This window comes from Microcoleus sp. AR_TQ3_B6, from assembly GCF_036702785.1.
Lineage (GTDB): Bacteria > Cyanobacteriota > Cyanobacteriia > Cyanobacteriales > Microcoleaceae > Microcoleus.
This window is the reverse complement of sequence record NZ_JAUBVJ010000020.1, coordinates 15,275-72,945: the sequence shown is the minus strand read 5'-3', so window position 1 is coordinate 72,945 and position 57,671 is coordinate 15,275. Positions and strand designations below refer to the sequence as shown.

General features: G+C 44.9%; 43 protein-coding genes and 2 pseudogenes (1 of these 45 cut by a window edge). 16 read left to right on the top strand and 29 right to left on the bottom strand.

Annotation, left to right across the window (positions count from 1 at the left end):
• From QUB56_RS12625 to QUB56_RS12595, 7 genes are all read right to left on the bottom strand, one after another.
• A protein-coding gene (locus tag QUB56_RS12625) for a hypothetical protein (RefSeq protein ID WP_332955545.1) crosses the window boundary here: on the bottom strand, positions 1–755 show its 5' portion. It extends 550 nt beyond the left edge of the window; 755 of the gene's 1,305 nt are visible here — the first part of the coding sequence; it begins with the start codon at positions 753–755; its stop codon lies off the left edge, out of view.
• 78 nt (positions 756–833) lie between these two features.
• Positions 834–2,021: a hypothetical protein gene (locus tag QUB56_RS12620; protein WP_332955544.1), complete on the bottom strand. Its 1,188-nt coding sequence runs from the start codon at positions 2,019–2,021 to the stop codon at positions 834–836.
• Positions 2,022–2,099: 78 nt separating this feature from the next.
• Positions 2,100–3,095: a hypothetical protein gene (locus tag QUB56_RS12615; RefSeq protein WP_332955542.1), complete on the bottom strand. Its 996-nt coding sequence runs from the start codon at positions 3,093–3,095 to the stop codon at positions 2,100–2,102.
• A 20-nt stretch (positions 3,096–3,115) separates the two neighbouring features.
• Positions 3,116–4,345 carry a decarboxylase gene (locus QUB56_RS12610; RefSeq protein ID WP_332955540.1) on the bottom strand — a complete coding sequence of 410 codons (1,230 nt, stop codon included), beginning with the start codon at positions 4,343–4,345 and terminating at the stop codon, positions 3,116–3,118.
• A gap of 139 nt (positions 4,346–4,484) precedes the next feature.
• The gene (locus QUB56_RS12605; protein ID WP_332955538.1) at positions 4,485–6,368 is read right to left on the bottom strand and encodes an asparagine synthetase B family protein; all 1,884 of its coding nucleotides are present in this window, start codon (positions 6,366–6,368) and stop codon (positions 4,485–4,487) included.
• A gap of 33 nt (positions 6,369–6,401) precedes the next feature.
• Positions 6,402–7,025, bottom strand: coding sequence for a DUF3859 domain-containing protein (locus tag QUB56_RS12600; RefSeq protein ID WP_332955537.1), 624 nt, complete (start codon positions 7,023–7,025; stop codon positions 6,402–6,404).
• A gap of 581 nt (positions 7,026–7,606) precedes the next feature.
• A complete protein-coding gene (locus tag QUB56_RS12595; protein WP_445243334.1) occupies positions 7,607–10,786 on the bottom strand; it encodes a CHAT domain-containing tetratricopeptide repeat protein in 3,180 nt (1,059 codons plus the stop codon).
• 186 nt (positions 10,787–10,972) lie between these two features.
• Between QUB56_RS12595 and QUB56_RS12590 the strand changes: the two genes are divergently transcribed.
• Positions 10,973–11,236: a hypothetical protein gene (locus QUB56_RS12590; protein ID WP_332955535.1), complete on the top strand. Its 264-nt coding sequence runs from the start codon at positions 10,973–10,975 to the stop codon at positions 11,234–11,236.
• A 159-nt stretch (positions 11,237–11,395) separates the two neighbouring features.
• Here the strand turns inward: QUB56_RS12590 and tsaB are convergent, their stop codons facing one another.
• From tsaB to QUB56_RS12575, 3 genes are all read right to left on the bottom strand, one after another.
• The gene (gene tsaB, locus QUB56_RS12585) at positions 11,396–12,067 is read right to left on the bottom strand and encodes a tRNA (adenosine(37)-N6)-threonylcarbamoyltransferase complex dimerization subunit type 1 TsaB (RefSeq protein WP_332955534.1); all 672 of its coding nucleotides are present in this window, start codon (positions 12,065–12,067) and stop codon (positions 11,396–11,398) included.
• Between the two features lie 2 nt (positions 12,068–12,069).
• Positions 12,070–13,782, bottom strand: a complete 1,713-nt coding sequence (locus QUB56_RS12580) for a serine/threonine-protein kinase (RefSeq protein ID WP_332955533.1) — start codon at positions 13,780–13,782, stop codon at positions 12,070–12,072.
• Between the two features lie 269 nt (positions 13,783–14,051).
• Positions 14,052–14,300, bottom strand: a complete 249-nt coding sequence (locus tag QUB56_RS12575) for a Ycf34 family protein (RefSeq protein ID WP_332955532.1) — start codon at positions 14,298–14,300, stop codon at positions 14,052–14,054.
• A 107-nt stretch (positions 14,301–14,407) separates the two neighbouring features.
• Between QUB56_RS12575 and QUB56_RS12570 the strand changes: the two genes are divergently transcribed.
• Entirely contained in the window at positions 14,408–15,661 is a 1,254-nt protein-coding gene (locus QUB56_RS12570) for a CCA tRNA nucleotidyltransferase (RefSeq protein ID WP_332955574.1), read from the top strand.
• Between the two features lie 398 nt (positions 15,662–16,059).
• Here the strand turns inward: QUB56_RS12570 and QUB56_RS12565 are convergent, their stop codons facing one another.
• The 5 genes and pseudogenes from QUB56_RS12565 to QUB56_RS12545 all read right to left on the bottom strand — a co-directional run bounded on the left by QUB56_RS12565 (position 16,060) and on the right by QUB56_RS12545 (position 19,958).
• On the bottom strand, positions 16,060–16,434 hold the full coding sequence (locus QUB56_RS12565) for a DUF952 domain-containing protein (RefSeq protein ID WP_332955531.1): 375 nt from the start codon (positions 16,432–16,434) through the stop codon (positions 16,060–16,062).
• A gap of 19 nt (positions 16,435–16,453) precedes the next feature.
• A complete protein-coding gene (locus QUB56_RS12560) occupies positions 16,454–16,933 on the bottom strand; it encodes a CocE/NonD family hydrolase (RefSeq protein WP_445243332.1) in 480 nt (159 codons plus the stop codon).
• Positions 16,934–16,995: 62 nt separating this feature from the next.
• Positions 16,996–18,330 (bottom strand): annotated as a pseudogene (locus QUB56_RS12555) (CocE/NonD family hydrolase).
• Between the two features lie 140 nt (positions 18,331–18,470).
• Entirely contained in the window at positions 18,471–18,908 is a 438-nt protein-coding gene (locus tag QUB56_RS12550; RefSeq protein ID WP_445243333.1) for a cupin domain-containing protein, read from the bottom strand.
• A gap of 279 nt (positions 18,909–19,187) precedes the next feature.
• Positions 19,188–19,958, bottom strand: coding sequence for a cysteine hydrolase family protein (locus QUB56_RS12545; RefSeq protein WP_332955529.1), 771 nt, complete (start codon positions 19,956–19,958; stop codon positions 19,188–19,190).
• Positions 19,959–20,171: 213 nt separating this feature from the next.
• On the opposite strand from QUB56_RS12545, the gene QUB56_RS12540 reads away from it, so the two are divergent.
• The 9 genes and pseudogenes from QUB56_RS12540 to QUB56_RS12500 all read left to right on the top strand — a co-directional run bounded on the left by QUB56_RS12540 (position 20,172) and on the right by QUB56_RS12500 (position 31,372).
• Entirely contained in the window at positions 20,172–21,617 is a 1,446-nt protein-coding gene (locus QUB56_RS12540) for an amidohydrolase (protein WP_332955528.1), read from the top strand.
• A gap of 269 nt (positions 21,618–21,886) precedes the next feature.
• On the top strand, positions 21,887–23,875 hold the full coding sequence (locus tag QUB56_RS12535; protein ID WP_332955527.1) for a hypothetical protein: 1,989 nt from the start codon (positions 21,887–21,889) through the stop codon (positions 23,873–23,875).
• An 8-nt stretch (positions 23,876–23,883) separates the two neighbouring features.
• Positions 23,884–24,702: an SDR family oxidoreductase gene (locus QUB56_RS12530; RefSeq protein WP_332955525.1), complete on the top strand. Its 819-nt coding sequence runs from the start codon at positions 23,884–23,886 to the stop codon at positions 24,700–24,702.
• Between the two features lie 139 nt (positions 24,703–24,841).
• On the top strand, positions 24,842–25,639 hold the full coding sequence (locus tag QUB56_RS12525; RefSeq protein WP_332955523.1) for an amidohydrolase family protein: 798 nt from the start codon (positions 24,842–24,844) through the stop codon (positions 25,637–25,639).
• A gap of 113 nt (positions 25,640–25,752) precedes the next feature.
• Positions 25,753–26,898 (top strand): annotated as a pseudogene (locus tag QUB56_RS12520) (serpin family protein).
• 131 nt (positions 26,899–27,029) lie between these two features.
• Positions 27,030–28,232 (top strand): glycoside hydrolase family 10 protein, encoded by a 1,203-nt coding sequence (locus QUB56_RS12515; protein ID WP_332955521.1) that lies wholly within the window; start codon positions 27,030–27,032, stop codon positions 28,230–28,232.
• A 14-nt stretch (positions 28,233–28,246) separates the two neighbouring features.
• Positions 28,247–28,924 carry a TIGR02117 family protein gene (locus tag QUB56_RS12510; RefSeq protein ID WP_332955519.1) on the top strand — a complete coding sequence of 226 codons (678 nt, stop codon included), beginning with the start codon at positions 28,247–28,249 and terminating at the stop codon, positions 28,922–28,924.
• Positions 28,925–29,061: 137 nt separating this feature from the next.
• Complete coding sequence (gene hisA, locus QUB56_RS12505) at positions 29,062–29,835, top strand: 1-(5-phosphoribosyl)-5-[(5-phosphoribosylamino)methylideneamino]imidazole-4-carboxamide isomerase (protein WP_332955518.1); 774 nt, start codon at positions 29,062–29,064, stop codon at positions 29,833–29,835.
• A 127-nt stretch (positions 29,836–29,962) separates the two neighbouring features.
• Entirely contained in the window at positions 29,963–31,372 is a 1,410-nt protein-coding gene (locus QUB56_RS12500; RefSeq protein WP_332955517.1) for a cation:proton antiporter, read from the top strand.
• 98 nt (positions 31,373–31,470) lie between these two features.
• Here the strand turns inward: QUB56_RS12500 and QUB56_RS12495 are convergent, their stop codons facing one another.
• The 11 genes from QUB56_RS12495 to QUB56_RS12445 form a co-directional block, all read right to left on the bottom strand.
• On the bottom strand, positions 31,471–32,292 hold the full coding sequence (locus tag QUB56_RS12495) for an ADP-ribosylglycohydrolase family protein (protein WP_332955515.1): 822 nt from the start codon (positions 32,290–32,292) through the stop codon (positions 31,471–31,473).
• Entirely contained in the window at positions 32,189–32,461 is a 273-nt protein-coding gene (locus tag QUB56_RS12490) for an ADP-ribosylglycohydrolase family protein (protein ID WP_332955513.1), read from the bottom strand. The genes QUB56_RS12495 and QUB56_RS12490 overlap by 104 nt, the downstream gene beginning before the upstream one ends.
• A 625-nt stretch (positions 32,462–33,086) precedes the next feature.
• The gene (locus tag QUB56_RS12485) at positions 33,087–35,822 is read right to left on the bottom strand and encodes a PAS domain S-box protein (RefSeq protein WP_332955511.1); all 2,736 of its coding nucleotides are present in this window, start codon (positions 35,820–35,822) and stop codon (positions 33,087–33,089) included.
• Positions 35,823–35,837: 15 nt separating this feature from the next.
• Complete coding sequence (locus QUB56_RS12480; RefSeq protein WP_332955510.1) at positions 35,838–36,188, bottom strand: circadian clock KaiB family protein; 351 nt, start codon at positions 36,186–36,188, stop codon at positions 35,838–35,840.
• Between the two features lie 21 nt (positions 36,189–36,209).
• Positions 36,210–36,548, bottom strand: a complete 339-nt coding sequence (locus QUB56_RS12475; protein ID WP_332955509.1) for a circadian clock KaiB family protein — start codon at positions 36,546–36,548, stop codon at positions 36,210–36,212.
• A gap of 24 nt (positions 36,549–36,572) precedes the next feature.
• Positions 36,573–38,270, bottom strand: a complete 1,698-nt coding sequence (kaiC, locus tag QUB56_RS12470; RefSeq protein WP_332955508.1) for a circadian clock protein KaiC — start codon at positions 38,268–38,270, stop codon at positions 36,573–36,575.
• Between the two features lie 347 nt (positions 38,271–38,617).
• Positions 38,618–41,449, bottom strand: coding sequence for a PAS domain S-box protein (locus tag QUB56_RS12465; RefSeq protein WP_332955507.1), 2,832 nt, complete (start codon positions 41,447–41,449; stop codon positions 38,618–38,620).
• Between the two features lie 41 nt (positions 41,450–41,490).
• Complete coding sequence (locus QUB56_RS12460; protein WP_332955505.1) at positions 41,491–42,567, bottom strand: BMP family protein; 1,077 nt, start codon at positions 42,565–42,567, stop codon at positions 41,491–41,493.
• A gap of 691 nt (positions 42,568–43,258) precedes the next feature.
• Positions 43,259–45,433 (bottom strand): glutamine synthetase III, encoded by a 2,175-nt coding sequence (locus tag QUB56_RS12455; RefSeq protein WP_332955504.1) that lies wholly within the window; start codon positions 45,431–45,433, stop codon positions 43,259–43,261.
• A gap of 1,012 nt (positions 45,434–46,445) precedes the next feature.
• Entirely contained in the window at positions 46,446–47,720 is a 1,275-nt protein-coding gene (locus tag QUB56_RS12450) for an alpha/beta hydrolase (protein WP_332955503.1), read from the bottom strand.
• A gap of 1,017 nt (positions 47,721–48,737) precedes the next feature.
• A complete protein-coding gene (locus tag QUB56_RS12445; RefSeq protein ID WP_332955502.1) occupies positions 48,738–50,024 on the bottom strand; it encodes an AAA family ATPase in 1,287 nt (428 codons plus the stop codon).
• Positions 50,025–50,693: 669 nt separating this feature from the next.
• Between QUB56_RS12445 and QUB56_RS12440 the strand changes: the two genes are divergently transcribed.
• Positions 50,694–52,472 carry an SWIM zinc finger family protein gene (locus QUB56_RS12440; protein WP_332955500.1) on the top strand — a complete coding sequence of 593 codons (1,779 nt, stop codon included), beginning with the start codon at positions 50,694–50,696 and terminating at the stop codon, positions 52,470–52,472.
• 57 nt (positions 52,473–52,529) lie between these two features.
• On the opposite strand, the gene QUB56_RS12435 is transcribed toward QUB56_RS12440, so the two are convergent.
• Complete coding sequence (locus tag QUB56_RS12435) at positions 52,530–53,141, bottom strand: 2OG-Fe(II) oxygenase (RefSeq protein ID WP_332955498.1); 612 nt, start codon at positions 53,139–53,141, stop codon at positions 52,530–52,532.
• 13 nt (positions 53,142–53,154) lie between these two features.
• Positions 53,155–53,355, bottom strand: a complete 201-nt coding sequence (locus tag QUB56_RS12430; protein ID WP_332955497.1) for a hypothetical protein — start codon at positions 53,353–53,355, stop codon at positions 53,155–53,157.
• A 23-nt stretch (positions 53,356–53,378) separates the two neighbouring features.
• Between QUB56_RS12430 and QUB56_RS12425 the strand changes: the two genes are divergently transcribed.
• Positions 53,379–53,600, top strand: a complete 222-nt coding sequence (locus tag QUB56_RS12425; RefSeq protein ID WP_332955496.1) for a hypothetical protein — start codon at positions 53,379–53,381, stop codon at positions 53,598–53,600.
• A 176-nt stretch (positions 53,601–53,776) separates the two neighbouring features.
• Positions 53,777–54,136 (top strand): group 1 truncated hemoglobin, encoded by a 360-nt coding sequence (locus QUB56_RS12420; RefSeq protein ID WP_332955493.1) that lies wholly within the window; start codon positions 53,777–53,779, stop codon positions 54,134–54,136.
• Between the two features lie 155 nt (positions 54,137–54,291).
• Here the strand turns inward: QUB56_RS12420 and QUB56_RS12415 are convergent, their stop codons facing one another.
• Complete coding sequence (locus tag QUB56_RS12415; protein ID WP_332955492.1) at positions 54,292–55,896, bottom strand: alkaline phosphatase D family protein; 1,605 nt, start codon at positions 55,894–55,896, stop codon at positions 54,292–54,294.
• A 400-nt stretch (positions 55,897–56,296) separates the two neighbouring features.
• Between QUB56_RS12415 and QUB56_RS12410 the strand changes: the two genes are divergently transcribed.
• Both QUB56_RS12410 and QUB56_RS12405 read left to right on the top strand, forming a co-directional pair.
• Positions 56,297–56,842, top strand: a complete 546-nt coding sequence (locus tag QUB56_RS12410; protein ID WP_332955491.1) for a DUF433 domain-containing protein — start codon at positions 56,297–56,299, stop codon at positions 56,840–56,842.
• A 62-nt stretch (positions 56,843–56,904) separates the two neighbouring features.
• A complete protein-coding gene (locus tag QUB56_RS12405) occupies positions 56,905–57,249 on the top strand; it encodes a DUF5615 family PIN-like protein (RefSeq protein WP_332955490.1) in 345 nt (114 codons plus the stop codon).
• Positions 57,250–57,671: the final 422 nt, after the last annotated feature.

Below are 57,671 nucleotides of genomic sequence, written 5' to 3'. Positions count from 1 at the left end.
ACAACTAATCTGTCAAAACTGTAAGCGCTGACATCGGGACTAACCGCGGTATTTGTATTTAGAGCGCGGGGAGATGGTAGCAATTTAGTCATAGAGTTAATTGCTGTCCAAGTATTAAGCCAGCCTTGAAACTGATTTAACTCAATAGTAGAATGTTGACTATTTGCAGGTTTCTTTTCAACTTTTTTGCTACCCAAATAGATAGATAGCAGCCCGATAGCAGAGCTAGCTAAAAACAGCGGAAAGTCACTTAATAGCAGAGTTACACCAACTCCAAATACCACAACTATTCCTCCCCAAAGTTGCAATTTTTTTGCAAATTTCTGGCGTTGTTTGTACGGATACTTGCTAGAACGGCTAGCAGTAAAAGTTCCGGAAATCAATAAACTATTTATTACAAACATTACCAAAATGAAAGCTAGACTCCCTTCAGCAAATAGAGCTGCTGTGCACATAGCAACAAAGATACTCGAAACTATATTAATAATTAGGTATCCTGGGATTGTGTAGAACTCTTCATAAATTTCTGGTCTCGATCGCTGGTCTAAAAGGTAAAATAACTGTCGGGGAGTAAAAAACAGGGTATCGTTAACAGAAATATCAGCGATCGCCTTGGCAAACATCGGGTCAGTTATTTTGACACCAGTCATTGCAGTCGGTTCAAAAGCAAACTGATGGTTGCATCGTAGACAGCGACCCCCATTGGCCCTGCGGTCTTTTAACTTATTGTCAGTTTGGCATTTAATGCACTTCATAAAAATTTCCTATTGATTATTCAAAAAACTCGATCGGCTAACAAAAGGTATCGCTTTCTACCAACAGCGCTATAAACCTCAACCAAAACAGTCAACAACATAGATAGAACTATCCTCATCTCCTAGTAGAATACAACGGCGACCGTCCCTGCCTAAATTTCGACTCTCGGCAATTCCCCGGTTCAGAATTTGAATCAGTCTTTGAGGACTAAACGATTCCAATTCCACAAAATTACCTGCTTCCAACCACTCCAATTCTTCAGAGGATAAATTTTGACGAATTTCTGGCGGCAACTGTACGGCATCTCGTGCATATTCCGAAGAATTTAAAACAAGCATACTGTCGCCAGCCGCAATAATTTGCCAGGGGAGGAGTCCGATATCAATAATTATCACGCTGCTATTTTGAAACCAATTAGGACTGGTGCGCAGTTGGTTAACTAAACCCATTCCTCGGGGAGTGCAATCGTGCAAAGCGTACACTTTTAAGTCGGGATTTCGGCGCAGCATTTGCATTATTGTGTCAAAGATACTTTGAGGATATCCGGTAATGCTGAGGACTGCACAGTTGTTTTCAAAGTGAAAATTGTTGGCAATTAAAAATTGGGCAATTTCCGGGCGATCGCACACAACTAATCTGTCAAAACTGTAAGCGCTGACATCAGGACTGACGGTAGCATTTTCATTGGTATCGCGGGGAGGCGGTAGCATTTTTGGGATAGGGTTGATTGCTTTCCATTGATTAATACAGGATTGACACTGATAAAAGTTAATCGAAAAAGTTTGTGCTTTGTTAGATGTTTGGTGAGCGTGTCGGTGGTATATTGTTCTGACTTTTGGGCGTCCAGAATTGATAAGTTTTATCCCAAGATAAGAGGATATTACCAAGAGTTTAAGGGAAAGTGTAGAAGTTAATACTACAATACAAATGAGTCCTAATGCTATAATTAGCCATCCCAAAACTTCCCAAACAATTCCATTTTTGGGTCGGTAAACAGTTTCGGATGTTGTAGTTGTGTAGAACACTCTAGGAATTTTTTGTTTGAATCGCTTGCCAAAAAAATAACATAACTGTTGGGAAGTAAAAAACAGCGTATCGTTCACTGAAATATCTGCGATCGCCTTGGCAAACATGGCGTCAGTTATTTTGACACCATTGATAGTAGTTGATTCAAAAACAAACCGATGCTGGCATCTTTTGCAGCGAGCGCTATTGATTCTGCGGTCTTTTAACTTATTGTCAGTTCCGCATTTAATGCACTTCATAAAAATTTCCTATTGATGATTCAAAAAACTCGATCGGCTAACAAAAGGTATCGCTTTCTACTAACAGCGCTACAAACCTCAACCAAAACTGTCAACAACATAGATAGAACTCTCCTCATCTCCTAGTAGAATACAACAGCGACCGTCCCTGCCTAAATTTCGACTCTCGGCAATTCCCCGGTTCAGAATTTGAATCAGTCTTTGAGGCCTCAACGATTCCAATTCTACAAAATTACCTGCTTCCAACCACTCCAATTCTTCAGATAATAAATCTTGACGAATTTCTGGCGGTAACTGTACAGCATCTCGTGCATATTCCGAAGAATTTAAAACAAGCATACTCTCGCCAGCAGCAATAATTTGCCAGGGGACGAGTCCGATATCAATAATTATCGCGCTGCTATTTTGAAACCAATTAGGACTGGTGCGCAGTTGGTTAACTAAACCAATTCCTCTGGGAGTGCAATCGTGCAAAGCGTACACTTTTAAGTCGGGATTTCGGCGCAGCATTTGCATTATTATGTCAAAGATACTTTGAGGATATCCGGTAACGCTGAGGACTGCACAGTTGTTTTCAAAGTGAAAATTGTTGGCGATTAAAAATTGGGCAATTTCCGGCCGATCGCACACAACCAATCTGTCAAAACTGTAAGCGCTGACATCAGGACTGACGGTAGCATTTTCATTGGTATCGCGGGGAGGCGGTAGCATTTTTGCGATCGGGTAGATTGCTTTCCATTGATTAATACAGGATTGACACTGAGAAAAATTAATCGAAAAAGTTTGTGCTTTGTTATATGTTTGGTGACCGTCTAGGTGGTATATTCTTCTGGGTTTAGGAATTTTTTGTTTGAATTGCTTGCCAAAAAAATAACATAACTGTTGGAGAGTAAAAAACAACGTATCGTTCACTGAAATATCAGAGATCGCCTTGGCAAACATGGCGTCAGTTATTTTGACACCATTGATAGTAGTTGATTCAAAAACAAACCGATAATGGCATCTTTTGCAGCGACCGCTATTGATGCTGCGGTCTCTTAAATAATTGTAGGTTCCGCATTTAATGCATTTCATAAAAGTCTCCTGTTGATGATTCAAAAAACTTGATTTGCTAACAAAACTCTGTAATCTTCCCGGCGGCGAATTAGGCGGTGTTGGCTATTTTCTAACAGCACTTCCGCTGGCCTCGGACGGTGTAAAAAATGCGACGACATCGCATATCCGTAAGCCCCCACATCTAAAATAGCCAGAATTTCTCCGATCGCCAAAGCGGGCAGTTGACAGTTTTTACCCAAATAATCCCGCGAATAAGTAGTATTGCCGCAAACATCAGTAAGATGTAGAGACTCCCGGCAATTCCAGGTATAAATCTCTCGATAACTGCCGTGAACAGACGGCACTGAAAGATTAGCAACAGTAGTATCTACACCGACAATTTGTTTGGCTTCCTGCCATTTTGTCGAAACAACTTGAGCGAGCAAAGTAGCACATCCTGCTACAACCGATCGCCCTGGTTCAATTATTAACTCAATTTCGCGATCGAGTTGGCTAATTTTGCGCGTTAATTCTGCTCCGAACAGTTCCCAGTCAAAGGCTGTACCCCCGCTGCGGTAAGGATAGCCAAAACCGCCGCCAAAATCGAGATATTCCCAATCTGGCAATTGCTGCGCTACGGCAATTATAGTATCAATTACTTGAGTAAAAGCTGCGGTAGAATTAGTGCCAGTACCGCGATAGAAATGCAAGCCGCTGAGCTTTAATCCGGCTGTTCTACTTATGGCGATCGCCTGTGGAAATTCTGGCGATCGCACTCCAATGCGACTGTCTCCAGTTAGTTCGGGCAAATTCAGTCTCAAACCCAAACGAGGCGGTTCTAAAATCTGTTGGTTTTCCCTGAGAGATTGATAAACTTCACAGCACAACTGCAACTGAGCAAGACTGTCGAAATTCAGAGTTTTGACACCCCATTTGAGAACTTGTTCCATCTCATTTTGGTGCAAATTGCTGCCGCTGTAAACAATGTTTTTGGGTGCAAAACCTGCCTGAATTGCTAAATAAATATCTCCCGGTGTATTGGCGTGCAGTCCCCACCCGCTGTCCCGAAAAATTTGCAGCAGTGCGACGCTGCCATTCGTGACGCTGGCAAAACAAAATTGAGTGCGCGGATAGGAAATTGCTTTAGTAATGCGGGCGATAGTCCGGCGCAAAATATCGCTTTGATAAACGTAAAGCGGCGAACCGTAGCTAGCTAATAAGTCTTGAGCTAGGGAAAGAGTAAAAGGTGCTTGTTGGAAAATTGATTGGCGCTCGGCAATTGTTGACATATATCTGTTTTATTTGAGTTGCTAACAAGACTTTTTTAACGAACCGCTTTCGACGCGTTAGGCGAAGCCGCGCGTAAGCGCTAGGACACAAAGTAAGAGAAGAGAAGAGAAGGGCAAGGGTTGATAAAAGATGTTGATTTTATTCTGCCCACCGCTGGCAGTAATTCCAAACTGAGCGAGGCAACCAAAACGGATGATTCCAAGACTTTCTTTTCACATCCTCACCTAAAATTTGCGATCGCCAAATTTGCCACATAATTAACAGCCAAATAATTTCGCCAATGCGGCGGCCTTGAATTCCCGCTGCGAATTTGCCGGACACAATTTGAGCAGCTAAATCGGGTTGCCAGCGTTTCTCTGACTGCAGCACGGCAGGGTTCAACCAATCGCCAATTTGATGCCAAAATTCATTAAAACACCAGGAGGTTAAGGGAACCCCCATACCCCGTTTTTCCCGCCAAACTATTTCCGCAGGCAGCCAATTTTCCACGGATCGTTTGAGGATGTATTTCTCGCAAGCACCCCGCAAACACAATTCTCCTGACAGTTTAAACGTCCAGTCTGTTAAGGCAAAATCGCAAAAGGGCGATCGCACTTTCAGACCAAAAGCTAGAGCTAAATTAGCAGCACGGGGATGGATGTTCTGCGCGCCTTTGAGCATCAGCCCCGCGCGGCGGAGGCGATGGAGCAAAGACCCGCCTCTAGCCGGATTAAGTGCCTCTAGCAGCCAATCTTGAGGGTGCAAATTCTGAATTTGAGTGTAAATTTGCGGCTGGTAAACTTTTGTTTCGTATCCCCACATCCGGTGAAAAGTTCGCAGGTATTGCAGGGCAAAAGCTTCGTCTCCGGCTGGATTTGCGGCTTGATAAATACCCGCTGCAATCAGGGGTTTATTCGTCCATCCCGCAAATAACTGATCGCCGCCTTCGCCGTTGAAAACGATATCGGTTTCTTGACTCGCAGCTTCATTTAAAAGGTACAGCGGCACTGTAACTCCGTCGCCAAAAGGTAAATCTAAAGCTTTCACTGCAGAATGCAAAACTTGTTTAATCCGGTGCGGCCTGGCATCTACTTTTACTAAGGGAATTTTCAGCGAGTCGGCAACTTGTTCTGCCCAAGGATATTCAGGAATTCCGGCTTCGCCAAAGTCGAGAGTATAAGCGCGCACTTTGACTCCGGCTTTTACTAATAAAGCTGCGACAACTGAGGAATCTAAACCGCCTGATAGAAATACTCCGACAGTTTCACTGCTGTTTAAATCGGAAATTTGGCGCTCAACTGCATCTTTAAGTAAGTTTTGCAATTGTGCGATCGCTTCTGCTTCGTCTTGGATTTTTTCTGAACTTTCTCCCCATTCCAACAAGCGTTTTGATTGGGGTTCAAAAATGACACCGCTAGCTCGATCGCACTCCCAACTCAATTCGGTTCCTGCGGGAACTGCGAACACATTTTTGACAGGAGTTAAAGGAGTTGGGACATAGGAAAAACAGCTATAACCATATAAACCGGGAATGCTTACCTCTGGGTGTTCACAAATATTTAAAAGCAGTTGCAAGCTCGATGCAAACCAAATACTTTGCCCGATTTGCGTCCAGTAAAGCGTTACTCGTCCGAAGGGTTCTCTTCCCAAAATCAGGCAATTTTCTCGAACGTTTACCCAGGCATCAGGTAACAGCCAACCGTTAGTTGATGGATAAGTACATAGTCCAGATGCTGAGAGGGCGGCGATTTGCAAAGTAGGTGAAGCATAGCTATCCCGTTCCCCGCAGGGGTTCCCGAAGGGTAGGGAATCGCCCTTTTTGGTCGGCAAGTCTGGCGCGCGATCGATTTCGGTACTAGCAACATTCCAAATGGGGTGATTTGGGTCGCCGGCGGTGGAGAAAATGGAAAAATCCTCGACTTTTTGAACAGGAATTTCTCTCACAGACTGGCTGATACTTTTCGCCAGCAGCGCTTCCAATTTGTGGCGAGAGTCGCAGCCCCAGTATCCTAAAAATTGACGCTGTTTGTTGGTGATTCCCATATTAAAATTTATCCATAGGCGAGTTTTTTATAATTATTTAACTTCAAAGGATGCACTGCCGATCTCACGACTTTCAAGGAACATTTTAACTTGCCAATTTCCGGTAGCAGCAGCAGTACCAATTTGGTAGCGGCAGTGAGTATTCCAGATAGGTTTGTCGATTTGGCGAGTCTGATAGTGGTTTTGTTTGACAACTTGACCGCTGGGGTCAATCCAATCGCAAGATAACGAGAGTTTTTTCCCGATCGGTGCATCTTTCAACGTAGTACGATAAAATATTTCAGGATTATTTTGGCGGGAAATAACTGTCAAATTGCCACCATCATCCTGCACCGAAGTTATGCGATTTTGTTGAATTGAAACGCGATCGATCGCTTGTCGGTTTGGCTGAATGTAGCATCCGGTAATTGGGATCGCCCCCGCCGCAGCCGCAGCCAATCCTCCTGCAATCCAGCGATTTCGCCGCTGCTGCTGGGCCAGTGCTTCCCGACGCTGCAACTGGATTAAAGCTTCATTTAGCAACTCGGGAGGCAATCTCAATTCCTGCAAAATTTCTTTGACTTCTTCGGAATTAAGTTGAGATTGCCGGAGATTAGAAAGGCGTTCTACTTCAGCTACTATTTGCGTTAGTTGAGTTTGAGTCAGTCGATTTTCCATATATTAAGACGCTGTAGGAGTTTTTCCTGCGGCTTACTGACACGAGTTCAGTAACATTATGAAACAGGCTGATTTTTAAGTCAATTCATAAATTTCATAATTTTGAGTTCATAAAAGTCATACAGCAGATTCCACGTTTATGAAGTACACCCGGAGCTTCGATCCCCGTAGGGACACGGCACCGTGCCCATTGGTGTAAACTTAAGCTGTCAGGCCGCCCACCCGGTAGTCCGCCAGGGAATGAATTCCACGGGGCTTATAGCTAAAGTCCTCGCTATGAGGACTAATGAGTTTAAACATTCGGCGTTGCTGAGTACAGGTAGGAATGCTGATTTCCCAATTGCTATAAGACAAGTATGGTGAGTTTTATAACTTCCGAGAAAAGTTGATTTATACCGTGAATTAGCAATGCCAAAAATGCTTTTTCTCAGTCCTCTTTAGAGGACTTTAGCTTTGAGGCAGGGAATTCATTCCCTGTCGGACTGTCGGACTACCTGTTTAACGTTAAGTTGACACCAATGGGCACGGTGCGGTGTCCCTACAAGTGCTATGTAGTTACTTACCAGCAAAAGTGCTGTATATCATTTCCACTCGCCTTGCAGGGTAAAAGCCGCCCAATAATAGGGAGACTGCCATTTTTCCTGCTGCATCATTTCGATCTGTGCCGCCCTCAAAGCTGCCGCCGGCGCTAACTTTTGTTGCACCATTTTTTGATAAAACTTTTGCATTAACACAGCAGTTCCTTCATCATCCACACTCCACAAACTCACCGCCACGCGCTGCGCCCCCGCATACATAAAACCCCTAGTTAATCCCACCATTCCTTCGCCTTTAATATTCTGCCCCATCCCCGATTGGCAAGCACTTAAAACCACTAAATTTGCCGCCAGTTTTAAATTGAAAATATCCGTGAGGCGCAAAAAGCCATTGACAAGATTGCCCTTGTCATCTACCATCGACATCACAATTCCTGACAGTTCGGGATTTTTGCTGTTGGCAAGGCCGTGGGTGGCAAAGTGAACGATTTGATAATTAGCTAAACTGCCGTCGGTAGCAGTAGTGCGACTGGCATCAAAATCAATCTTTTGACTGCTAGAATCTGAGGGAAATAAGCTGGATATTGTTTGGGCTTCTTGGCGGGTAAATGGTAGGCGTTCGGGTGGCCATTGCCGATTAGAAGCACGAAGCGATCGATTTAAACCGAGGTTATTTTCTTCTAATTTTTCTGTTGTTGCTTGGGTGATTTTTCCTTTGATTCTTTCATCGTCTGGACTGAAAACAGGATCTGCTACAATTGCTAAAGTTTGGCTTGGTGGTTTTCTATCTCCGTAATTTTGCCTGAGAAGGGCGAGAGTTGAGGCAGAAGGCAGAGTAATAATTTCATGTTCGACAATTAAGGGAAGATTGGTATTTTGTCCTGCGGTTTGGGAAATAGTTAAAGCTGGAAAAGGAGTATAGTGCAGAACGCCGTCGGGAACAATTAACAAGCGTTTGTTTCCTAATTGGGATGCTGCGGGCTGTAAAATTAATTGACCCAGATTTGCACTCGCTTCGGCAAGTTTTTGGGGAATATATTTGTCATCTTTGCTAGTTATTGCCGTGCGGAAAGCTCTGGCTGCTGTTTCAATGTCAACCTGTTTTGGCAATTCATAGCTAGTTAGTCCCCTTGATGTTAAAACCCACAAATAACTGCGAGCTGCGCCGAGGGAATACTGCAATAAAATCGTGTTGTCATCGAGAATCTGTTTCTGAATTTCTGGGAGCGTTAAAGGTTGGGGTTGGGTGAGGGCAGCGTAGCGGGGGCTGGCGGTACGAATCCCGGTTTGAATTTGCTGATATTCTTGCAACAGTGCGAGGCGCTGTTTGTCGATTTCAGCGATTTTAGCTGCGTTGGGATTGGGGCTGCTGAGTGCTTCGATGCGCTGCTTTTCAATGGCATCAAGTTGCTGTTGCAAGCTCTTTTCTTGTTGCAGTAAATCGGGGGAAATGCCTTCGCGAATGTTGGCGTTACTTTCTTGGAGGAGTTCGAGGAGGCTGCGGGCGTGAGAACGTTCGCTGGCTTCTAAGGCTTTTGTATCATAACCGGACTTAGGATTAGTTTTATGCAGTTCCATTAACAAATCGATGTAGAATTCGTAGCGGTCTTGTACTGTGGCAAAGTATGAGCTGCGGAGTTCAGGGCTAGCAATTTTGGTGCGGAGGTTTTCGATGATTTTGATAGAGGATTCAATGTCGTTGAGGGCTTCGGTAGGATTGTTTTGAGCGCGTTTGGCAGAAGCCATGTTGAAAAGGGTGAGAGCTTCTCCGGCGCGATCGCCTACTGCCCGACTCAGGGGAAGCGACTGGCTGTAATAATCTAAAGCTTTCTGTTTTTCTCCCAATGCTGAGTAGACTTGGCCTATGTTGTTGAGGGTGTTAGCTTCCCCGTCGCGATCGCCTATTGTCTGTCTCAGGCGAAGCGACTGGCTGTAATAATCTAAAGCTTTCTGTTTTTCTCCCAATTCTGAGTAGGCATTGCCGATGTTGTTGAGGGTGCTAGCTTCCCTGCCGCGATCGCCCACGGCACGTGTCAGGGGAAGCGAGTGGCTGTAATAATCTAAAGCTTTCTGTTTTTCTCCCAATTCTGAGTAGACTCTGCCGATGTTGGTGAGGATGTAAGCTTCCCCACTGCGATCGCCTACTGCCCGACTCAGGGGAAGCGACTGGCTGTAATAATCTAAAGCTTTCTGTTTTTCTCCCAATTCTGAGTAGACTCTGCCGATGTTGGTGAGGGTAATAGCTTCCCCACGGCGCTCGCCTACTGCCCGCAATAGGGGAAGGGACTGGCTGTAATAATCTAAAGCTTTCTGTTTTTCTCCCAATTCTGAGTAGACTAAGCCGATGTTGTTGAGGGTGGCAGCTTGCCCACCGCGATCGCCGGTTGCCCGTCTCAGGGGAAGTGACTGGCTGTAATACTCTAGCGCTTTCTGCTTTTCTCCCAAATCGGAGTAGACATTGCCGATGTGGTTGAGGGTGGCAGCTTCCCCGCGGCGATCGCCTACTGCCCGACTCAGGGGAAGGGACTGGCTGTAATACTCTAGGGCTTTCTGTTTTTCTCCCAAATCGGAGTAGACTAAGCCGATGTTGGTGAGGGTGTTCGCTTCCCCACGGCGATCGCCGATTGCCCGTCTTAGGGGAAGGGACTGGCTGTAATACTCTAGCGCTTTCTGTTTTTCTCCCAAATGGGAGTAGACACTGCCGATGCTGGTGAGGGTGGTAGCTTCAAGAGTGCGATCGCCTACTGCCGGACTCAGGGGAAGCGACTGGCCCAAATACTCTAGGGCTTTCTGTTTTTCTCCCAATTCTGAGTAGACACTGCCGATGCTGGTGAGGGTAATAGCTTCCCCACGGCGATCGCCTACTGCCCGACTCAGGGAAAGCGACTGGCTGTAATATTCTAAAGCTTTCTGTTTTTCTCCCAAGTCTGAGTAGATTTTGGCAAGACCAAGGAGGCTAAGTGCTTGCCCTCTATTGTCGCCTGCTTGCCGATACAACTTTAAGGCTTCTTCCAACTTGACGATCGCACCTTTTAAAGCTTCGGCTGTTTCTTGCTGGTAGAGTTGTAGTCCTTCTTTATATACTTTATCAGCAGCCTCGCTACTGCTAGTTTGTGCTGTTTGTACGACTTTGCCAACAGACACGGCTGCTGCAACTGGCTGACTTAACTGAAGCGAAAGTGCGATCGACATAGCGGCCAAAACCCATTGAGTGCGATCGAACATAGCCACCCCTTTTGTATTTTTGTCAATTTTAGTCACTAGCCCGCTTAGTGTAAAGACAGGAAGAAGTAAGGGCGATCGGTCTTTTTCCTGAATACAAAACAATTGGCAAACGCGACCCAATTGCTAAACTGAGCGAGTAGTGCGATTCCCTACCGGATAGCTATGCTTCACGTACTTTTTCCTAAAATGAGCAACATCCTAATTGCCTCCCATCCCCTAAAAACGCACTGGGATTGCCCCGAGTGCGGTGGCACCGGTACCCTCAGCCCAGAAACTTGCCCCGTATGCCTCGGAGCCAAATACATCGATCTCCCTGCGATAACTAACTGGATGCTCGATTTTATGGAATCTCGGGGCTGTAACCCTGATGAAATCGATCGATTGCGAACCGAAAACCCAGACCCCCTAACATTAACTTTTTGCCTCGAAGTTTGTATCGCCCTGAAATAAACAACAATATCAAGTCTGCTTAATTGCTTATAAATCATTTACGGGCATCGGCCAAATAGGGCATCGGGCATGGTCGGAAAAAAAACGCACTCTACAAGTTGATTTAACTGAAACGAAATAATGCCCAATTCCCTATTCCCAATGCCCTATTCCCTAGATTCAGTGTCCCTTAACCGGATGTTGTCCGTAATAAGGCAAAGCACCCGACCAATCAGGGCGATTTCCTTGTTTCCACTCCAAATAAGCCAATTCCAACACACTAGAAACCGACCAACCCAACTCGCTGCCAACTTCAATTAACTGATAGGAATTTTCCCAACTTTCCAATTTTTCCTGCCAAGACTCAGGAGTCATCACCGTATCGGTAAACAGCTCAGTTAAACCAGAATCTTTGTTAACTGAATACACAGCCCCAAACAATTGTCCCCGCTGTGCAGGCATTTGCAGTGCGATGCTCAAAAGCCCCTCCGAAGCTTGGGGGGGTTGGGGATGTGCAGCCCAAGCGACAGCTGCCAAAGTTGAAATCGCAAAAACCGGAATATCCAACTGTTGAGCCAAAGTCCGCGCCGTCACCATACCCATGCGAGTCCCCGTGAAACCTCCGGGCCCCTTCGCCACCGCAATAAAAGCCAAATCCGCCCAAGTTTGCGGTTCAATAAACTCGACTAAATACTGATGCAAATGAGTAGCTAAATCGCGATCCAAATTCCAAGTTTTGCAGCGAGAATCCCCGGCAAAGTTGCTGATGGCTAAACCGAGTTCGCGACTAGCTGTGTGCAGGGCTAAGCCGTATTTTTTAACTGATGTTCCGTCTAGGGGGTTGCTATTCACGATTAATGATAATTTTCCTTAACAAAAAACAGCGGCAAAGCCACAACTAAGCAACCCAAAAGAATGCCAAATATTCCCGTATTTAAAATCCTTGAATTCCCCATGCTCCCACTCATCAAAAACAGCACTACTAAACTTGCAAATAAATTGTTATTTGCAAATTCTTTATTTTGGGAAACTTGATGCTTGACGGTCATAAAACCCGACGAAACTATGAGCGCGAACCAAGAATTAAAAATTACTATTTGAGAGCCAAAGATAAACCAAACTAAGGCAAACATTAGCGAATCAATCCAAAAATCCTTAGTTTTCAACTTCGGCAGCCAAAATTTTTGGGTAGTAACAGGGGCGATTTTCTTGAGTAATATATTGTGTTTCAGCCGCCGGATTTTGTTTCTAAATTTAATCTTGGGATCGATTTGCAATACTTGCTTCCACTCGGGGACGCGAGAATTGTTGACTCTTCCCAACAGCTTAACGGCTGCGACTTTATTTAACTGCAAATCCGTGAGTCTGGTGGCAATTATTTGAGATAAGTGCGGATAGTAAACGGGGTTGTCTTCGGTTCTGTTGATGACGATATTGAGCTGTTGCTTGGCTTGACTGACTTGGATTGTAACATGGTACGGGGCGATCGCCTCTTGCAGAGCTTCCTGAATTTCGGCTTGCTGTTGGCGAGTAAAAAGCGACACACCAGGCGCAGGTGTAACCACCCGTTCTGCTGGGGTTTCCGGCGCGTCTAGCACCGGCTGTGCGTCTAAATACACCGGCTTGGGGTTCAAGTGCCGGATGACTGCTGATGCTGAACTGTAGCGCCGCTTGGTGGCACTTTGGAGCATGGTGTCGAGGATGCGGCCCAAATCGTCGCTAACAGCAGTCTTCAAATAATTTCGCCAAGCCCAAGAATCCTCTGTACTGTCGAACAAATCGAAGGGAGGAATTTCAGTCAGCAAGTGAATGCAGGTAACGCCCAAACTGTAGATATCGCTGGCAAAAACTGCTTTCCCCATCAATTGTTCTGGGGCTGTATAAGCAGCACTGCCGATGATTGTACCAGTTTGTGGCAATCCGGTTGCTGTTACTTTCTTAGCTGCACCAAAGTCTACTAAAACAATATCTTTTTGGAAAGGAGAGGGTTGATAGGAATTTTCTAAGGCCGATAAAGGGGCTGGAGATAGCCGGCGGCGAATGATATTTTCTGGTTTGATATCGCGGTGAATGACTTTGGATTTGTGGACGAAGTGGAGCACTGGCAATAAATCGTTGAGGATTTGCCGAATTTGAGTTTCTGTGAATGCTCCTTTTTGTTCTAATTCTCGGGCTAGGTTTTTGCCGTCTATAAATTCTTGTACTAAATACTGTCTCCCGTCTTGTTCAAAATGCGCGATTAATTCGGGAATCTGGGGATGTTTTCCCAAGGTTTCTAGCTGGGCTGCTTCTTGGTGAAAGAGTTGAGCCGCTTTTTCGCCTGCGGTATTTTGCGGGAAAGATTGCTTGATTACGCACTGCGAAAATATCACAGGTTTGGTTTCATCAACTGCTAGAAATGTTCTGCCAAAGCCTCCTTGTCCGATCGGCTTTATGGCTCGGTAGCGAGATGCTGATGGGGTTTCTGCGTCAATAGTTAACAACAATTTTGAGCCGCAACTTTGGCACAATTCTGCATCACCTGGGTTTTGCGGATTGTGACAAGTTGGGTTTAAGCAATAGCTCATTGGATTTTAGATTTTAGATTTTAGATTTTAGATTGGGGAATTGGGGATTGGATTTTAGATTTTAGATTTTAGATTGGGGAATTGGGAATTGGGCATCGGGCATTGGCAAAACAGGGCATCGGGAATTGGTTATTGGTTGTTATCGCCAACAACTCACAAAAAACCTATAAAAAACAACAAATAGCAACCAACAACCAATAAATAACTGATGACTACTGACTACTGACTACTGACTACTGACTACTGACTGCTGACTAATGACTTCTTCCTTAAGTCGGGACGAGTTCGCCGGGCCGCAATGAGGCCCATTTGCCGGTCTCTTGCTTGAAACTCTGACACCCGACTACATCCCATTCCATTTCAATTTCGTCTTGGCGGGGACGGATGTTGACGTTGATGGTGGGTTCTACGGGGTCGAAATCGGGTGTTTCGGTGAGGTGAATCTGTTCGTGCTGTTCTTCTACGGCGTGGTAGGTGAAGCAGCGGTCTACATAGTGGCAGTTAATACAAATACACATTCTTGATATCCTCTGTGCATTTCAAAAAGATTGGTGAATTTCGAGCTTTCTGTTAATCTAGCGTAGCAAGAGCTTAATTGTTTGTAAGTTTGTTTATTTTTGTTGCGATGCCGATTAGTTTGCCCTCTGCATTATCTCCTGATACTTGGCCGTTTGATTTGGAAGTGCTGACACCGCCTGCTTATCTGGTGGGGGGTGCGGTGCGGGATGCGCTGCTGGGGCGCCGATCGCACTATTTTGATTTGGATTTCGTTATGCTAACACGGGCAGTGAAGACTGCTCGAAAAATTGCCGATCGCACGAAAGGTGGATTTGTCTTGTTGGATGCGAAACGCCAAATTGCGCGGGTGGTGTTTGCGGGCGGTACGGCGGATTTTGCGCAAGCGGAAGGGGGGACTCTGGAGGCGGATTTGCTGCGCCGGGATTTTCGGATAAATGCAATCGCCTGCAATCCTTTTACCGGAGAAATCATCGATCCTTTGGACGGTCAAACTGATTTGCGGTTGGGTTTGCTGCGGATGATTTCGCGGTCAAATTTGGAGGACGATCCGCTGAGGTTATTAAGAGCTTACCGCCAAGCGGCGCAGTTGGGTTTTGCGATCGAAGCTGAAACTCAATCTGCGATTCGGGAATTGGCGCCGCTGTTGACTCGGGTAGCGGTGGAACGGGTACGGACTGAATTGGGTTATTTGTTGAGTAATCCTGACGGTGTTCCTTGGATTTGTCGCGGTTGCGAAGACGGTTTGTTTTCGATTTGGTTTGAAAGTGCGATCGACCGTTTTGATATTTTGACCAAAATTGATGCGTCTGCTGCAGAGTTAGCGACAATTTATCCAGATTTGGGGAGAGAATTTTCGCGATCGATTCGAGATACGATTAAAACGCCGTTGTTGGCGGTTGCGAAGTTGGCCCTTTTGGCAGATTCCGATCCGACAATGGCCCAAACCCAGTTGCTGCGGTTGAAGTACAGCAATGCGGAGATTAAAAGTGCGATCGGGCTTTTGAAATACTTGCCAAAATTGCCAGCAAAACCTATCGCCCAAATGTCTTTGCGAGAACAGTATTTTTTGTTTCGGGATCTAGGAATAGTATTTCCAGTTTTAGCGGTTTTGGCAGTGGCTGCGGGAGTTGCGGTTGAGGAGATTTCACTGTTAATTAATCGCTATCTCGATCAGGATGATATTATTGCTCATCCCACACAATTAGTTAGCGGCAATGATTTAATGGAATATTTAAATTTGCCCAGAAGTCCGCGCATCGGTCAATTTTTAATGGAGATTCAATTAGCGCGGGTGGAGGGGAGAATTGCGACTCGCGAAGATGCGCTGAAATTGGCGGCAGAGTTGGTTGATGTCCATTGATATTTTGCAACAATCGCAACAAAATTTGTAGGGAAGGATTTCACCAACAATCTGTAATTCGCATCCCGGATTTCTCTAAACCCGCCCCGGAAACTCTCAGTAAATTAACCACAACATTTGTCGGGACGGATTTCACCAACAATCTGTAATATCATTTCCGGTTACACCGTCCGTGATGTTGACTGTTGACTGTGGACTGTTGACTGTTGACGGGCGGGTCGAAAAACTGAATGGTTGAGTGTTAACTGTTGACTCGATTTTATTATTCCGATGCAACCCGAAACGATATATTCACATCCCGGATATCTCTAAAACCGCCCCGGAAACTCTCGGTAAATTAACCATAACATTTGTAGGGGCGGATTTCACCAACAATCTGTAATTCACATCCCCGATATCTATAAACCCGCCCCCGGCGACTGTTCATTGATACTTGTTGTTAACTCTTGCGGCAATTCAAACTTGCCATCTGCACCCGGTTCAAACTCAAAAACTTTCAACACAGCATCAACATTCAGCGGCCCGTAAATGTGCGGGTAATTCTCACCCGCAGCCAATTCATACTTAATTTCAGATTCTACTTTTTCCGAGTCAATCCAAAGCAGCAGCAATCCTGTTTGTCCCGCAAAAAATTTATTAGCAGATTTAAGAACTTGCTGCAGAGTCGAACAGTGGATAAATCCTTCAGAATCTAGCGTATCTCCGCGATAAGATTGAACTTGTTTTGCTTGTTCCCACTGTTGGCTGCGGGTGATGTGAAAAATAACGCTCATAGTTAGATAAATTTTAGGTTTAATCGACAATTGGCAGCAAAATTTGAGAGGGACAATTTCCGCCACAACTTACTGTCAGCGTGATAATTTTAGCATCGATCGCCCGCGCTTCACCATCCGGCGCACCCGTTCCCGGATTCACGTCATAAGCGGGAAAACAAGCCGCACTCAAACTCAGACGCAACGCATTACCTTTGGCAATTTGCATACAAGTTGCTTGCAGCACAATTATCACAGGTTTTTCACCTGAATTCACCCGCACGAAACCTTGACTAAAATTGTAGACGCTGCCGCTATCTTTGACCTCAGAAAGTATCGCACACAAATCAAAACTCGGCGCATCTGCTGTGCAAAACACTTCGACAATTATATCTCCAGCTAAGTGCAAATCTGCTGTTAGCGGTGCCGAGGTGTATGTTAAAACATCGGTGCGGCAGTCAATAGCCGATCGCTCCATCGGACCTGCAGGAAATGCAGCGTGACCTCCCAAGGATGGCACCGGCCGCCAAGGGTCAATCGATTTTAGATTTTAGATTTTAGATTTTAGATTGACCCCACGGATCAATGCGGGGGCTTGAGGATTTTCGATTTGAGATTTGGGATTGATTCCACGGATAAATCACGTGGTGGGTACCACCTTTGAAATTCTTGGTCATGTACGAATATATCATCAGTGGCAACATCCGCGCAACTCTCTGTTAAAATCCCCGCATCTTCTCTCATCGCGGCAAGTCCGGTACTTGCTAAAAAATAAGATTTATGATTATTAGGCCATTTATCAAATGTCCGCCAATCATTCCTCCCCATCTCAAATAGTAAAATTTGCCACTCGTCTAATATTCCTGTATCAACTCCCTTGAGGAAGCGATCGAACCAGCGAATTTGCAACTCATCCACAGGATTTGAAGCTGCCAAACCATAATCCAACGCTCCAACTTTTCGCCCCCAAGGTAAATGCGCCCAAGGGCCAATTATCAAATGCTGCGGACAGGAACTCCGGCTTGCCATTTCCTTGTAAAGATGGATTGTTCCCCGCAAATAAGTATCAAACCAACCGCCAAAGTGCAGCATGGGCAAGTCTAAATCTTTAATGTTTGGCGATAACTTTTCCCAATACTCGCTCGGTCGATAATTATCCAACCAATCGTGATAATATGAGTCAGGTACCAGATTTTTAATAATCTCAGGACCCGCCGGCACGGTATCGTATAGGGGGAGATTTCTCGAAGCTGCATACAACGCTTGATAGGCAGAAATATCGGCTTTTAAACGAGCGGTTTCTGCCGCTAGCTGAATTGCCCAGCCGAGATTTGATTGCAGACAAAACGCGCCGCCGCCCTAGGCCCAATCTGCGTATAAATTGCAGCCTACCATTGCCGGACAAATTGTGATTAAAGCCCTCGGTTTAGCGGCTGCTGTGTAGAGTTGAGTCAGGCCTTGGTAGGAAAAACCGTACATTCCGACTTTCCCGTTACTTCCCGGCAAATTCGCTGCCCAATTGACCAAGAATTTCAAAGGTGGTACCCGCCACGTGATTTATCCGTGGAATCAATCCCAAATCTCAAATCGAAAATCCTCAAGCCCCCGCATTGATCCGTGGGGTCAATCTAAAATCTAAAATCTAAAATCTAAAATCTAAAATCGATTGACGCTATCAAAACCGTCTTGTGTTTCGCTAACAAATAGGTTAAATTCGCCTTCGGAAGTGCCGCGTCCCCGCACGTCTTGGATGACAACGATGTAGCCGTGTTTGGCGTACCATGCGGGATGGGAATATACTAATGTAGAGGCGAGATCCCTTCCGTAAGGTTGCCGCATTAATAATACTGGAAATTCGCCCGCAGCATCGGGGCGGTAGATGTCAGCATCTAAACGCAGCCTATCTGTAGTTAGCATTGACGCTGTTTCTTTCGGGCAAAGTTTCAGCATAAATCCTAAAAAACATCAACTAAAAAAGTTCGTAGTAAGGGCTTTATTTTTTCTCTAAGGACTGAAGTCCTTACTACAAACCTAGAACTCAATTCCTTACTAAAAACCTAGCAGGGTACGAGTACATCCGATCGCCCGAGAACTTTCATATCTTCCTCATCGAGTTCGACTGGTGTACCGCTGCGAATTAGTTCCACAAAATCCTCATTCGGCACCATAATGCACAAAGTGTACAAACGCTCACTGCCCGTATTTTCAATTACGTGAGTGCCAGTTGGAGGCACTAACAAACTATCTCCCGGTTGAATACTAACTGTTTTGCCATCGCAGGTTGCTTGCCCTCTTCCTTTGAGTACAAAAAACATTTCTACTGCGAATTGATGGCGGTTGGGAGGAGTTTTTCCTCCCACATCAAAAATCTCCACGCAAACTGTTAATGAAACATTAGCTATTACCGGGTCGAAGACGATTGCTAATCTATTAGTATCCCCAGGACTGATGCGAAATGCTTGGTAGTCTTTCGGAGACTTTATAACAGGAATCATGCACTGGTTTGTCATTTTTTTATTGTTAGTTGTTAGTGGTTATGTTTCTTTCTGCTGTCATTAGTGAGAATCCCGAGTGATTAGTTCAGGACTTATGAAACCGGCTTTCTCTGAAAAATCGTTGTTTGATAACTAGAAATTTAGGAAGAAACCCAGTTTCTGGCACCGAGTAAGTGCTGTTGCAGTTTAGCCTCAAAAATTTAGTCCTAATGACTAATGACTAATGACTAATGACTAATGACTAAGAACTAATGACTAATGACTAATGACTAATGACTGCTATTTAATTGCTTCTAACATAGCCTGAGAATCCGACAAAAAGCCAAAACATTGTTTAACATTATAAAGAGTAGCTTGCCAGCAATACTCGGGAGATGTCGTAGCTGTACAATCTTTGACTAAAATACAGTCATAACCGAGAAAATTAGCATCTTGCAGTGTAGCCATGACGCACTGATCGGCGTTTACTCCTCCGAAGAAAAGTGTACTTCTGCCGAGGTTTCGCAAGATGCTATCTAAAGGAGTATCCCAAAAGCCGCTCATCCGATATTTATCAACGCAAATATCCTCGGGTTGCGGTGCCAATTCATCGACAACTGCGGCCGCCCAACTCCCTGCCATCAGTACAGGCGCGCCGTTTTTTGGCAGCGGATCTCCCAAACCTACGCCGTCGCCTGTGGGATTGTAAACGTGACGGGAAGCTGCACTAATATTGAGCAAATCGGGGCGGTTCCCCCAGTTGATCCAAATAATTGGCACTGCGTGCGATCGCAATTTTGGCAGTAAATTTTTTAAAGGATTAATTGGAGTTCGCGCCGGCGTTACATCTACGCCAATATGTGCTAGCCAACCGTCGGGATGACAGAAATCATTTTGCATATCTATCACCAACATTGCTGCTTTTGCTAAGTCCAAACGCAGGGTTTTAGTTTCTGTTTCCATGGTAACAGGTTGAGGCGCGAGCGGCGAGCGGGTGATATCGGCAATTTTGGCATCAACTTTCCAAGCATTCGGCGGTACGCCCAAGGTGCGGAGAGCATCAGGATTCATAGGGATTGTGACTCAAAAACAATTTCAATTTTATAACAATTTGATTGTTACTAACTTCTCCTATCTTAAATCTTTACTAGAATTAAGTATCAGGGGCAACTTTTTGCTAAATTTTATGATTTATTAACTTTATTACAGTTGGGCGATCGCCAATGTTAGCGCCTGGGAATCATAAAATAAAAATTAATGTAAATTTACAAAAAGGCTAAATCTGTGAGCTTGACAATTCAAAATGCTTTAATTCCGGTTGAGAGCGGTTATGAAACCGCAGACGTGCAAGTGGTGGATAATTGCATAAGTGCGATCGCGCCCAATAACCCCCCCTCTAATTCCCCCGCTTACCAAGGGGGGGATAGGGGGGGTGAAACAGTTATTAACGGCAAAAATAAGCTGCTGCTGCCCGGTTTTGTCAACGCCCACACTCACTCTTCAGAAATGTGGCAACGAGGCATTATTCCCCCTTTGCCGCTGGAGTTGTGGATTGCCGAATTATACGATTTTACGCCTCTGGAACCCGAACAAGTTTACTTGAGTGCCTTGGGAACTGCGGTTGAAACATTGCTGTCGGGCGGTACAAGCGTAGTCGATCATTTAGTTTTGATTCCGGGGCAAGAATTAGAGACAATCGCCGCCGCAGTTCGCGCTTATCAAGAAATCGGCATCCGCGCTTTTATCGGGCCGTTAATTCAAGATCAATCCCTGACAGCGGGAATGCCTTCTGGCGATAGCGGCATCGAACACGCAGCTTATATTCGATCGACTAAGGCAACTTTGGAATTAATGGAAACAGCCATAAAACAGTTTCACAATCCCGAAAAAAGTGTTAATATGTTGTTGGCACCGACGGGAATTCAACTGTGTTCCGATGCTTTGTTTGAAGGCTGCATCGAATTGAGCGATCGCTACAATCTTTGTCGGCACGCCCACCTATTAGAAACTTCCGCGCAAAAACAACTAGCTCACGAAAAATACGGCTGTAGCGCTGTCGAACACCTCCAAAGAATTGGTTATTTGAGTCCGCGGACTTCCTTAGCCCACTGCGTTTGGCTGGACGATTCCGACATGGCGATTCTGGCAGAAACTGGAGCGACAGTCGTACACAATCCCCTCAGCAACTTGCGCCTGGGAAGCGGGATTGCACCGATTTTGAAATACCGTCAAGCCGGAGTCAACGTATCTTTTGGCTGCGACGGCGCTGCTAGCAATGACTCTCAAGATTTGCTGGAAGCGATTAAAATTGGTTCGATTTTGCACAATATCGCGGATTTGGATTACCGCCAATGGATTACACCGCGCCAGTCTGTAGAAATGGCATCCCTGGGAGGAGCAAAAGGCTTGAATCTTGCCGATGAAATGGGTTCTCTAACAGTCGGTAAAAAAGCAGATTTTGTGCTGTATGATTTAACCAGTTTATCATTGCTGCCGCGCACCGATCCGATCGGCTTGCTGATTTTGGGACGCCCGACTAACGCGGTAGACAGCGTTTGGGTAAACGGCAAGCAAATTGTCGCAGAAGGTAAGGTGAAAACGATCGATGTTGATGCTTTGAGGCGGGAATTATTCGATCGCAGCGAGTGGACTAGCAAGCGTCAATCGCAAACGGTGAGCGAGATTGAAGCCCATTACCGCCAAGTGATGAAAATGCAAGGTTACTCTTAAAACCCGATCGCCCTACTCGCAGCCCCCGGGAAACCCGCAACAAGCTCGTTAGCAAAGGCCGCGGGAGGAATGGGGGCGATCGAGGATAGCCGCATTTTATTAAAAATTGGTATTATTTCTTACACATAAATTCACATTGTCTTATTCCTGAAGGCAGAGGGAGCGATCGACCATAACTTGCCCGTAGAAAGAGGTCTTGATACGCTGTGTTTCTTAAAATCATTGGAAAGTTTATCGGGCGCTTAAAGTGCCCTTAAAGTAATACTAATATGATGACCGCAAACTTTTTAGAGCAGAAGATGTGGCGCCGCAGTCTCGTCTTGCTATTGATAATTGCAGTTATTAGTTTTGCCGCCTACAAAATAGAAATTACCTTAACAGGAACGCCCAAACTTTCTAAGACTTATACGCCCGCCACACAGCCGACAGAACAAGAAATAGGCTCCTACGATCGGTTAGGCTTTGTAATTACTAAAGAAGATGCAGAAAGTTTGCGTCAAACACCAGAAGGACAAGAAGAATTGTCTCCAGAAAACGGCGCTGTTGCTATTACCGAAGACTTATTAAAACTCGGTCGCCAAGCATTTTATACAGAAACATTTGGCGGCGAATACTTTCAAAGCGATATAGCCGGCGCGCTAGACGGCCCAATTAATCCCGTGAGTTTGGGGAAGGCGATCGCGCGGCTGGGAGGCAAGCCGACAACTAATTTGCAAATACCATTAGATGAAGATGTAGAAATTGGCGGCAAACTCTTCAAAGCCGGCACATTACTCAACACGGGATTAGACATACCAAAAGGTTCAATTCTTCCCTTAGGAATGCGTACCAGCATCAAAGAAGGCAAGCTAAGAGTTGGCATTACTTGCGCTTTGTGTCACGCAACTGTAGACAGCAGCGGACGCATTTTAGAAGGCGCGCCCAACAGCGATATCAACACTGGTTTGCTGTTAGCATTCGGCACCAATTCAGCCGCCATGTTTCGCCAAACAGGGGTTAATCCCGCTCAAATTCCACCAGGAAAACATACATACATTAACGCCAGCCAAGAGATAGCATATTTGCCAGATGCAAAAGCACTAGAAGATGCAGTTGACGCACAACTGTTAGCATGGCCGCCGGGGAACTTCGATTCCACAGGCGATGTCGTTAACAATCCCTCCCAAATTCCCTCATCTTATACGTTTGAAAACTGGCCTTACGGTTGGAGCGGATTTGCTTCTGTCGGCTGGTTTCACGGATTGACAACCCTCAACAACAACGTCCACGCTACTAACTCGGATGCTACCACGGGTGCAGATTCCAGTTTGCCGCTAACAGGCATTGATAAAGAAACATATCTCGGCACGCTTCTGCAAAATGCAGCTAATCCATCATTTCGCTTGCCAGAAGGTGCCAAACCCTCAGAATTTTTCGACAAAATTGACCCGACACCGGGGGAACCTGGGATAAATCGAACTACCAAAATGCCCGGTTATCCGAAGGGTTCTATTTTTATGTTAGACGGATTGATGGCAAGCACGCCGGGACTGCCAGTTGCGGCGCAACTCAACGGAATGTCGGCTTGGCAAAACACGCTGGCACCGCCTCCCAATCAGTCGGTAAATGATGGGGAATCTGTGCGGCGGGGTGCGGAGGTTTTTGCAGGCTCTGGTTGCATAGATTGCCACAGCGGGCGATATTTTACTAATCACGATGTTGTCCGCGAACAGGAAATAAAATCTCAACCTTCTCGGGCAAAAGCACTGGCAAAATTCCCTTTAATTTTCACTTCGCCTCAAACTTATGCTAACAGCGAAACTGTGCCGATTTCGTCCAATGCACCTGTCTTAGATGTTCCTACAAATATCACGCCAAAACCATTGCAGCAGTTAGCTTATGCAACGAACAATCCGGCGGGAGGTTACAAAGTACCGAGTTTAATCGGACTTTATTTAACTGCACCTTATTTGCACGATGGAGGCGTGGCGGCGGGTACGGAGCCAGACCAACTCGGAATGGCAGGCACGTTAATGCAGAATATTAAACCCGATCCGGCGGCTAGTTTGCGGGTTTTGGTTGACAGGAACTTGCGGCAAAAAGCAATGGCGGCTAACCGCGCTAATTCGGATTTGCAAGCGACAAATGTTGACGGCAGCGGACACGAATACTGGGTAGATGAAAAAGCTGGTTATACTGCCCAAGAGCAAAATGATTTGATTCAATTTTTACTGTCAATTGATGATAGTCCTGAAGTCCTACCTTCCCAATCAAAGTAATTAAAAGTATGGCTGAAACGGTACTAATTACAGGTGCTTCCCAAGGCATCGGCAAAGCAACAGCTCTTTTGTTTGCTAGGAAAGGTTATGATGTTGTGCTGGCGGCGCGCCAGAGCGATCGCCTGGAAGCTTTGGCTCAACAGGTAAAAGCGATGGGCAGAAATGCTTGGGCTATTCCTGCTGATGTTAGAGATGCCGAACAAGTAAATTCACTGGTGCGCGCAGCGCTGGCTTGCTGCGGCAGTATAGACGTGCTAATTAACAATGCGGGCATCTACAGCTTGGGGCAAGTAGAGCAATATTCGTTGCAGGATTGGCACCAGATTATCGATACAAATTTGTGGGGATACATCCACACAATTCACGCGCTGCTGCCGCATTTTTTGGCGCGGGGCAGCGGTACAATTGTCAATGTGGGTTCGATCGGCGGCAAGATCCCGATCGCTTATCAAGTTCCTTACACTACTAGCAAATATGCTGTTACTGGATTGACGGAAGGATTGGCCGCGGAATTATCGGATAAAGGGATTCGAGTTTGCGGCGTGCATCCGAATTTTATCAAGACTGACTTGATGGAAAGAGCTATCTTTTTAGGGAAAGACGGGCAAGAAGTGCAGCAGCGACAGGAGTTAGTAAAAAAGGCGATCGAGAGTCCGCTGTTAGAAAATCCTGAAGATGTAGCAAAAGCTATTTGGCAGGCGGTTAAACACCCTCAATCTGAGATAATGGTTGGTTCGGCAAATGTGTCGCAGGCAAGTTATCGTTTGTTTCCGGGGTTGATGGATTGGATATTTAAGAAATTTTTTGGAATGAAAGATAATGGTTGAGAATTCCTAGTTTTCTTGAAAATGGGTAAAGTCAGCTTTGTTTGATACGATCTTTTATTGTCCTCATCATCTATTCTGAGGGCTGCACAAACAAAGCAAGGAAGGTTGAATGTTTAAATTGTACTGATGGCGGCGAGGTTTGGTCTTAACTCTTGTTTTTGCGATCGCCCTTACCTCGTCCGCGATTTTATCCCCGCCGGCACACCTCTTGGAAACCCCGGAGCAAAAACAGTTAGCTAACGAAAAATACGGCTGTAGCGCTGTCGAACACCTGCAAAGAATTGGTTGTTTGAGTCCCCGAACTTCCTTAGCGCACTGCGTTTGGCTGGACGATTCCGACATGGCGATTCTGGCAGAAACTGGAGCGACAGTCGTACACAATCCCCTCAGCAACTTGCGCCTGGGAAGCGGGATTGCACCGATTTTGAAATACCGTCAAGCCGGAGTCAACGTATCTTTTGGCTGCGACGGCGCTGCTAGCAATGACTCTCAAGATTTGCTGGAAGCGATTAAAATTGGTTCGATTTTGCACAATATCGCGGATTTGGATTACCGCCAATGGATTACACCGCGCCAGTCTGTAGAAATGGCATCCCTGGGAGGAGCAAAAGGCTTGAATCTTGCCGATGAAATGGGTTCTCTAACAGTCGGTAAAAAAGCAGATTTTGTGCTGTATGATTTAACCAGTTTATCATTGCTGCCGCGCACCGATCCGATCGGCTTGCTGATTTTGGGACGCCCGACTAACGCGGTAGACAGCGTTTGGGTAAACGGCAAGCAAATTGTCGCAGAAGGTAAGGTGAAAACGATCGATGTTGATGCTTTGAGACGGAAATTATTCGATCGCAGCGAGTGGACGAGCAAGCGTCAATCGCAAATAGTAAGTGAAATAGAAGCCCACTATCGAAAAGTCATGAACCTGCAAGGTTATTCTTAAAAAATTAACCAATAGAATATGATATCATGTCCGGTTAAATCACATAATTAGCGCCGGCACTAAAAATTAACGCAATCAACCTCACAAATCCCAATTACTCAGAAGCTCTAGCCATGACACCCCCTAACAACCAGATAAATGTAGACGCCAGACTTGTTGCAGCTAATACCAAATTTGCCTTTAAGTTGTTCAAGACCCTAAGCAAACAAGAGCCGAATAAAAATATCTTTATTTCCCCTACTTCTGTCGCCCTCGCACTGTCAATGACATACAACGGAGTCAGCGGAGAAACCAAACAAAAAATGACAAAAGTTCTCGAATTAACGGGAATGACTCCGCAAGAAATCAACGCAGCCCATCAAAATTTGCAAAACAGTTTGCAAAAAAATGACCCCAGTGTCCAAGTATCAATAGCCAACTCGCTTTGGGCAAAACAAGGCTTCTCCTTAAAAGCCGAATTTTTGCAAATAAATCAACAATACTACCAAGCCAATATTAGCGAAATAGACTTTCAGAGTCCGCAAGAAGCTCTCAGCATCATTAACAACTGGGTGAGCCAAAAAACTCAAGGAAAAATTGATAAAATAGTAACTAAAATTAACCATAATACACTCTTGTTTTTGATTAACGTCATCTATTTCAAAGGCAACTGGGAAACGCCCTTTGATAAATCTAAAACTACCAACAAAACTTTTTATTTAACAGGCAGCAGTTCCAAACAGCATCCCATGATGTCCCAGAGGGGCTTTTATCGGTGCTACGAAACAGACATTTTTCAAGCAGTCAGTTTATCTTACGGCGAAAAAGGCGCTCTGAGGATGTATATTTTCTTGCCAAACTCCAATACCAATTTGGTCACTTTCTCGCAGCACTTAACACCCAAAAACTGGGATAAATGGATGCAATAATTTAGAAAAATAAATGGTATAATTGAAATACCCCGCTTTAAAATAGAGTATGAAGTTGAACTCAAAAGCACACTCAAAGCTTTGGGAATGGCAGAAATTTTTAATATCTCAAAAGCCGATTTTTCTGCGCTGACTGATGACAACGTAGCAGTAGATTCAGTAAAACACAAAACATTTGTCGAAGTGAACGAAGAAGGTACAGAAGCAGCCGCCGCCACTTCCCTCAGGTCAAGCAGCAGATCTGCTGGATCGTTTTTTCAAATGAATGTAAACCGTCCATTCTTTTGTGCCATTCGAGACCATACTACAGGAACAATATTATTTATGGGTACCATCGTTGACCCCCAATAATATCAAAAATAGTAGGGGCGTCAGGAAATGTTCGATCGACTTTTAATAAAATAACCCTCGCTGACGCCCCCTAAAAAGCTAATTATACGGTAAAATATCAGTCTAAAAATAATCATATTTGCGACAAATTGATGATTAAATTGCACAAATGGCAGCGGATACTGGGTTTAATAGTTGTTTTTGCGATCGCCCTTACCTCCTCCGCGATTTTATCCCCGCGCCTCTTGGCTCAAACCCCGCCCCAAACCCCAACAACCGAATTGCGAGGCGTCTGGCTGACGAACATTGACAGCGAGGTGATATTCTCCCGCAACAACATCATTGACGCTGTAAATCGACTGGACAAACTCAATTTTAATACCATCTATCCCACGGTTTGGCAAGGAGGCTATACGCTTTATCCGAGTGAGGCCGCCCAACGAGTATTCGGACAGTCGATCGACCCATCGCCCGGATTGAAAGACCGAGATATCCTGAAAGAAATTATAGCACAATCCCGCCAAAAAGGTATAGCAGTAATCCCCTGGTTTGAGTTTGGTTTCATGGCTCCCGCCGAATCGGAATTAGCCACACTTTACCCCGACTGGCTGGCGCACAGGCGCGACGGTTCAACTATTTGGAAAGAAGGCGAACATGAGCGAGTTTGGCTGAATCCTTTTCATCCCGAAGTCCAGCAATTTATCTTAGATTTAATCCTAGAAATTGTCGATAATTATGATATAGATGGCATTCAATTTGACGACCATTTCGGCTTGCCAGTAGAATTTGGCTACGACCCGTTAACAGTGTCAATGTATCAGGAACAAATCAAAAGCCCTCCCTCCGACGACGCCCGCGAAACCTTCTGGGTGCGCTGGCGCGCTGACAAAATCAACGACTTCGTGGGCAGAGTTTCCCGCGCCATCAAATCCCGCAAAGAGAAATGTATTGTCAGCTTATCTCCGAACCCTTTTCACTTTTCTTTGCCCGCCCACTTGCAGGACTGGTTTACCTGGGAAAGACGCGACTACATCGACGAAATTGTGTTGCAGGTTTATCGCAGCGATCTCAAGCGTTTTAGTGCCGAACTGGAACGGGAAGAAGTGAAATTAGCTAAACTTCACATTCCAACGGCGATCGGCATTTTAACTGGTCTTAAAAATAATTCCGTGCCCCTAAAACAAATTCAAGAACAAGTGAAAGAAGTGCGAAAAAGAGATTTCGCTGGTGTGTCGTTCTTTTTCTACGAAAGTTTGTCGAATTGGGCTAGCGAAACCCCCGAACAGCGCAATTTAGCTTTGCAAGAATTCTTCCCCACAAAGATGCAGCGCCCGCCATCCGAAGGCAGAATTTGAAACCCACGCTTAAAATGAGAAAAAGCATACAGCGCTTAGGAATTGTCATTTTATCTTTGACCGCTTTCCTAACAATTGGCTCTCTCACTCCCAGAAAGTGGGGAAATTACTCGCAAGCAGATTGTACAATCTCTCTATACATTTCTCACCAAGGCATCCACACCGAAATCATTGTTCCAGTTAAAAATGAATATTTTGACTGGAATCAATTTTTACCGCTAACAGAAATAGGGCGGGATGCCACTTCGGATTATAAATATTTGTCTTTTGGCTGGGGAGATAGAGCTTTTATGCTGGAAACTTCCACCTCAGCAATCGTCAACCCAGTTACAGCTTTCAAGGCGCTATTTCTCCCTACTCCCTCTACCGTACACGTTGAAAGTTATCGGGTTGTCCCCCGAAATCTAGAAACCAAATGTGTGAAAATTAGTGGGGAAAATTATCTGAGGCTGGTGAATTTTATTAAAAATTCATTCCAATTAGACCCAGCAGGTAAGAAAATTAAAATTAGCTACGGCTACGACAACAGCGATAGTTTTTATGAAGCTAAAGGCAGTTACTCTCTTTTGAGAACTTGTAACGACTGGACGGCAGAAGCTTTGCAAAAAGCCGATGTCAATACTCCTTTATGGTCTACGCTTTCTTCTGCGATTATGTTTCATCTCAAGAGCAATTGCGACTGTCAAAAATAAATGATATTAGGTAATCCTAATAATATTTTTACTTGAGTTGATAAAATTGATAATTAATGATTATGTATGGGTGGAGTTCTTGCCTAAAGTTGCATTCTTTTTTTTAACTGGTATAATTAGCAATTTGAGGAAAAATTATGAATGTAATTCCAGCGATCGACTTATTGGATGGAAAATGCGTCAGATTGTATCAGGGAGACTACGCGAAGTCTCAAACTTTTAACGACAACCCCGTCGCAGTCGCCAGAGAGTGGGTAAATGAAGGCGCAACCATGCTGCATTTAGTAGACCTCGACGGCGCTAAAGCAGGTCATCCAGTCAACCAAGCAGCCATAGAAGCGATCGTCCGATCCGTAGACGTTCCCTGTCAAGTAGGTGGGGGAATGCGCGATCGCGCTTCTGTTGCTGCTATCCTCAATTTAGGCGTTCGGCGGGTGATTCTCGGCACTGTCGCCGTCGAACAACCGCAATTAGTCGGCGAATTGTGCGCCGAATTTCCCGGCAGAATTCTGGTGGGAATAGATGCCAGAAATGGTAAAGTTGCGACTAGAGGCTGGCTAGAAACTTCGGAAGTTTTAGCGACAGAATTGGCGCAAAAAATGGCTGAGTTAGGCGCGGCTGAAATTATTTACACCGACATTCACCGCGACGGTACTATGGAAGGACCGAATTTGGAATCTTTGCGCGAAATTGCTAACGCTATTTCGATTCCGGTGATTGCTTCCGGTGGCGTTAGTTCGATCGCAGATTTGTTGAGCTTGCTGGCTTTGGAACCAATTGGTGTCAAAAGTGCGATCGTCGGTAGGGCAATTTATACCGGCGATATCTTGCTAAAAGAAGCAATTCAAGCAGTCGGACAAGGGCGGTGGCAGGATGTACCGCCAGATTTGGGTTCTTCAAGCTTTGCTTGATAGTCATGTCAAGTTAACTGGCTACCCAATATGTAACAGTTATCAATTTTCCGACTCACAGTCAACAGTCAACAGTTAAGAGTTAACAGTCAGCGTAGAATCCGTCTTTCTTACCATCATCGTACCCATGTTTTTGAACCATACAATTACAGTTTTAAGTTCTGGGGTGGCATCCCTAGTTGCTCCCATACCTTTGTTAGCAACAGTCGAGGCAGAAAATTCGCCGATCGTCCTCAGCGGAGTTTTGCTCAGTTTGGTAGTGATTTATCTCGCCAGTAAATTAGGCGCGGAAGCGGCTAGAAACTTCGATTTTCCGCCGGTTTTGGGTGAACTTGTAGCAGGGGTAATTGTTGGCGTATCTGCTTTACACCTAATCATTTTTCCCGAAGCAGGGCTGTCAGCCTCAGACTCAGGGATTATGACAGTTCTGCAATCAATTAATCATCTGTCTCCTGCCGCCCTCACCAGTGTTTTTGAATCGCAGAGTGAAGTCATTTCAGTGCTGGCTGAATTAGGCGTGATTATTCTGCTGTTTGAGATTGGTTTGGAGTCGGATGTCAGACAACTAAAAGAAGTGGGGGTTCAAGCCGTCGTTGTCGCTTGTGCCGGCGTGGCAGTTCCCTTTGCCGCTGGTACTGCGGGCTTGATGATAATTTTCCACACGGCGGCGATTCCGGCGATTTTTGCGGGGGCTGCTTTGACGGCAACAAGCATCGGAATTACATCTAAAGTGTTGTCTGAACTAGGACGGCTGAAATCTAAAGAAGGTCAAATCATTGTCGGTGCGGCGGTGATTGATGATGTGTTGGGAATTATTGTCCTGGCTGTTGTCGCCAGTTTAGCGAAAACCGGTGAGATTGATGTGGTTAATGTCATCTATTTGATTGTCAGTGCCACTGCCTTTCTGTTGGGTTCTATTCTGTTGGGCGGCATCTTCAACAAAACCTTCACTGCGGTGGTGGAGACACTCAAAACTCGCGGCAATATAGTCATCCCGGCATTTATCTTTGCTTTCTTCATGGCTTTTCTGGGCAATGCAATTCATCTAGAAGCGATTTTGGGTGCGTTTGCGGCTGGTTTGGTGTTGGATGAAAGCGATGCCCGCAATGAGTTGGATGAATTGGTGAAACCCATCGCCGATTTATTTGTACCCATCTTTTTTGTAACCGTGGGAGCTCGGGCGGATTTGGGAGTTTTGAACCCAACAGTGCCGGATAATCGGGCGGGACTTTTGATTGCCGTATTTTTGGTTGTGGTTGCTATTTTGGGCAAGCTGGTGACTGGTTGGGTGGTGTTTGGTCTGCCGGAAATCAATCGATTGGCGATCGGAGTGGGGATGATTCCTCGGGGCGAAGTCGGGTTAGTTTTTGCCGGCATCGGTTCGGCGAGTGGGATTTTGGATAAACCGTTGGAAGTCTCGATTATTATCATGGTGATTCTGACGACTTTTTTGGCTCCGCCTTTTCTGCGGATTGCCTTTGGCGATACGGTAGAGCCTCCGGCTAGCGGGGAAATTTCTAGCGAGAAAATCGTTTGATTGAGGGAATTTGAGTCGGGGCGATCGACTGATTTACAAACAAATGTCGATCGTCCAAATTTATTTAGCCGTAATAAGTCCTAAGTTGTGAGAAGCGGCTACAACTTGACTTTCAACTCATAACAATTATCAGCGAGTTTAATCAGTTCGCCGAGGTCCCAGGTCCCCCGATCGTTCAAAAATTCCGCTAGTTGATTCGGGATGGCTTCTCGGCCCAGAAATGCCCCGCTGATGGCACAAGCCATTGCTGCGGTGGTATCCACATCGCCACCGACGGCGATGCCGGTGCAAAGAGTTTCCCAGTAATCTTGAGGCGTTCTCAAAAACGCATATAAACTCCACAAGACGCTACCAACTACAAAAGGGGAAATTCCTTGCCAAGAGTCCTTGTAGTTTAACGGGAGTCCAGCTCTAGAAATCAACTCTACGGCTGACTCTGGAGGCAATTTGACCCAATCAATCAAATCTTTGAGCAAAGCGGCAAAGGAAGAATCAACTTCTGCTACCCATTCGCTCAGTTGACGGAGAAATGGCTCAGTTTCAATCATCATGTCAGATTGAAGGGCGATCGCCACAGCCCCCGCAGAACACCGCGAATCTTGATGGGTGATGCGCCCTCGATCGCAAGCAGCTTGTACAAGCTGGGACGGGCGATCGTAGAATATTAAGCCGATCGGTCCAGCCCTCATCGCACTGCCATTACCAGCATTGGGAGCACGAGTACCAGCTTCTTGCCAAGCAACGCCCCGTATCAGGCGGTTTGCAGCTTCTTCTGTCGATCGACCCCGCCCGACAATGCGCTGCCCGGCGAAAATGTCAGCAATACGGGTGGCGTAGTCGCTGGGGTCGAATTCGCCACAAGCGACGTAGCGAAAGGAGGAGTTCGCGGGCGAGTTGGGAATCGTCGGTGTATTGACCAAAAGGCAAGCCGAAGCGATCGCGATCTTTAATTTTTTTGAGTCTAACTTCGTAGCGGACAAAGTTTTGGCAAACTTCCGGCGGATAGCCTTCTACTCTACAGCCTATAGCGTCGCCGAGACACTGACCGATCAGACAACCTCTAAATTGTTCCAGACGCGGTACTGTCATTTATCTAGGTTTAAGTAGGTCGATCTAATCTTATGTTAAATCCCCGAATTCTTAAACCCTGCGGGGAGCTGGACGCTGCCCATTTGTGTCAACTTAAGACTAAAATCATCTGTAATTCTGAATTTTAAAATTCATGTCTTCCTCGGTCTCTATCTCCCAGATGACCGAACATGAGTCCGAAAATAACCCAGAGTAATATCAGCCATAAAAAATGTTAATTTCGGTGAATTTTGGCGTGGGTCATGGACTTTTTTTGAGTCAGCAGATTAGAGTCAGCATATATATAGCGCAATACGCTTGGGTTAAAACTGTTTATTCCTCGGATATCCCCCTAAATCCCCCTTAAGAAGGGAAACGCAAGAGTAAGTTCTTGTCCCCCCCTTCTTAAGGGGGGCTAGGGGGGATCGGGCTTAACTGAACCGTCTTGATATATAGCGGTTCCATCGCGTGGTGAGGTATGCCCTGTGCGGGCCTGTTTGCCCCATGCCCCATGCCCCTGCCCCATGCCCCATGCCCTGTGTAAGTCCCCTCATCAGAGCGATTGAAAATGCCAAGTATTCCTGCTGTGTTGGCAAGAGCAACTTTTATCGATCGCCTCTACGGATGCAAATGCTTAGAATACATTTTACTCAGCCACTTTAATATCCTGCTCTTCCTGGGGTTCTTTCGTAAGTCCTAATTTAGATAAATCAGTTAATTCCATAATAATATCCGTTTTAAAACTCAGCGTTAAATCTTTGAGGGCATTGGCGATCGCCACTTGAGAAGTAGGTATTTGTTCAATTAATTGCAGCAGGAGATCCCCATCACAATAGTACGCCGCATCATACATTTGCTGCAACCATTCGGGGGGCATCATTCCTAAAGAATCTCTAGACAATTCAACCCTCAGCAGTGAAGAAGACTCTTGAGAGGTAAGGGGCGAGATGCGATTTTCTTTATTATCCTCTAGCTGCAGTATCTCCGTTAACATTTGTAATAACTGTGCGATCGTGTAAGGTTTTAACAAAAATGTTTTGACATTAGCATCTAATGCCAGCTTTCTGTTAGCCAGAAGTCCGCTAGTCCCAATGATATTCACCCGAGGATTAATTTTTTGCAACGCGCGTATTGCGGAAACACCATCTAATTTTGGCATCATCATATCCATTAAAACTACACTAATTTCCTGTTGATGTTCCCTATAGAGATCGAGGGCTTCAAGCCCATCACTAGCGAGTATTGTTCTGTAGTTATAGTTTTCTAGAGAAGTCTGTGTTATCTCTCGAATAGAGGCTTCATCATCAACAATTAAAATCCACTCGCCCTTACCTCTACGCATTGCTTGTTCTACAGTTGTGAGGCTCACTTCTCCCTCTATAGCTGGTAAGAAAACCTGAAATTCTGTACCCTTACCCAACTCGCTATAAACCTTGACAAAACCGCCATGATTTTTGACAATCCCCATTACTGTTGATAATCCTAGCCCTGTTCCTTTGCCAACTTCCTTGGTAGTGAAAAATGGGTCAAAAATTCGGTTTAACAATTCTGGCGGAATACCAATTCCTGTATCAGCCACCGTCACAGCCACATAACAGCCTGCTTTTGCTTCCAAATTCATCAGGGCATCATCTTCATCCAATGGGCGATTTTCGGCAGAGATGGTCAAACTTCCTCCTGATGGCATGGCATCCCTAGCGTTAATCATCAGATTCATAAATACTTGGTGTATCTGGGTAGTATCACCCGATATTGTCCATAGTTCCAGTGCGGGAACTTTAGTCGAAATAGTTATTGATTTGGGAAATGTTTGTTGAACAATACCGATCACTTCTAGGAGCAAATAACCTAGTTGTAATATTACAGATTCACCATCCGTTGCTCGACTAAAAAGAAGAATTTGCTTGACCAACTCTGCCCCACGTTTAGCACTACCCGAAAGCAGTCTTAACAGTCTTTGTGTCGGTTCATTCATATTGGTAATTTTGAGAGGAAGCAGTTGACTAGCTCCCAAAATCGGGGTAAGAATGTTATTTAAATCATGTGCAATTCCACTTGCTAACGTTCCTAAACTCTCTAATCGCTGGGCATGGTAAAACTGTTTTTCAAGTAGTTTTTTGTCACTAATATCACTATTAACAACGAGGATAGATCGGGATTGGGAAAATAGATTATTTATCAGTGTTTTACGACTTTCTACGATTATATTCTTACCTGTTTTAGTAAGTTGCTCTATTTCTCCCTGCCAACTGCCTTGCTCGGTAGTGATTTGGATCGCCTTAGTTAGTTTACACGGTTGATTAAATAAGGTTTGAGTTTTCTGCCCTATAACTTCCGCTTCTGCCCAACCATATAAACGTTCAGCTCCTTTATTCCAAAATAAAATACGATCGTCTAAATCCTTTACAAAAATTGCATCACTAGCAATATCAATTAAGGCTGCTTGTTCCGCAATTTTTTGCTCTGTTTCTTTACGTTGGGTAATATCCGTAATAATTTCTAGGCCCACCCAACAATCTTGTTCTTTATCCCATTCAGCAACATAGTTTGAGGCAAGCCATCGAAGAGTGCGATCGCCATGCAAAAACCGATATTCGATAATACCCGAGCGCCCCGCTTGAATATTTTCGATAAATGAGGCGAGCGTTTTTTCTCGATCTTCGGGCAATATATTCGCTATGATTAAGGCTGAATCTGCTTGCACTGCTTCTAAGCTATAGCCAAAAACTTGTTGAGTGCCGCCTGTCCAAGAATCAATCTCTAAAGTACCATCCTTCAAAAGACGAAAGTTTTTAATAACGGCGATCGCGCTGTTGAGAATCTGACTGAGTTTCGCAGATTCTTTTATTTTAGATTCTGTAATATCAGTAACAATAATAATATTAACTAAAATCTCATCGAGCTGAAGTTGTTTAAACGATAATTTAACAGGTACTTCCTGATTTCCCGTCGCTGTGATCAAAGATAATTCTCTAGTGAGAAGTTTTTCAGGATGAACCTGCTGCAAAAGTAGTAAAAATGCTTTTTTCTCCTTGGGAGAAATAAAATTTTCTAATTGAGAGCCGATCAGATTTTTTAAAGGATAATTTAAGAGTTCTGAGAGTCGCCTATTACAGTACAAAATCAAACCTTCAGAAGATATGGTAGCCGCTCCTTCGCCCATTTGTTCCACTAAACACTGATAAACATAATCTGCCCCCTGAAGCGTAAAAACTCGCTCTCCTCCCTGCGTAGAAACCACCACTGCATCAACTTCCCCACAACGAATCGCCTGCAACGTTTCTTCCGCTACATTTAGGCGTTCCTGCACCTCTGCCAATTTCCGATGTAGGGTTTCGACTTCTGGGCTCATTTTTTTAAGAGGGGTGAGAGAATCATTCATTATTTTGCTCTCCAATTATTTTTTCTTAGGCACAAGATTAAGACCAATTAAGACTTTTTCTGTATTCGATAAATTGCCAATCATCTTTTGTAAGGGTAGAGGTAACTTTTTGATCAATGTGGGAACAGCCACAATGTTCTCCGCAATAACAGCTTCTTTCTGTTGATAAATATCAATGACTTCTAACTCATAACGCCCTTGGAGATGTTCCTCACAAATTTTTTTGATATTTTTCAACGCCGTCACCGATTGGATCGTTGTACCTGAAATATAAAGACGTAGGGTATAATGCTCTTCCTTTGATTGGGACAGGGACTGTTCAAAAAATTCTGTGGTTGTTGGTTTAACATCTTCGGAGTCAATCATTGTTAGTACCTCTATCTTGAGTTATTGTTCATCGACTCGACGAAGAATTTGCAGTCCTACCAGAACTTTTTCAGTATTTGATAAATCACCAATAATCTTTTTAATCGGTTCTGGCAATTTTCTAACGAGAGTCGGTAAAGCAACGATGCTATCTTCTATGGCTAGCTGCGGTTGTTGACTTAAGTCAATAATTTCAATGGTATATTGACCGTGAAGATATTCCTCACATATCTTCTTCAAATTGGCAAAAGCAACGAGAGATTTAGGTGTCTGTCCCGCCACATATAACCGCATTCGCCAAAGCTGTGACCCTTGTGTGTTAGTGGGCTGTGATAAATTATCTGTTAAATAATCTGTCATGTTTTTGATCCTTAGAGATAGGTTTTAGGGATTAAAATGACGTAATCTTGCCATAAACGTTCGATTTTCCAGCACCGCTTTTTCTTCCTCTTGTTCTTCTTTAAGCAGCAAATCTAACTCCGCATCTCGATTGAGCAATTGCATTTTTAGAGCATCGATCTGAGCTTGTACGATTTTTTTCTCTTGTTCATACTCCCGTTTTTTTTGTTCAAAATTCTGTCGGCGTTTTTTAGCTGCAGATTGTTCCTTCATTTCTTGATTGAGTCTTTCCGTTCCTGTTAATACCTTGCCCTCTCCCAAGTAAACCTCGACTAACTTTACACCTTGATTAGTTACGATAAATTCCCGTACTTGATTAGAGTGCATCATACCACGAGATTTGAGGGCATAGAGAATCCGATTGCGCTCCCCATTCACCTTGAGCATTTGGAGCTCTAACCAAGTATCCATCAGAGAGGAAACACCCACTTCTGTCTGTTCGTGGTCATGGTCAGCATCACCCGCCGTTAAGTTGGTCATAAAAACGGTTATTTGCTTGCTCTTTAAATAATCAATTAAACGCATGAAAAAGTTTTTTGTTTGCATCAAACTCCCAGTCAAAATGAGATTACTCATCGGATCGATGATGAGCGTGCTTGGTTGAAATTCTTGGACCCAGCGATGGATTTTAAACAAACGCATTTCTAAATTGTAGTTAGTGGGACGTACCGCATCAAATTGCAATAATCCCTGCTCTACATAGGGGGCTAAATCAAGACCAATCGAGTTTAAATTGCGGAGTATTTGTTGGGGGGATTCTTCTGTGGCGAGATATAAACACCGTTCGCCTCTCAGGCAGGTTCCTTGGGCAAAATAAGCGGACAGCGTTGTTTTTCCCGTTCCAGCCCTGCCTGTGACAAGAATACTGCTACCCCGATAGTAGCCCTGCCCGCCAAACATTTCATCAAGTTGCGCGATACCCGTTGAGATGCGCTCATTAGAAACCACATGGTCTAATTTTAATGAAGTAACGGGTAAGACCGAGATACCATTTTCTTCAATTAAAAAAGGATATTCATTATTACTATGACGAGAGCCGCGATACTTGACAACTTGAAGGGTTCTTGTGGCGATGTCTTCAAAGGTTTTTTGATCTAATTTGATCACACAATCCGAAACGTATTCTTCTAAACCTTGACGAGTTAAGGTGCGATCTCCTCGCTCCCCTGTGATCACGGCTGTCACACCTTGGTCTTTTAACCAATGAAATAAACGGCGTATTTCTGCTCGGACAATGTTGGCATTTTCTAAACCAGAAAACAAGACTTCTATCGTGTCTAAAAGAACCCGTTTAGCGCTAATTTTTTTGATCGCATAGCCGAGACGAAGAAATAGGGCTTCTAGGTCATATTCTCCTGTTTCCTCAATTTCGCTGGGTTCAATATAAATATGATCTATTAATATTTTGCCTTCAGCAATTAACTGATTTAAATTCCACCCTAAAGAGGCGACGTTTTTGGTAATTTCTGACGCAGTTTCTTCAAAGGTGACTAAAACCCCTGGTTCTCCGTACCGCGTTGCTCCGCGCACGAGAAACTCCACACCAAATAAGGTCTTACCGCAACCAGCAGAACCACAGATTAAAGTTGGTCTGCCTTGGGGCAAGCCTCCATCGGTGATTTCATCGAGTCCCTGAATTCCCGTTGGGCATTTGGATAATTGTAACTCGTGAATTTTATCCATAAAATTTTAAAAATTCCTTTTTGATAGGAGTTACGTAAGCGCACAACTATCCTACCTGTGACACTATAGGAATTTGTGCTAGTGTCTTGATTCAATAGTCCGGACAGTTTTTAGTTCGTACTCTGAAACCCTCGATTTGCCGTTGGTAGCGAACTTGCCTAATCGCATTGAAACCCTTATTCTACGGTTGGCAATCAAAAACTGTCCGAAGTATTGTTGGTTACCTGTATATGATTAAAAATAGCACATTTTCTCACTTGAGTACCCATAGCTTTTTATTTCTTAATGGACTAGGAAGCAGGTGGCGGATTACATCGCGGTAATTGAGAGAAGGAATGCGATCGCAGTTATTTACCAACGAGTGCTAGAGCACCGCTTTGCAAAACAGGAATTTCAATTCGGAACTCTGCTCCTTGATGGGGTTGAGAGAAGCACTGGAGTAAGCCACCGTGCTTATCAACTACAATTTGATAGCTGATGGATAGCCCTAATCCAGTTCCTTTACCAGTTGGTTTTGTGGTGAAGAAGGGATTGAACACCTGTTGTCTAACAGTTTCCGTTATCCCAGGTCCATTGTCTTGAACTTGAATCACCACGTTGTTAGAGTAACCGGGCCCAGTTTCGTTTGTAACTAGCTTAGTCCGAATAGTGATGCGACTGGGATTCTTTTGGATATCTTTTGTATAACGCTGATTGTCGTAGTTTTCTAAAGCATCGATCGCATTTGCCAGAATATTCATAAAGACTTGGTTCAACTGTCCGGCATAGCACTCTACTAGCGGTAAGTCGCCGTACTCTTTAACAATTTCAATAGCAGGATGATCGGGATTTGCCTTCAGTCGATTTTGCAAAATCATCAATGTGCTGTCAATTCCCTCGTGGATATCAACTGGCTTCATTTCTGCCTCATCGAGCCGCGAGAAGTTTCGCAGCGACAGGACAATTTGACGAATGCGATCGGCTCCTACCTTCATTGAAGTCAGGATTTTGGGCAAATCTTCACTAATGAAGTCCAGCTCGAACTCTTCAATTTTTTCCTCAATTTGGGCATTAGTTGGATAGGTTTGCTGATAAAGCTGAATCAACTTTAGTAAATTTTGCGTGTAGTCGGCAGTATGGCTCAGGTTGCCATAGATAAAGTTGACTGGATTATTAATTTCGTGAGCAACACCAGCAACCAGTTGCCCCAAACCTGACATTTTCTCTGCCTGAATAAGCTGTGCCTGAGTTTGCTGTAAGGTTTTGAGTGCAACCTCAGCTTCCTCTTTTGCTTGCCTTAACGCAGCTTCGGCTTGCTTCCGCTCAGTAATATCGAGTGAGAAGGAGCCAACTCCAACAATCTTTCCAGCATCCCCTACTAAAGGCGTATTGAACCATTCGCAAATAATGGTTTTGCCGTCTTTCGTAATATTTTCGTTGACGCTGTAGCGTCCTCGGGGCTCACTCAACAGCTCGTTCATAAGTTGATCGACTACCTTTCTGGCAGGCGCAGGCACCATTAATTCTGCGGCATGGTGTCCGATCGCCTCAAGAGCCGTGTAACCAAAAATCTTCTCTGCCGCTGGATTCCACGCAGTGACTTTAAAGTTTAAATCCCATTCCACAACTGCCAGCGAAGTTTGGCGGAATATAAAAGATAGCCGCTGTTCCGATGCTTTGAGTTCTTCTTCTGCCTGTTTCCGTTGAGTAATGTCAATCCCTGTTTTGATGATGTACTCAATTTCACCCCGATCGTCCAGTAAAGCAGTAGCTGACCAGGCAATCCGTCTGAGTTGTTGATTTTCGCTCATCCAACTGCCTTCATACTGCTGGGGAAAATTACCAGCTTTTAAAGACTTAAAAGTAGTTTTGGCTTGTTCAGCTAAGTCTGAGTTCGGGAACAAGTCCCAAAAGTAGCGCCCCTTCACTTCACTAAACGAGTAATCAGTCATTTGTTCCCAAGCTCGGTTAAAGCGAACGATTTGTCCCTGCGGGTCGAGCACAACTACCAGGGCACCTGCAATTTCAAGAATGGCTGAAACAAAATTGCGTTCCAGTTCAACTGCTGTAATCAGTTCCTCTAACTGAGTTGCCATATTGTTAAATGCGATCGCCAATGTCCCCAGTTCATTTTGGCTGTCGATATTGACCCGTGTCTCTAATTGCCCCCCACTAAGTTCAGTAGCTGCCGTGGTTAAGCGCTGTAGCGGCACCACAATTTGCCGAATAAATAGAAAGCCAATGCCAACAGCAACGATCGTCACCACCACCAATGAGCCTCCCATAATTGAGAGCATTTGGTAAACGGGAGCATAAGCCTCAGCCGTTGGCAGTTCTACAACCACATTCCAATTCACGCTCCGAACTAAGGCACTGGCTCCCAATACTTCTACCTGCTTTAGACCCTGATAAACGTTAAGGCGCTTAGTATTTCCGGATGCTTTCAACAATTGAAAGAAAGGGCGCTTAGAAATATCTTGAAGTTGAAAGGTTTCTGGCTTACTACCCTTTTGAGCAATGAGAAAATTACGCTCATCGACTACATAGACATAACCCGTCTTGCCAGCCTGCGTTTGGGAAACAACAAACCAGAGAAAGTTGAGATTTACCTGTGCTAATAGCACCCCATCCACCTCATCTCGCTCATTCCGAATCGGAACCGCCAGAATGGTCTTTGGTTCGTGGGTTTGAGGATTAATTTCTATAGGACTGACATAATCTTCCTGTTGTTTGAAGGCACGAATAAACAGTGGCGAATTGGCTAGATTTTCTAATTTAAGCGGTTCGTAGGGTGAAACTGACGTGATAACTTGTCCTTTCCGGTTCAAAATGGCAACGGCTTCATAAGCATCATTATGACGAATCAACCCTTCCAACAGGCTCTGCTGCACTTGAGGTTGAAAGTTTGTGAGTCCTTTGACCCTAGCTAAATAGCTCAGTTTTCTTTTCAAGTCATCTAGATAATTATCAATCTGTCCTGCCGCTGTCTGGCTACGCTCTTCTTGGAGCGATCGCGATTGCTGGATCTGCGCCTGAAAGCTGAGGTAGATCAGCAAGCCACCTGTGGGCAGTAAGCTCAGGACAACCAAAAATATCAAACCATAGCGGAGCTGATGTGCAATAGAAAAGAAGCGTTGCCAGAGATGTGAAGGGGAGCTTTTGGCAATCGGAAGAGCGCGATCGTGGCGTTGATTTTGCATCGGACTATTGATCAATATTGGTAAGTCAATTAATCGGCGCACTAAGGAGAAACATCAATTTTGCCAGTCGTCACAGCTTCTCGGATGGTGTTGAAAGTGTCCTCTTCCTGAGACGTGAGACTACCACGGAAAGGAGCAAAGTCGTAGATTTTCTCCTTGAGCCCAAACTTGTAAAGTTTTCCTTCCCAGCGACCTTGCTGGGTTAAAACCGCCGCATTGAGCACCAGATTGGGAATGTCCTCCAGAACGCTAGTTAGGACTTTGCCGGGAGCCAGTTTGTACTGATCCTTTCCCCAACCAATCACAAGGACTCCTGGCTTTTGCGTAACGGCTTTTAGCGCGGCTAACCCTGCCTCATCCGCGTTGATTGTCAAAACATCTACTCCAGATGCAACCATATCCATTGCAACTTTGGTGGCTTTGTCCGTATCACTCCAAGTGTTGAGAAAAGCAGTCGAGGCTTGAACAGAGGGATTCGTTGCCTTCACTCCCCGCCTAAACAAGGCTTCTTCTTCTTTGTAAACCGGATAAGGTGCACCCACAATATAGCCAACTTTATTGCTCTTGGTCTTCATGACAGCCAAAGCGCCTGTGAGGTAGCCCACCTCACCCGATCGAAAGGCAACAGCCCCCAAATTTCTGTTATTCCCTGGATACGTTGTAACCAGGGCAAATTTCGTTCGCGGAAATTCTTTAGCGACCTTTTCGGCAGCTTTGATATAGCCACCACTGGCTGCAATTACCAGGTCATAGCCTGACTGGGCATATTTGCGAAGGGCAGCTTCACTATGTTCAGCGTCAATTTGGTCAGTAAAGTCTACCTGAGCATTAAATTTATCTTTGATTAGATTCAATCCTTCAAAGCAGGATTGAGCCCAACTGTGGTTATCTTTAGGTCCTATGGTGACCATTGCCACTCTAAAGCTGCTAGAGGTACTTACTTCAGGGGAAGAGTTTAAGTTCGGAGTCGATCGACTGCAAGCGATCGCAAAAAATAGAGCTAGAGCCGCCAGAGTCATTTGTTTGAAAAGAGATTGAATTTGCATAATAGTTTTTCGCAGCAAAATTAGTTTTTCTACGCCGATAAACTTGTTGAAGGGTATCTCAACAATCTTCATAACTCTTACTCTAGCTGGGCTTTAATAACTCTGACCGAAAGCATCCAGGATACAAGCCCCCCGATTCATCCGTCGGGTCAATACTTCAATTCTTTAATCTCAAATCTCAAATCTAAAATCGATTGACCGAAAGCATCCAGGATACAAGCCCCCCGATTCATCCATCGGGTCAATACTTCAATTCTTTAATCTCAAATCTCAAATCGATTGACCGAAAGCATCCAGCATACAACCCCCCGGATTCATCCGTCGGGTCAATACTTCAATCTCAAATCTCAAATCTCAAATCTCAAATCGATTGACCGAAAGCATCCAGCATACAACCCCCCGGATTCATTCCGAAAGCAGACTCAGGACCGGTGAAATAAAAAACCTGTATCCGATGAAACTTGCCTAACGTATTTATCCGTGGGGTCAATGCTTCAATTCTTTAATCTAAAATCTCAAATCTCAAATCGATTCACAGATTCCGCGTAACACTCATTTAACCTCAAAAACAACTAAGGACACGGCAGTGCCGTGTCCCTACAAATATCACCGGAAATTAACAATAGTCCGGACAGTTTTTAGTTCGCCGTCTGAAACCCTCGATTTTCCGTTGGTAGCGAAGTTGCCTTGGAGCCTTGAAACCCTTATTCTACGGTTGGCACTCAAAAACTGTCCGAAGTAGTGAAATTAACCAGGTTTGCGATTACTTAACAAACAGCATTTCTTGATAAGTAGGCAGCGGCCACAAATCATCAGCCACTTCACCTTCCAGAGCATCCGCATACTTGCGAACCTCATCCATCAAAGGACGAATTGTTTGCGAAGCATACTGCATATGGTCTTCTGTAGAATCAAAATCGTGCTTGCTCAAAGCCGCACTCAACTTGCTCGCAGTATCCATCATGGACTTAACCAGCACCCCTACTTTTTCGGCCGTTTCCTTGGACAGTTCAATCCCAATCTCTTTCAACTTAGAAATCGTGCCGGAAAGTTCAGCTAAATACCTCACCGCTGCCGGGTAAATGATGGTTTTTGCCATGCTTGTTACCAGTTTTGCTTCGACTTCAATAGCCAGCAAATACTGCTCTGCATAAACATCGTAACGGCTTTCCAATTCCACAGGAGTCAGAACACCTGTCTTTTCAAACAAGTCTTCAATGTATCCTTCCTTCAACACTGGCAAAGCATCTGCCGTAGTCCGCAAGTTAGCTAAACCCCGTTCCTCAACAGCCATTTTGTGCCATTCTTCCGAATAGCCATTGCCGCCAAATACAACCGCGCCGTGCTCGTCCATCACTTCTTTGAGAATTGTTTGGATGGCAGCATTCAGTTCAGTTCCGTTAGCCAAATCGCTTTCTAATTTGTTAGCAATCCAGTCCAGAGAATCTGCAAGAATTGTATTCATCGCCACCAGCGGTCCGGAAACAGACTGACCGGAACCTACTGCACGGAATTCAAACCTGTTTCCAGTAAAGGCAAAGGGCGAAGTCCGGTTTCTGTCCCCAGCATCCTTCATGAAAGTAGGCAGTGTTTCTACACCTAAATTCATAATTCCCCGACCTTGAGAATCCTTAACTTCTCCCCGGCTAATTTGCTCGAAGATATCTTCTAATTGCGAACCCAAATAGACAGAGATAATTGCTGGCGGAGCCTCATTTGCACCCAATCGGTGGTCGTTGCTGGCAGTAGCAACTACGGCGCGCAACAGCGGCCCGTATTTGTGAACTCCGCGAATCACAGCGCCGCAGAACACTAGAAATTGTATGTTCGAGTGCGGTGTATCGCCGGGGTCTAATAAGTTTCCTTGGGTGGCATTCCCGACGGACCAGTTGACGTGTTTGCCGGAACCGTTAATGCCGGCGAAAGGCTTCTCGTGCAGCAAACACATAAAACCGTGTTTCTTCGCAGTGTTGCGCAGAATTGTCATGGTTAATTGTTGGTGGTCGCTGGCGACGTTTGCTGCTTCAAAAACTGGTGCAATTTCAAACTGACCGGGAGCTACTTCGTTGTGGCGGGTTTTGGCAGGAATTCCCAGCCGGTACATTCTTTCTTCTACTTCTTGCATGAAGACTTGAACGCGCTCGGGAATCGCTCCAAAATAGTGGTCGTCAAATTGCTGACCTTTGGCAGGAGGTTTGCCGAAAAGGGTGCGACCTGCTAGCAGTAAATCGGGGCGGCTGGTGGTGAAATTGGCATCTACCAGGAAGTATTCTTGTTCGGAACCGCAACTGGAATTGACCGGAGCAACGTCGGTATTTCCTAATAGCTTTAACACTCGGGTTGCTGCTTTGTTCATTGCGGCAATGGAACGCAAAAGCGGGGTTTTTTTGTCTAAGGCTTCACCTGTCCAGGAGATGAAAACAGTGGGAATGCACAAAGTCATGCCGTTGTCTGTTTCCATGACATAAGCAGGGCTGGTGACATCCCAGGCTGTGTATCCGCGAGCGGCGGCAGTGGAGCGAATTCCGCCGTTGGGGAATGAGGAGCCATCGGGTTCGCCTTGTACGAGAACTTTGCCTGCAAATTCTGAGATGACGGAACCGTCGCCTTGGACTGAGATGAAAGCGTCGTGTTTTTCGGCGGTGCTGTTGGTGAGCGGGTAAAATACGTGGGCGTAGTACAGGGCTCCTTTGGAAATAGCCCAATCTTTCATTGCTGCTGCAACTACATCAGCTACGGAATCGTCGAGTTTTTGGCCTGTTTGAATGGTGTTTTTTACTGATTTGAAAATACTTTTGGGCAGACTTTCTTGCATCTTGCTCAGACTAAAAACGTCTGTTGCCCACATATCTTCTAGTCGCTTGGGAGGCCGGGCAGGCATCTGTTTGCGGTTGACGATTTGAGAAATTGCTTGAACGCGCGATTGGTTTCCACTCATGGTTTTTTTTATTGGGATTGCGGGACGAGTAGTTGAGAAAAAATAGATGTTAACAAAAGTTTAACGATTGACGAATATTTGGGATTTACCCAATATTTTTTGTCAAAGCTAACTTTTGCGAGAATGCCTTTTTTGGCAGGCTCTACAAGATTGGTGGAGCGAGGCTCAATCATTTCGCCGTCCACCGGGCGTGACAATCCAGTGTGAGATGCGGTTGGATTTCGGTTATTAGCAGCAATAAAATAGATGACAAGAGCCTGTACTAATTTGAGTCAAAATGATAGATGCCTGCGATGCACAGATTTAGTAGCTAATCTTCAGCCCTGCTCAAAAATTTTGTGCGAATCAATTCCGATGAATTCAGGTCAATCGATTTGAGATTTGAGATTTTAGATTTTAGATTGACCCCACGGATAAATGCTCTTTCTTGAGGATTTTCGATTTGAGATTTGGGATTGATTCCACGGATAAATCACGTGGCGGGTACCACCTTTGAAATTCTTGGTCAAAACTACTTATGGTTTTTAACGGTTCGACGATCGATAAATCGCAGTCCAGCAAACAACGCACTCGTTTAGGGGTTTTGCAGAATTATGGAGAGTACACAATCTACACTTGGAGAGTTTAAACAACGATCGACAAAATAAATGTATCGCAGGCTACAGAATTTTAGTTTTTTTTCTGCAGGGTCGATCGCACTCGCATGGGGCATGGGGCATGGGGCATGGGGCATGGGGCATATCGATTTTAGATTTTAGATTTTGGATTTTAGATTTTAGATAGGGGCAGAGGGCATCGGGCATCGGGCATCGGGCATCGGGCATCGGGCATCGGGCATGGGGCATGGGGCATACCTCACCACGCGATCGAACCGCTATATAATAAATAAAGTCTGCCAACTCTTCTAAAATTTGGTGCGACAATTTGCCGTAGAAATCTTTACGAGATTTGGGAACTTATTAAACTGTTATAGCCGCAGTTTATTGAGCATAAAGAAGTAAGTTGATAGTTTTTAGTTAACTGGTTGGTAATCCGAAGACTTCAGAGCATGAGCCAAAAAGCGTTCTGTGTAGTACAAAGCTAATTGATTGCTCGGGCCATTAAAAACTGCATCAAAGGCGTGTTCAGCCCAAGGAATTTCGAGCAAAATAGCCCGTGAAGCGAAGCTATCCCGTAGGGAATCGCCCGTGGCTCGCAATCGTTGGTAGAGCGATCGACCAAACTTAACCTGAACGATATGGTCGCGACCTGGATAGACCAGTAGAGAAGGGGGAAGATTCGGTTTAATATAATTTATGGGAGAAGCCCGACGGTAAAGCTCGTTGAGTTCGTCTGGGGTTCCTCCCAGAAAGGAACGCAAGACGGCTCGAACATTTAGGGCATCAGGAAAAGGTGGATCATTGTATCCCCGAATCAGGTCATTTGGCCCGTAATAGTTGACCACTGCTCGAACTGGAAGCACACTAGAATCATAAGCAGTTAGCATTGCTAAATGGGCACCTGCAGACCTTCCCATCAAAGCAATTCGATCGAGATCGATTTCCCAATCACCAGCATGAGTTTTGATATAGGAAAGAGCGGCTTGTACGTCCTCAATCTGAGCAGGAAATCGATACTTGGGAGCGTGGCGGTAATCAATTGCAACTACACAATAGCCTTGAGCGGCCATGTAGCGGCTGAATTCCTCATTGTAATCGGCATTGCCTCTTTGCCAAGCTCCCCCGTAGAGTGTGATAATCGCTGGATATTTGCCAATTTCCACTGGCCGGTAAAGGTTTAGTTGCAGTGAAACTCCGTCAGGGTTGGCAAATCCAATAGCCCGATCGATCCTAACCTTTCTGAGGGGAATTCCTCGGAACGCATCTGCGAGGATAAACGGTTGAGGGCGTAGCTGGGCGCGATGGGCGACAGGAACGGCTGCTAAATAGTTTTCCCCTAGAACAGCTTGCATTTGGGTAGCTGTGGCTGCATTGGCTGATGGGAACTGAATCAGGGGAACCAGGCCCAGGATGAGGGCGAACAGGTTACAAATCAGTAAAATAATGTAGACTTTGCCTTGATGCGGTTTGAGCAGGTTCAGCAGAAGGGCGATCGCGTTGATACCGACTAACCAAGGACTGATTTCTGGTGCTCCCACCGCCAAAGGGTACAGGAACAGCGTGGGTGCTGGTACGATGACCCAGAGACTGAGAAATAGCCCGATCGCACTCAGGAACCCAGAAATAAAGGGCGAGACTAAGAATGCTGCCAATAAGGGTAACTTTTTGCGGTTCTTCTTGCGGATCATCGGATTTTTGCAGCCTAATTTTTAATCAGTTTAAATTAATCTGGTGGTTTTTATTGGTAAGTCGATCGCCTCTGGCATTTTACCAAACCAGCAGCTTCATTGACTCCGACATCCTGCGGCGATCGAAAATGCTTTGCATCGTTGTATTTTCATCTTTGGGGTTGTTCGCTGTTTGTGGGAATCTTAAGCTGAGGTTATCTGCCTAAACTAGCTGTATGAGTTATTACAGATCAAAACTTTGGCTATTATTCCGATTTTGGTAGTTAGACAGGACTTAGGCACGCGTGTCGAGAAACCGGGTTTTTTTACGAGTCTACTTCGTTGCACTAGGCGATTTCCCAAAAAACCCGGTTTCTTTACTGACTCGTTAAGCCTCGAAGTTTATCTCGAAAATAACAGAAGCTTGGTGACAAATTATTATCTACGTTCATGTGGGGAGGAATCTTCTTAGCCCACTTTGACTTCTCTACACCACTTGCTTGCTTACCTTGTTTAGATAATTTTTGTTGACCACCGGAAAACACCGCATCAGCTAACGTCTGCCACGTCCCACAGATACTATCATTGGTGTAAGAATTTAGGACTGCTTCTTTTGCGTTCGGATAAGCTGCCCTAACTGCTGCTAAATCGCCTAGATACCATGCTTCTCCTTCTTCAATTGCTATACAAAATTGTGTCTTTGGCTTAGGATTGCACTTATCTACAACATCTAGTAGTTTTCTGCGAAAAGTACAGAGGGTTTCGTCATCAAGATCGCAAATTACAATGAGGACAGCAGGGCAAGCAGGAGGATATTGAGAGAATGTTTTGCCGTAGCCTTGAACAAGTCGCGGAAGCTGGTCGAACAGAATTCGTTATTTGGCTTCAGAAGCAGATTTTAAACCTTTAGGAATATGTCCACTTCCTTTGTAAGAAGTGATCTTAAATGTGTGTTCGGTGCTAATAATCTTTGGGATAAGAATTTCAAGAGCAGTTTTTCCAGAAATATCCTCGACAAGTATCTCAAAGTGCATTTATTCACCTTTTATCTAGATAATCGCTGTACCAAAGTCCGCCAAGGGGCAATCCTTCAGAAACAAGGTTATTAATGAGAGAATCTTCGCTAGCTCGTCTGATTTTAGAAAAACCATCCTCGCCCTTTTCAAGTACCCAAACCTCTTCAGGGGTAAGAGCATCTACAAAATAGGGTTGATGTGTTGTAACAAATACTTGCGATCTACTTCTTCGAGCTGTAGCGTGTTCTCGAAATTCTCGGGCTAGAGTTTCTAAAAGCTTGTGGTAAAGTCCGTTTTCTGGTTCTTCAATGCACAAAAATGGCGGTGGTGAGGGGTCTTCTAAAAGAAGGAGATAGGCAAATACCTTCAGTGTGCCGTCAGACATTTGTTGAGCATAAAACGGTTCTTGAAAACCTCGATCGTTGAACTGCAGCAAAAGTCTACCGTCTGGACTTTTTGTGGTGCTAATCTTTTCCACCCCTGGAATCTTACTAGATATTTTTTGCAGAATAGATTGGAATTTCTTAGGATGCTCTCTCTCCATAAATTGAACCACATTTCCTAGATTATCTCCATGAATATTCAAATGTTTTTGTGGCCCAGCCAGAGGTAAGCTACGGGCAGCGTCTGGTGTGAAATAGCTGAGATACCATCCTTCGATAAATCTACGAAATGCGGAAATTCTTGGGTGTTGTTTGAGCGCTCCCAAAGTAGCAATTCCCAATTTTCGATTGTCGTCAAGTTCAACTATTTCCGTTTCATTACTTTCTTCTAATATCCCACCTGTTTGATTTTTTTTTATTAAATTAGTTACATCAAATTTCCCTCCATCTTCATCAAAGCCTTCTGCTTCACCTTTCCATGCTAAACCCTTACCTTCATTTAGAATCAAAAAAGAATAAAATTGTCCTTTTTTTTCGTTTTTTCTCCGTTGTCTAAGTCTTTCTTTTTTTACATATGGTCTTTCAGAAGAGTCAAGGTCTATTGCCAACTCATAGGTGATTGGTCGAGCGTTACCATCCTGTTTATAGTAAATCTCAAACTCAACACTTCCATTTTGTCCTTGCGATCTAATTCTCTCGAAACCTCCCCGTCCGCGGGAATCACAGGCTTCTTCGACTCCCCCTTTTAAGCAGTCTGCAAGAAAGCCAAAAGTGTCGAAAAGCGTGCTTTTCCCAACACCATTTTTACCGATAACGGCTGTCATTGGCATTAGTGGCTCGGCATTTTGCATATTCCACAGCTTGCCCATAGTAATATCACGCAGCGAGCGGTAATTTATTACCCTAAATCCTTCTATTTTTGCCACTTAAGTTCCTCTGAGCCATTAGGAATGTTATAAATTACTCTAACCATATACAGCATTTTTTAGGTAAGTGAGGTACAGAGCAAAGATAGAGGACACGGCAGTGCCGTTTCCCTACAGCGATCGATCGCTTGACGGGTGTACTTCATCAACGTGCAATCTGCTGTAACAATTCAGTAACTCTAAAATTATACTTGATTTTACTTATTAGCTAGCATCTGCCCAAGCGCATTGAGGCACGTTCCCAATGGCCAGCACTAGCAAAACACGGCAAACTAGCTGCCTGAATCGATGTCCGCTTGTTTGTTTTTGTTTCGTCATGTACGTTATGGAATTTTTTGTAAAAATCAGCGTAACATTTCTCTAGCCTTACCCAATTAAAAACGATGCCAGCACTACTAATTTTTCCCAAACTCCTTAGTTTTTTTCTAGGTATTTGATAGTATAGCGATCGCTAACTAGGTAGGTGCCAATAAACTTTACCATGTCACAAAATTTAAAGCTACCATCACACGAGCGGTTGCCTCGTTAAGCTGCAAACGTTCTCAGTGCTTGCTTTACAGATTTTTGAAATTTATGGAAACCTCAAATCGGGACGCAATTAAATTGTAGACTAAGTGTATTTATCAGGTAAAATCGAGTCTAATCCTTTAACTGCTGAGGCATATTCTCATGCCCATTCCCAAACTCACTAAAGCGACGATCGAGCTTCACACCTCTGCCCAATCCCTCCAGCGGGGTGAAGCTTACTATTTAGCGGGCAATGTTATTAGCGCAGTGCGGCGCGGCAATATGGTGCAAGCAGTAGTGGAGGGTTCCGAAGTAGAACCCTACCGTGTTACGCTGCCCTTTGATGATGCCGGATTAGCCTCTACATTATTCTGCACTTGTCCTTACGATAACGGTGGGTGGTGTAAACACATTGTTGCGACGCTGTTATTGTGTATGCGGCAACCAGAAATAATTGAGGAGGGCCCGACACTGGAACAATTGCTCGATCGCCTCAACGATGTACAAACCCAGCAATTAATACAGCATTTAGTAAAAAAAGAACCCTCACTCATTGATGCGATCGAAGGATACATTAACTTAAGTGCTATTCCTGCACCTTCAAACCAACCAGCCAAAGCACCCCGCCACACCTCCATCGATCCTGCTCCCTTTCGGCACCAAGTACGACGAATTTTGCGAGAGGCTGTGAGGTATTTGGAGGATGGATGGGAGGAAGACCCGATTACAGAAGAACTTTTAGATGTTATTCAGCGAGCCCAGGAATTCAGCGAACAGGGGGATGGCAACAACGCTTTAGTAATTTTAGAAGCCATCACCACAGCCTGCGTTGAAGATTGGGATGATGTAGCAGAATATGGCGCTGAAAGTGATGACATAGCTAACGCTTTGGATGAAGCTTGGACAGAAGCCATTTTGACGGCTAAACTAACTGCGGAAGAAGAGATCGATCTCCAGATGATGTTAGAAGCTTGGCAAGATGAATGGGATTGTGATTTCAGCATGAGCTTGGAAGCTTTACGCCAAGGTTGGGACAACCCCCTACTCCAAGAGGTACTGGAAGGAAATATTACTGGGCAAGGAGTTTGGGCTGGTGACGCACCAAAATGTGCTCGCGACTTAACATTGATTCGCTTGCAAATCCTCGATCGCCAGGAACGCGATCGAGAATACTTATACTTAGCCCAAGCAGAAGGTTGTACTCAACAATACTTGACGATGTTAACTCGTTTGGGGAGAGTAGAAGAAGCAGTGGAAGCTGCGGCTACCCAGATGCAATCAGCGGAAGATGCTTTGGCTCTCGTTCAAACTTTAAAGCAACAGGGAGCCTTAGAACAAGCTCTGAAAATTTGTCAAGCTGGGTTAAATTTGTCAGGTCATTGCCATTACGAACTGGCAATCTCGATGAGTGAGTTGGCTGTTGAGTTGGGGGACGACGAAGTTGCGTTAAATGCTAGAATCCAGATATTTAAAATCAAACCGTCCTTTAGGGATTATAGTTTAGTGAAGGAGTTAGCAAGAGATAGTTGGTCAACTTTGAAAGCCGATTTGTTAGCAACTCTGAAAACTAATGAAAGTTGGAATTTTACTGACGCGAAGGTTTATATTTTTCTGGAGGAGGGAATGATTGAAGATGCGATCGCCCTTGCTGATGGCTTGAGTTATTACCACTCAGCACTGATTCACCGAGTAATGGGGGCTGCTATCAGCCACAGCCCCGATTGGGTAATCGCCAATGCTTGTCAGCGCGCTGCATCGATTATGGATCAGGGAAAATCAAACGAGTACAATCTGGCGATTAAGTGGTTGGAAAAAGCCCGCGCTGCCTATTTACACACGGGGCAAAATCTTCAGTGGTCTGGTTATCGTTCTCAACTGATGCAAGTACACAGCCGGAAGCGGAAGTTGATGGAAATGCTCAAAAGTCCAGATTTAGATTGAGCCTTAAGTTTACGGTAAACCCAAGTTAAAGCGACGCAACCCAGGATCGAATAAACCTTACTTAGTTTTTGCTTTCACGGCCCTAGATTCCACTGTGAATCCTGGAATATCTTGCAGTTCGGTTTCGCTCAAACTGTACTGTTCGCAAACCAAACTCAAACGAGTTCCGCTACTTTTAACGGCGTTGACAGAGTGAGTCAAATCTCCTTGAAAATAGATCAGCGAGTTGGCTTGCGGCTTAATCTGCCCGACTTGCTGTTTGTTGCGCCGCAGTATCAACTCTCCCCCTTGCAAGTTCGGCGGTACTTGCACGTACAAAACGCTGACGGCTGCGGGAGGTTCAACTGTTTTGCAGTACGATCGCAAAGATCGATCGATATGCGGATCGACGCGGGAACCTTCACCCAGCAACAAAGGGTTGAGGTAAAAAGCATTGCATTCAGGCTGTAATGCTTGGTCTAGATAGGGTTTGAACAAAGGGAACCGCCGTTCTACTTCGGCGATTTCCGAACGCTGAAACACCACGGAAAACCCTTTTGTGCCAATGAAATCGCGATTGAGGTTGTTGATTGCTAGATAAGGGGAGGCTAGAATTGCTCCTCGCAAGTCGTTGAGGTAGTCGATCGAGAAAGCGTTAGGATGTTGGCTGTAGTATTTCAAGGCACTCAAAAATCATCAAAGTTTAAGGAAACAGCAGATAGAAATGCAGCAATCGCTCAGACTTGGGATTGCTTCGTTCCTGGCGGAGGAGATAATAATCTTGATTTAAGTCCGCGTACTTAAGTCCAAGGTTTTTCTTAACTGCGGGCGATCGCCCGCAAGTGTCGCAACCGACTAGCAACTGCCAAATATTACTATACAGGCGATATTTGTGGTGATTCAATTATATTTGCAATTCCATTATACATGATGCAGCTCAGCAGCCGATCGCCCATTTATTTTAACTTGTACAATTGCAGGGGCGGGCCTAATTTGGGCGATCGCATCCGGCCTCTGTTTTCTCACCGATTTCTTGAGTTTCCTAGCTGGAAAACCGATGGGTGTTGGCGCTGTATAAGAAACATCTTGCTAAAAAAAGCAATCCGTGCATTACGTCAAAATGCTGGGAGGGCGATCGGCAATATCTAACGGGCGACAGAACGTTAATAAAGTTTACAGATAGAGGGCGAACCCAAAAATACCAGCAGTCGCATCATTTCCTAAGTAATTATTCAGATTAAATTAATATTTCACAGGGTGGAGAAAAGCAAACGTGGTAGCTATAATTAAAGAGTAAGTAAAAAAAAACAATTTGCTGAAACGATATGGCAACAACATTGTACGAGAAAATGGGCGGAGAGTCAGCCATTAAAGAGATGGTGGATGATTTTTACCGCGATGTTTTGGCGGACGAGGTAGTGAGCCACTTCTTCGAGCATACAGATATGGAAAAGCAGCGGCGGCATCAAACTGCTTTTATCTCTTATGCCCTCGGCGGCCCCAAGCAATACTCAGGCCGTTCAATGGAGAAGGCCCACGCAGGTTTGAATCTACAGCCAGAACACTTTGATGCGATTGTGAAGCATTTGACGGATGCCATAATTGCCCACGGCGCCTCCCAAGAGGATCTCGATGCAGCGCTAGCTAAGATCGCGACTTTAAAAGAGGCTGTTTTGTACAAGTAATATCTACAGTCCCGGACGCATGGGTACCTTCATAACCGAGTTTTTTTTTCGGAAAATACTGCATAAAGATTTTTAATCCCCGTAAAAAACTAAGGTGGTGAAGGTATTGATGCGTAATTGTGCCGATCGACTTGTCCAGCGCCCTTGAAGCTGTTTTAAACCTCCGGCGGCAAGTCCACGCTGTAGAGAATTTTGCCTTCAAGGTTGTGCAGCGCCACAGTCATCACCTGACTGTCGCCATTAATTTTAACCGTACCAAAGAACTGAAAACCTTTTGTAGGAGGTAGATTTTCTACTTCTGGCAGCGACAAACTTTGGAACTTAACTAGGGGACCAAAAGTATTGTCAAGCTTGTTTGGCCCGTAAGTTCCAGCGTGAAGCGGCCCGGCAACAAACTCCCAAAACGGTTTAAAATCAGTGAATTGAGCTTTGCCGGGATCGTAGTAGTGCGCAGCAGCATAATGCACGTCAGCGGTCAGCCAAACGACATTTTGGATATTGTTTTGCTGGATAAAGCGCAACAATTGGGCAAGTTCGAGTTCGCGTCCTAATGCAGGACCATCTCCATTGGCGAGGTTCTCAAAGTTGCCGCTGTTTTTGCCATCTTCAATCACCAATCCGACTGGCATATCGCTAGCAATTACTTTCCACCTTGCCTTTGAATTCTGCAATTTTTTCTTTAACCAGCTAACTTGAGCATTACCCAAAAACGCCGTTTCTTCACTTGCTGCTGTCTGACGGTTGGCAGTGTTTATTCCTCGGTAGCTGCGCATATCCAGCATAAAAATTTCCAGGGAAGAACCGTAATTGAACGAACGGTAAATCCGTTCTGGGTCGTTGGCATCGAAGCGGATCGGCGTATACTCCATAAATGCTTGCTTGCCTCGCGCTGCCAGTAAAGAACTGCTTTTGACTTTGTAGCGGTCATCGTTCATTAGCATCTCGCCGGGATACCAGTTGTTTGTAGTTTCGTGGTCATCCCACTGAACTAGCTGAGGCACTTCGGCGTTGAAGCGCCGGATGTTATTGTCTAGCAGGTTGTAGATGTAATTTCCGCGAAACTCTGTTAAGGTTTCAGCTACTTTTGACTTTTCTTCTGTTGTGATGTTTTTCCAGATGCTACCGTCGTCAAGTTTTACCTCAGATTTAATCGGACTATCTGCATAGATGTAATCGCCAGAATGAATGAAGAAGTCTGGTTTAAGCTGCCTGATAGTTTCATAAATTTTCATGCCGCCCCATTCAGAATTGATACCCCAACCCTGTCCGGCGGTGTCTCCCGACCAGGCAAAAAAGATGTCGCGCTTGCTGTTTGGAGGTGTGCGGAAACTCCCCGTAACGGGGACGCTGTAGATGTTTGGATCGGCTAAATTCTGGAAGCTGACTCGGTAGAATATTTGCCGGTCGGCTGGTAGGTCAATCAGGTTAATACGCGCCGTGTAATCGCTAGTTTCCAACGCTGCAGGTCCGATGATGCGCTGCACGTTGCCGAAAGTGTCGGCGGTGTCATATTCGACTATCATGCGGGAGGAGCGATCGCACCGACTCCAAATCACCGCACTGTTGCCGGTAATATCACCGCTAGCAACACCGTATGGAATGCTGGGGCGCATCCGATCCGAGGTGATAATTGCCGGTGCAGAAGATTGTGCTAACCCAGATTTCGATCGCAGGTTTGCAACAACAATACCGCTACCTGCAATTGCCGAACCGAGTAGAAAATGGCGGCGGCTGAGTTGGTCTTGTTTTTTACGTTTCATGGCTACCCTCATGTTTAAAAATACCGAGACTGTACTTGGGCTAATTTGTGATGTAGGCAACAATCAGCAAATTAACCGCTGTTCCTGAGACGCCCCGAACTGTGATCAGGAAAACAAATCCCACAGACAAAGGCAGCTTTTCTATGAAGTTTTAGTGTACCCAAAATAAAGATAGTAGGCGATCGATGAAAAAGCAACCATCCATCGGATCGTAGCGATACTCCAACGGCGGGAAATACTGGCTATAAACTGCTGGAGCGATCGAATTTGGTATGATGTGCTTAAGCCGGAGTACACGAGGTGCCCACAAAAGATATGTATCGACGGTGGCTAGACTGTTCGAGCAATTGGGACGTGATGTTAAAATATTCCTCAGATAGGAAACTGTTGGATCTTGCTTATGGAAACTATTTTTACTCCTAGCGAAGCTGCTGCATTCGTACAGTTGCCGGAGAAACAGGTCTACAGCGAACTGGAATACCGAGTCATTCCGTCTGTACCTAATTCACCAAGGCTTCCCTTTGCGGCATTAATTTACCTCCGAGCCCTCAAGGAGGTAAACTTTACATTCTCAGTTGACTATCGATCTCTGCTGTACCAGCGGTTGCTAGAGGCTTTGGATCGACGGATGTCTAGTCTTGAAATAGGCAAGTTTTTCACCTTACATCTAGATGCGATCGCCCTTGAATTGTCGGACATAATTACACGCTTCAAAGATTGGCAAAAGCGTTTAGTTACAGATTCAAATATCATGGGAGGAGAAACCGTTTTTCCAAATAGTCGCCTCACTGTTCGCCGGATTGGATCGATGCTCGAACGCGGTGAATCATCGGAGGTAATTCGCGAGGATTACCCATACTTATCTCAGGAAGATTTGGAGTTTGCCCAGATTTATGTGAGAGCATATCCAAGTGTTTCAGGACTTACCCACAGAGACTATCTGTAAGTTGCCCACTTATCGCATGGGCCTCACAGATAGTATACAGACTGTTCCCTTTGGTAAGTTCTATGTTTGATGCTGTAAACAACATTAAGATCCTGATTGACGAGGATCTTTCGCCTGCTGTAGCGCGCCATCTGTGCGAAGAGCTTTTGATTGATGCAGTTGCAGTTCGCGATCGCGGTTTGCTCGGTGCGGACGATCCCAGTATTTTAGAATACGCCTTTAATGACGATCGCATACTGGTGACAGCGAATGTTGGCGATTTCGAGAGGTTCGCACGCGCGTGCGAAGTTCATGCTGGCATTATTTTTATTTCCGAAGGCGACTTGCTGCGCAGCGAACAGATTGCGATGTCAAAGAAGCTGTCGCTGCAATATATACTGAACTTGAAGCTGGGCGCGATATGGTGAATCGAGTTCTTTACATAGCAGCAAACGGCACAAAAAATTTCGATACTTTACCGCCAGATATGTCAAAATAAGGATAAGAGATTTGCTGCTAGACAGGAACTTAAATTGCAAATTATCTTCCCATTCCTAGGATTTAAAAACAAGTTAGTTGACCGCCATGATTTGCGGTGATAATTTGTAACTTATCGCCGGCACTTCCAGTCTGACCAAGAATTTCAAAGGTGGTACCCGCCACGTGATTAATCCGTGGAATCAATCCCAAATCGATTTGCGAAAATCCTCAAGAAAGAGCATTTATCTCGCGCAAGTCAATCTAAAATCTCAAATCTAAAATCTCAAATCGATTTATCTTCCCATTCCTAGGATTTAAAAACAAGTTAGTTGACCGCCATGATTTGCGGTGATAATTTGTAACTTATCGC

Coding starts and splice junctions, on each gene's coding strand:
- QUB56_RS12550 (WP_445243333.1), bottom strand. CDS start 18,908: ATGATTCCTGTTATAAAGTCTCCGAAAGACTACCAAGCATTTCGCATC.
- QUB56_RS12455 (WP_332955504.1), bottom strand. CDS start 45,433: ATGAGTGGAAACCAATCGCGCGTTCAAGCAATTTCTCAAATCGTCAAC.
- QUB56_RS12450 (WP_332955503.1), bottom strand. CDS start 47,720: ATGATCCGCAAGAAGAACCGCAAAAAGTTACCCTTATTGGCAGCATTC.
- QUB56_RS12405 (WP_332955490.1), top strand. CDS start 56,905: ATGTTTGATGCTGTAAACAACATTAAGATCCTGATTGACGAGGATCTT.
- hisA (WP_332955518.1), top strand. CDS start 29,062: ATGAATGTAATTCCAGCGATCGACTTATTGGATGGAAAATGCGTCAGA.
- QUB56_RS12515 (WP_332955521.1), top strand. CDS start 27,030: ATGATTAAATTGCACAAATGGCAGCGGATACTGGGTTTAATAGTTGTT.
- QUB56_RS12535 (WP_332955527.1), top strand. CDS start 21,887: ATGATGACCGCAAACTTTTTAGAGCAGAAGATGTGGCGCCGCAGTCTC.
- QUB56_RS12620 (WP_332955544.1), bottom strand. CDS start 2,021: ATGAAGTGCATTAAATGCGGAACTGACAATAAGTTAAAAGACCGCAGA.
- QUB56_RS12440 (WP_332955500.1), top strand. CDS start 50,694: ATGCCCATTCCCAAACTCACTAAAGCGACGATCGAGCTTCACACCTCT.
- QUB56_RS12480 (WP_332955510.1), bottom strand. CDS start 36,188: ATGATTGACTCCGAAGATGTTAAACCAACAACCACAGAATTTTTTGAA.
- QUB56_RS12420 (WP_332955493.1), top strand. CDS start 53,777: ATGGCAACAACATTGTACGAGAAAATGGGCGGAGAGTCAGCCATTAAA.
- QUB56_RS12580 (WP_332955533.1), bottom strand. CDS start 13,782: ATGAGCTATTGCTTAAACCCAACTTGTCACAATCCGCAAAACCCAGGT.
- QUB56_RS12530 (WP_332955525.1), top strand. CDS start 23,884: ATGGCTGAAACGGTACTAATTACAGGTGCTTCCCAAGGCATCGGCAAA.
- QUB56_RS12590 (WP_332955535.1), top strand. CDS start 10,973: ATGAGCAACATCCTAATTGCCTCCCATCCCCTAAAAACGCACTGGGAT.
- QUB56_RS12545 (WP_332955529.1), bottom strand. CDS start 19,958: ATGAATCCTGATGCTCTCCGCACCTTGGGCGTACCGCCGAATGCTTGG.
- QUB56_RS12570 (WP_332955574.1), top strand. CDS start 14,408: ATGCCGATTAGTTTGCCCTCTGCATTATCTCCTGATACTTGGCCGTTT.
- QUB56_RS12475 (WP_332955509.1), bottom strand. CDS start 36,548: ATGACAGATTATTTAACAGATAATTTATCACAGCCCACTAACACACAA.
- QUB56_RS12610 (WP_332955540.1), bottom strand. CDS start 4,345: ATGTCAACAATTGCCGAGCGCCAATCAATTTTCCAACAAGCACCTTTT.
- QUB56_RS12510 (WP_332955519.1), top strand. CDS start 28,247: ATGAGAAAAAGCATACAGCGCTTAGGAATTGTCATTTTATCTTTGACC.
- QUB56_RS12490 (WP_332955513.1), bottom strand. CDS start 32,461: ATGACAGTACCGCGTCTGGAACAATTTAGAGGTTGTCTGATCGGTCAG.
- QUB56_RS12615 (WP_332955542.1), bottom strand. CDS start 3,095: ATGAAATGCATTAAATGCGGAACCTACAATTATTTAAGAGACCGCAGC.
- kaiC (WP_332955508.1), bottom strand. CDS start 38,270: ATGGATAAAATTCACGAGTTACAATTATCCAAATGCCCAACGGGAATT.
- QUB56_RS12575 (WP_332955532.1), bottom strand. CDS start 14,300: ATGTGTATTTGTATTAACTGCCACTATGTAGACCGCTGCTTCACCTAC.
- QUB56_RS12565 (WP_332955531.1), bottom strand. CDS start 16,434: ATGAGCGTTATTTTTCACATCACCCGCAGCCAACAGTGGGAACAAGCA.
- QUB56_RS12595 (WP_445243334.1), bottom strand. CDS start 10,786: ATGTTCGATCGCACTCAATGGGTTTTGGCCGCTATGTCGATCGCACTT.
- QUB56_RS12410 (WP_332955491.1), top strand. CDS start 56,297: ATGGAAACTATTTTTACTCCTAGCGAAGCTGCTGCATTCGTACAGTTG.
- QUB56_RS12605 (WP_332955538.1), bottom strand. CDS start 6,368: ATGGGAATCACCAACAAACAGCGTCAATTTTTAGGATACTGGGGCTGC.
- QUB56_RS12500 (WP_332955517.1), top strand. CDS start 29,963: ATGTTTTTGAACCATACAATTACAGTTTTAAGTTCTGGGGTGGCATCC.
- QUB56_RS12460 (WP_332955505.1), bottom strand. CDS start 42,567: ATGAAGATTGTTGAGATACCCTTCAACAAGTTTATCGGCGTAGAAAAA.
- QUB56_RS12600 (WP_332955537.1), bottom strand. CDS start 7,025: ATGGAAAATCGACTGACTCAAACTCAACTAACGCAAATAGTAGCTGAA.
- QUB56_RS12465 (WP_332955507.1), bottom strand. CDS start 41,449: ATGCAAAATCAACGCCACGATCGCGCTCTTCCGATTGCCAAAAGCTCC.
- QUB56_RS12425 (WP_332955496.1), top strand. CDS start 53,379: ATGATGCAGCTCAGCAGCCGATCGCCCATTTATTTTAACTTGTACAAT.
- QUB56_RS12415 (WP_332955492.1), bottom strand. CDS start 55,896: ATGAAACGTAAAAAACAAGACCAACTCAGCCGCCGCCATTTTCTACTC.
- QUB56_RS12485 (WP_332955511.1), bottom strand. CDS start 35,822: ATGAATGATTCTCTCACCCCTCTTAAAAAAATGAGCCCAGAAGTCGAA.